General features: G+C 40.6%; 47 protein-coding genes, 1 tRNA gene and 3 pseudogenes. 29 read left to right on the top strand and 22 right to left on the bottom strand.

What is annotated here, in order from left to right:
* Nucleotides 1-162: 162 nt before the first annotated feature.
* Nucleotides 163-339: a hypothetical protein gene (locus LC608_RS24385; RefSeq protein WP_229556029.1), complete on the bottom strand. Its 177-nt coding sequence runs from the start codon at nucleotides 337-339 to the stop codon at nucleotides 163-165.
* 770 nt (nucleotides 340-1,109) lie between these two features.
* Here LC608_RS24385 and LC608_RS24380 point away from each other — a divergent pair.
* Nucleotides 1,110-2,318, top strand: a pseudogene (locus LC608_RS24380) (RNA-guided endonuclease InsQ/TnpB family protein).
* A 52-nt stretch (nucleotides 2,319-2,370) separates the two neighbouring features.
* On the opposite strand, the gene LC608_RS24375 reads toward LC608_RS24380, so the two are convergent.
* The 3 genes from LC608_RS24375 to LC608_RS24365 form a co-directional block, all read right to left on the bottom strand.
* Nucleotides 2,371-5,067, bottom strand: a complete 2,697-nt coding sequence (locus LC608_RS24375; RefSeq protein WP_267871185.1) for a family 10 glycosylhydrolase — start codon at nucleotides 5,065-5,067, stop codon at nucleotides 2,371-2,373.
* Nucleotides 5,068-5,278: 211 nt separating this feature from the next.
* Nucleotides 5,279-6,619, bottom strand: coding sequence for a TIGR03279 family radical SAM protein (locus LC608_RS24370; protein WP_229556074.1), 1,341 nt, complete (start codon nucleotides 6,617-6,619; stop codon nucleotides 5,279-5,281).
* A 97-nt stretch (nucleotides 6,620-6,716) separates the two neighbouring features.
* Nucleotides 6,717-7,541: an undecaprenyl-diphosphate phosphatase gene (locus tag LC608_RS24365; protein WP_229556027.1), complete on the bottom strand. Its 825-nt coding sequence runs from the start codon at nucleotides 7,539-7,541 to the stop codon at nucleotides 6,717-6,719.
* A gap of 457 nt (nucleotides 7,542-7,998) precedes the next feature.
* Between LC608_RS24365 and LC608_RS24360 the strand changes: the two genes are divergently transcribed.
* From LC608_RS24360 to nadB, 3 genes are all read left to right on the top strand, one after another.
* Nucleotides 7,999-8,778 carry a DUF3120 domain-containing protein gene (locus tag LC608_RS24360; RefSeq protein WP_229556026.1) on the top strand — a complete coding sequence of 260 codons (780 nt, stop codon included), beginning with the start codon at nucleotides 7,999-8,001 and terminating at the stop codon, nucleotides 8,776-8,778.
* A 512-nt stretch (nucleotides 8,779-9,290) separates the two neighbouring features.
* A complete protein-coding gene (psbU, locus tag LC608_RS24355) occupies nucleotides 9,291-9,719 on the top strand; it encodes a photosystem II complex extrinsic protein PsbU (RefSeq protein WP_100901144.1) in 429 nt (142 codons plus the stop codon).
* Nucleotides 9,720-9,927: 208 nt separating this feature from the next.
* Complete coding sequence (gene nadB / locus LC608_RS24350) at nucleotides 9,928-11,604, top strand: L-aspartate oxidase (protein ID WP_229556025.1); 1,677 nt, start codon at nucleotides 9,928-9,930, stop codon at nucleotides 11,602-11,604.
* 196 nt (nucleotides 11,605-11,800) lie between these two features.
* On the opposite strand, the gene LC608_RS24345 is transcribed toward nadB, so the two are convergent.
* From LC608_RS24345 to btpA, 4 genes are all read right to left on the bottom strand, one after another.
* On the bottom strand, nucleotides 11,801-12,007 hold the full coding sequence (locus LC608_RS24345; RefSeq protein WP_229556024.1) for a hypothetical protein: 207 nt from the start codon (nucleotides 12,005-12,007) through the stop codon (nucleotides 11,801-11,803).
* A 782-nt stretch (nucleotides 12,008-12,789) separates the two neighbouring features.
* Entirely contained in the window at nucleotides 12,790-14,988 is a 2,199-nt protein-coding gene (locus tag LC608_RS24340) for a CHASE2 domain-containing protein (RefSeq protein ID WP_229556073.1), read from the bottom strand.
* Between the two features lie 647 nt (nucleotides 14,989-15,635).
* Nucleotides 15,636-16,619, bottom strand: coding sequence for a vitamin K epoxide reductase family protein (locus tag LC608_RS24335; RefSeq protein ID WP_229556023.1), 984 nt, complete (start codon nucleotides 16,617-16,619; stop codon nucleotides 15,636-15,638).
* Nucleotides 16,620-16,763: 144 nt separating this feature from the next.
* Entirely contained in the window at nucleotides 16,764-17,612 is an 849-nt protein-coding gene (btpA, locus tag LC608_RS24330; RefSeq protein ID WP_229556022.1) for a photosystem I biogenesis protein BtpA, read from the bottom strand.
* A 671-nt stretch (nucleotides 17,613-18,283) separates the two neighbouring features.
* On the opposite strand from btpA, the gene rimO reads away from it, so the two are divergent.
* From rimO to LC608_RS24315, 3 genes are all read left to right on the top strand, one after another.
* A complete protein-coding gene (rimO, locus tag LC608_RS24325; protein WP_229556021.1) occupies nucleotides 18,284-19,603 on the top strand; it encodes a 30S ribosomal protein S12 methylthiotransferase RimO in 1,320 nt (439 codons plus the stop codon).
* Nucleotides 19,604-19,803: 200 nt separating this feature from the next.
* A complete protein-coding gene (locus LC608_RS24320) occupies nucleotides 19,804-21,333 on the top strand; it encodes a DEAD/DEAH box helicase (RefSeq protein ID WP_229556020.1) in 1,530 nt (509 codons plus the stop codon).
* 225 nt (nucleotides 21,334-21,558) lie between these two features.
* Complete coding sequence (locus LC608_RS24315; RefSeq protein ID WP_229556019.1) at nucleotides 21,559-22,137, top strand: Uma2 family endonuclease; 579 nt, start codon at nucleotides 21,559-21,561, stop codon at nucleotides 22,135-22,137.
* Nucleotides 22,138-22,147: 10 nt separating this feature from the next.
* Here the strand turns inward: LC608_RS24315 and LC608_RS24310 are convergent, their stop codons facing one another.
* Complete coding sequence (locus tag LC608_RS24310; RefSeq protein WP_229556018.1) at nucleotides 22,148-23,095, bottom strand: aldo/keto reductase; 948 nt, start codon at nucleotides 23,093-23,095, stop codon at nucleotides 22,148-22,150.
* 266 nt (nucleotides 23,096-23,361) lie between these two features.
* Nucleotides 23,362-23,586, bottom strand: coding sequence for a hypothetical protein (locus LC608_RS24305; RefSeq protein WP_229556017.1), 225 nt, complete (start codon nucleotides 23,584-23,586; stop codon nucleotides 23,362-23,364).
* A 242-nt stretch (nucleotides 23,587-23,828) separates the two neighbouring features.
* Here LC608_RS24305 and LC608_RS24300 point away from each other — a divergent pair, with 242 nt between their 5' ends.
* The 3 genes from LC608_RS24300 (at nucleotide 23,829) to LC608_RS24290 (ending at nucleotide 26,891) form a co-directional block, all read left to right on the top strand.
* Nucleotides 23,829-25,262, top strand: coding sequence for a BCD family MFS transporter (locus LC608_RS24300; protein ID WP_229556016.1), 1,434 nt, complete (start codon nucleotides 23,829-23,831; stop codon nucleotides 25,260-25,262).
* 70 nt (nucleotides 25,263-25,332) lie between these two features.
* Nucleotides 25,333-26,139, top strand: coding sequence for an inositol monophosphatase family protein (locus tag LC608_RS24295; RefSeq protein ID WP_229556015.1), 807 nt, complete (start codon nucleotides 25,333-25,335; stop codon nucleotides 26,137-26,139).
* A 212-nt stretch (nucleotides 26,140-26,351) separates the two neighbouring features.
* Nucleotides 26,352-26,891, top strand: coding sequence for a hypothetical protein (locus tag LC608_RS24290; RefSeq protein ID WP_229556014.1), 540 nt, complete (start codon nucleotides 26,352-26,354; stop codon nucleotides 26,889-26,891).
* A 67-nt stretch (nucleotides 26,892-26,958) separates the two neighbouring features.
* Here LC608_RS24290 and LC608_RS24285 read toward each other — a convergent pair whose 3' ends face one another.
* The 5 genes from LC608_RS24285 to LC608_RS24265 form a co-directional block, all read right to left on the bottom strand.
* The gene (locus LC608_RS24285) at nucleotides 26,959-27,318 is read right to left on the bottom strand and encodes a cupin domain-containing protein (protein ID WP_229556013.1); all 360 of its coding nucleotides are present in this window, start codon (nucleotides 27,316-27,318) and stop codon (nucleotides 26,959-26,961) included.
* A gap of 93 nt (nucleotides 27,319-27,411) precedes the next feature.
* Nucleotides 27,412-27,699 carry a hypothetical protein gene (locus LC608_RS24280; RefSeq protein ID WP_229556012.1) on the bottom strand — a complete coding sequence of 96 codons (288 nt, stop codon included), beginning with the start codon at nucleotides 27,697-27,699 and terminating at the stop codon, nucleotides 27,412-27,414.
* Nucleotides 27,700-27,782: 83 nt separating this feature from the next.
* A complete protein-coding gene (gene chlG, locus LC608_RS24275) occupies nucleotides 27,783-28,829 on the bottom strand; it encodes a chlorophyll synthase ChlG (RefSeq protein WP_229556011.1) in 1,047 nt (348 codons plus the stop codon).
* A gap of 91 nt (nucleotides 28,830-28,920) precedes the next feature.
* Complete coding sequence (locus LC608_RS24270; protein ID WP_229556010.1) at nucleotides 28,921-30,021, bottom strand: ArsA family ATPase; 1,101 nt, start codon at nucleotides 30,019-30,021, stop codon at nucleotides 28,921-28,923.
* A gap of 120 nt (nucleotides 30,022-30,141) precedes the next feature.
* Nucleotides 30,142-30,333, bottom strand: a complete 192-nt coding sequence (locus LC608_RS24265; RefSeq protein ID WP_229556009.1) for a DUF2862 domain-containing protein — start codon at nucleotides 30,331-30,333, stop codon at nucleotides 30,142-30,144.
* 301 nt (nucleotides 30,334-30,634) lie between these two features.
* Between LC608_RS24265 and LC608_RS24260 the strand changes: the two genes are divergently transcribed.
* From LC608_RS24260 to rfbD, 16 genes are all read left to right on the top strand, one after another.
* A complete protein-coding gene (locus LC608_RS24260) occupies nucleotides 30,635-31,453 on the top strand; it encodes a Uma2 family endonuclease (RefSeq protein WP_229556008.1) in 819 nt (272 codons plus the stop codon).
* Nucleotides 31,454-31,688: 235 nt separating this feature from the next.
* A complete protein-coding gene (locus tag LC608_RS24255; RefSeq protein ID WP_229556072.1) occupies nucleotides 31,689-32,534 on the top strand; it encodes an ABC transporter permease in 846 nt (281 codons plus the stop codon).
* Between the two features lie 248 nt (nucleotides 32,535-32,782).
* Nucleotides 32,783-34,237, top strand: coding sequence for a pre-peptidase C-terminal domain-containing protein (locus LC608_RS24250; RefSeq protein WP_229556007.1), 1,455 nt, complete (start codon nucleotides 32,783-32,785; stop codon nucleotides 34,235-34,237).
* Between the two features lie 372 nt (nucleotides 34,238-34,609).
* The gene (locus LC608_RS24245) at nucleotides 34,610-35,920 is read left to right on the top strand and encodes an ABC transporter ATP-binding protein (RefSeq protein ID WP_229556006.1); all 1,311 of its coding nucleotides are present in this window, start codon (nucleotides 34,610-34,612) and stop codon (nucleotides 35,918-35,920) included.
* Between the two features lie 344 nt (nucleotides 35,921-36,264).
* A complete protein-coding gene (locus tag LC608_RS24240) occupies nucleotides 36,265-37,020 on the top strand; it encodes a dTDP-4-amino-4,6-dideoxyglucose formyltransferase (protein WP_229556005.1) in 756 nt (251 codons plus the stop codon).
* Nucleotides 37,017-38,147 (top strand): DegT/DnrJ/EryC1/StrS aminotransferase family protein, encoded by a 1,131-nt coding sequence (locus tag LC608_RS24235; RefSeq protein WP_229556004.1) that lies wholly within the window; start codon nucleotides 37,017-37,019, stop codon nucleotides 38,145-38,147. Before LC608_RS24240 ends, LC608_RS24235 begins: the two co-directional genes overlap by 4 nt.
* A 3-nt stretch (nucleotides 38,148-38,150) precedes the next feature.
* Nucleotides 38,151-39,656 carry a glycosyltransferase gene (locus tag LC608_RS24230; protein ID WP_229556003.1) on the top strand — a complete coding sequence of 502 codons (1,506 nt, stop codon included), beginning with the start codon at nucleotides 38,151-38,153 and terminating at the stop codon, nucleotides 39,654-39,656.
* Nucleotides 39,657-40,120: 464 nt separating this feature from the next.
* Nucleotides 40,121-42,115 carry a glycosyltransferase gene (locus tag LC608_RS24225; RefSeq protein ID WP_229556002.1) on the top strand — a complete coding sequence of 665 codons (1,995 nt, stop codon included), beginning with the start codon at nucleotides 40,121-40,123 and terminating at the stop codon, nucleotides 42,113-42,115.
* Between the two features lie 8 nt (nucleotides 42,116-42,123).
* Nucleotides 42,124-43,041, top strand: coding sequence for a glycosyltransferase (locus tag LC608_RS24220; RefSeq protein ID WP_229556001.1), 918 nt, complete (start codon nucleotides 42,124-42,126; stop codon nucleotides 43,039-43,041).
* Nucleotides 43,042-43,251: 210 nt separating this feature from the next.
* Nucleotides 43,252-44,223: a GDP-mannose 4,6-dehydratase gene (locus LC608_RS24215; RefSeq protein WP_229556000.1), complete on the top strand. Its 972-nt coding sequence runs from the start codon at nucleotides 43,252-43,254 to the stop codon at nucleotides 44,221-44,223.
* An 86-nt stretch (nucleotides 44,224-44,309) separates the two neighbouring features.
* The gene (locus LC608_RS24210) at nucleotides 44,310-45,302 is read left to right on the top strand and encodes a glycosyltransferase (RefSeq protein ID WP_229555999.1); all 993 of its coding nucleotides are present in this window, start codon (nucleotides 44,310-44,312) and stop codon (nucleotides 45,300-45,302) included.
* A complete protein-coding gene (locus LC608_RS24205; protein WP_229555998.1) occupies nucleotides 45,280-46,134 on the top strand; it encodes a glycosyltransferase in 855 nt (284 codons plus the stop codon). Before LC608_RS24210 ends, LC608_RS24205 begins: the two co-directional genes overlap by 23 nt.
* Nucleotides 46,135-46,154: 20 nt before the next feature.
* Nucleotides 46,155-47,225 (top strand): glycosyltransferase family 1 protein, encoded by a 1,071-nt coding sequence (locus LC608_RS24200; protein WP_229555997.1) that lies wholly within the window; start codon nucleotides 46,155-46,157, stop codon nucleotides 47,223-47,225.
* Nucleotides 47,226-47,322: 97 nt separating this feature from the next.
* A complete protein-coding gene (locus LC608_RS24195; RefSeq protein WP_229555996.1) occupies nucleotides 47,323-48,399 on the top strand; it encodes a glucose-1-phosphate thymidylyltransferase in 1,077 nt (358 codons plus the stop codon).
* 116 nt (nucleotides 48,400-48,515) lie between these two features.
* Nucleotides 48,516-49,061, top strand: coding sequence for a dTDP-4-dehydrorhamnose 3,5-epimerase (gene rfbC, locus LC608_RS24190; RefSeq protein WP_229555995.1), 546 nt, complete (start codon nucleotides 48,516-48,518; stop codon nucleotides 49,059-49,061).
* Nucleotides 49,062-49,097: 36 nt separating this feature from the next.
* Nucleotides 49,098-49,988 carry a dTDP-4-dehydrorhamnose reductase gene (rfbD, locus tag LC608_RS24185; protein WP_229555994.1) on the top strand — a complete coding sequence of 297 codons (891 nt, stop codon included), beginning with the start codon at nucleotides 49,098-49,100 and terminating at the stop codon, nucleotides 49,986-49,988.
* A 45-nt stretch (nucleotides 49,989-50,033) separates the two neighbouring features.
* On the opposite strand, the gene LC608_RS24180 is transcribed toward rfbD, so the two are convergent.
* Nucleotides 50,034-50,774, bottom strand: coding sequence for a 2-phosphosulfolactate phosphatase family protein (locus LC608_RS24180; RefSeq protein WP_229555993.1), 741 nt, complete (start codon nucleotides 50,772-50,774; stop codon nucleotides 50,034-50,036).
* A 367-nt stretch (nucleotides 50,775-51,141) separates the two neighbouring features.
* On the opposite strand from LC608_RS24180, the gene LC608_RS24175 reads away from it, so the two are divergent.
* Nucleotides 51,142-51,561, top strand: a complete 420-nt coding sequence (locus LC608_RS24175) for a BlaI/MecI/CopY family transcriptional regulator (RefSeq protein WP_229555992.1) — start codon at nucleotides 51,142-51,144, stop codon at nucleotides 51,559-51,561.
* A complete protein-coding gene (locus tag LC608_RS24170; protein ID WP_229556071.1) occupies nucleotides 51,561-52,400 on the top strand; it encodes a M56 family metallopeptidase in 840 nt (279 codons plus the stop codon). Before LC608_RS24175 ends, LC608_RS24170 begins: the two co-directional genes overlap by 1 nt.
* Before the next feature lie 310 nt (nucleotides 52,401-52,710).
* Here LC608_RS24170 and LC608_RS24165 read toward each other — a convergent pair whose 3' ends face one another.
* From LC608_RS24165 to LC608_RS24145, 6 genes and pseudogenes are all read right to left on the bottom strand, one after another.
* A complete protein-coding gene (locus LC608_RS24165) occupies nucleotides 52,711-53,946 on the bottom strand; it encodes a hypothetical protein (RefSeq protein WP_229555991.1) in 1,236 nt (411 codons plus the stop codon).
* A gap of 761 nt (nucleotides 53,947-54,707) precedes the next feature.
* A pseudogene (locus tag LC608_RS37645) lies at nucleotides 54,708-54,836 on the bottom strand (aminotransferase); the annotation flags it as partial.
* Nucleotides 54,837-54,860: 24 nt separating this feature from the next.
* A tRNA-Asn gene (locus tag LC608_RS24160) sits at nucleotides 54,861-54,932 on the bottom strand.
* 144 nt (nucleotides 54,933-55,076) lie between these two features.
* On the bottom strand, nucleotides 55,077-55,628 hold the full coding sequence (locus LC608_RS24155; protein WP_190731514.1) for an NYN domain-containing protein: 552 nt from the start codon (nucleotides 55,626-55,628) through the stop codon (nucleotides 55,077-55,079).
* A gap of 326 nt (nucleotides 55,629-55,954) precedes the next feature.
* Nucleotides 55,955-56,632: an energy-coupling factor ABC transporter ATP-binding protein gene (locus LC608_RS24150; protein WP_229555990.1), complete on the bottom strand. Its 678-nt coding sequence runs from the start codon at nucleotides 56,630-56,632 to the stop codon at nucleotides 55,955-55,957.
* A 13-nt stretch (nucleotides 56,633-56,645) separates the two neighbouring features.
* The gene (locus tag LC608_RS24145; RefSeq protein ID WP_012410874.1) at nucleotides 56,646-56,918 is read right to left on the bottom strand and encodes a hypothetical protein; all 273 of its coding nucleotides are present in this window, start codon (nucleotides 56,916-56,918) and stop codon (nucleotides 56,646-56,648) included.
* 626 nt (nucleotides 56,919-57,544) lie between these two features.
* On the opposite strand from LC608_RS24145, the pseudogene LC608_RS24140 reads away from it, so the two are divergent.
* A pseudogene (locus LC608_RS24140) lies at nucleotides 57,545-57,671 on the top strand (photosystem II D2 protein (photosystem q(a) protein)); the annotation flags it as partial.

The following is a 57,671-nucleotide window of genomic DNA, read 5'->3' as shown; positions in this document are numbered from 1 at the left end:
CCCAATAAATTGGAAGGAACTGTTGAAGATGGGGCGAAATTGTCTTTCGCTCTCACGAAATAATACTTCTGCCTGTACACAGGAGGTAATATCCACAGAAACTCCAATGAGGCCAGCAGGTTCGCCTGTCGTATGTTTAGGTACTATAACGCTTACTAGTAACTATTTGTACTTGAGTAGTTGGCTCTCAACTAGAATTTGATTTTCTACCTCAAAGGAACCAATACTACTATTAACTCTAGTTTTCTCTATTTTTTCTGCTAGTTCTTGGCAGAGACTTTTAGCCATGATGAAAATGACAAAATGACCTTGGTTATCTACAACTGGCAGTAGATCCAACTGCTAAAGTAACAGTAATGCCACTTAGAGTGTATTTAAAATATATAACACATCTCATGTTATGGTTAAGGTATGCGTAACTTCAAAAATATTGGCTGTTTTCAAGCTAGTTTCTGAAGCTACAATCATTACCATATCATCGTTGGTACAGCGCTCTGCTATCTGTGAAGCTGAATAAGCTAAGATATTCTTGCCCCGTGTTTCCATCAGTGCAATCGCATCTAATCCTGCTATTTAAGGCACAAGTATCCACAGCGAAGGGTCAATTATTGACTCTAAGCTTTCTAGCCTTAGAAGCTGAGATAACGCTTGCCTATATTTGTACGATAGCTATTATAAAAAAATAGTTATTTAAAGCTTCTTAATTAAGTATTTTCCAATATTTTGGCACCAAACAAGTAATAATATTTAGGTTATAAATACTACAAAAAGTGTGTTAAAAATTACAAGTTAGCTAATATCTAGCTAGTTGGAGATTGAGTATTGGTATTGGGCATGGGGCAGAGGGGAAAACTCTTCTCCCCTGCTCCCTGCTCCTCTTACCTCTTTACCTTATTCGGAGAGATGGCTCCCGCCATAATCTCTGATTTGGCAGCGAGACGGCAGTCGCTTCAAGTCGGCGGAGCCGCCCAACGCGCTGCCTCATGAATCGAGGGCGAAAAACGGGACGTTCCCCGACCATGACTGGCTGCAAGTCAGCAAGGGAGAGGGGACAGTTGAGTTTTTCGCAAGTCCATGTTATGATTTACGTTAGTTTTTATGACGTAAATATGCTGGTATTCGAGGCAAAACTTGATGGACTTGACGGGCAGTATCAAGCGCTTGATGAAGCGATTAGAACTGCGCGTTTTGTTCGAAATGCTTGCCTTCGGTACTGGATGGATAACAAGGGAATTGGGCGATATGACCTGAGTAAATTCTGCGCTGTACTTGCTGCTAACATCGAGTTCCCTTGGGTATCCAAGCTTAATTCGATGGCAAGACAAGCTAGTGCTGAAAGAGCGTGGTCTGCAATTGCTCGATTCTTTGATAATTGCAAGAAAAATAAACCAGGGAAAAGGGATTCCCAAGGTTTAAGAAAGAGCAAACACATGGTTCTGTAGAATACAAAACCTGTGGATGGCGACTTTCTGATGACCGCAGGTATATCACTTTCTCTGATGGATTTAAAGCAGGAACCTTCAAACTCTGGGGAACTCGTGACCTGCATTTCTATCAACTTAAACAGTTCAAAAGAGTGCGGGTTGTGCGTCGTGCGGATGGCTATTATTGCCAGTTTTGCATTGACCAAGAGCGAGTAGAAAGGCGAGAACCAACGGGTAAAACTATTGGTATTGATGTAGGCTTGAACCATTTCTACACCGATAGTAATGGGGAAACAGTTGCAAATCCTAGACATCTTCGTAAAAGTGAGAAGTCTTTGAGACGATTGCAACGCCGGATGTCTAAGACTAAAAAGGGTTCTCAAAACAGAATCAAGTTTAGAAATAAACTTGCGCGTAAGCATCTCAAAGTAAGTCGCCAGCGTAAAGACTTTGCCGTGAAGACAGCAAGGTGCGTGGTGAGGTCTAACGACCTTGTGGCGTATGAAGATTTGCTCCTTGCGAATATGGTCAAAAATCATTGCTTGGCTAAATCTATCAGTGATGCGTCGTGGTGGCTGTTCCGTGAATGGGTTGAGTATTTTGGTAAAGTTTTTGGTGTAGTAACTGTTGCGGTTGCACCCCACTACACTTCGCAAAATTGCTCTAATTGTGGCGAGGTTGTCAAAAAGACTCTTAGCACTAGAACCCATATTTGTCCTCATTGTGGGCATACTCAAGACAGAGATTGGAACGCAGCGCGGAACATACTTGAACTTGCATTGAGTACGACAGGTCATGTCGGAATTAACGCCTCTGGAGAGACTGATCAATACAAGAGGTGAGGAAACTCCTTCAAGCAAATCAACTCGTAGAAAGAGGAAAACCGAAGAGTAATCTTTGGAATCCCCCGCTATATCAGGTACTCTTGATTAGCGGTGGGAGGATGTCAATAAAGACGCAACCGCCGTTCGCCGTAACGTAATAGCCTTTCTATAGTTACAAGCCGATTTTCCCAAACTTTGACTTGATAGGAATTTGACTTAAGCTCTTGGCTCATCAATACCCGAAATTGAGACTGGAACCGAGTAAGAGAGGCTCTCGCCACTAGTAACTTGCTAGGATTCGGGGAAGCAGCAAGCTGATTTAAAGCACTGCGTAAAACTTCTGCCTGGTTGTTAAAATCTGATATTGTCTGAGTCGGTCTTTGTAGTTGGTCATTTTGGAAAACAAATTTCCATTCCCGTTGTAGCGCGGTGTAACGGATGGCGGCAGTTTGAAAAGGCTGACGGTAAGGAACGGGTTCACTTGTTGTAGATTGAATTCTACCTTGGGTGCTACTAAAGAGTTTTTGTAGATCGTTGTTAAAATTCTCTGCGGCAAAGAGGGCATAACCACTAACTGGCAAGTCCCTTACCAACTGGAGTTGATCGAATGTTCCGATTGTTGGCAAAGAAAGTAAGCGAATTCCCGGTACTAACAAGGTAGATCCCAACTGTTTAGAGGCAATCCAGGGTTGAGCCAGTCGTTGGAAGCGAGAAGTATCCAGAGCATAAGTCATGGGAACAATTAAGTCTACATCCCCCTGCCTTGCCCAAGTTTCCCAGTTTTGTTGAATTTTCTGAATCCGCTCTAGTTCTGGCAAAGGAAATACTGCAACTGATAAAATCAAATTCGGTCGCTTTTGTCTCAACTGCTGTGATAATTGGGCAACAAAGCTATCAACTTGCTGAGTGCGAAATGTCGTCCACTTTTGCCATAAGTCTGGTTGACTAGGGGAAATATTTACTGGATCTACACCAGTAAGTTGCTGAAATTGCGCTCTTGCAGCTTTGCCATAGCCGTAGGTTCGGCCTGCTGATGGGTCTTGGAAAGGATAGCGAATGTAGTCTAGCTGTAAACCATCTACGTTATAGCGAGTGGCAATTTCCTCATAGAGCTTTAGTAAATACTTACGCACTTCAGGGTTAGCTGGATCGAAGAATGGCTTAGTTTGACCAACGGGAATCATGTTGCCAAGATTATCGTAGTTCGCCCAATCGGGATGAGCCGCCAGCACTGGCCCTGGATAATCAGGATTAAGGTCGAGAATTTGATTGTGACGTTGGTTACCAGCAGCAAAAGTCCAAACCCAAGCGTGTAATTCCATGTCTCGCTCATGGGCTAATTTCACTGCATCTGCCAGTGGGTCCCACCCACGAATTAGTGGGTTTTGCTCTTTTGCAACTTGGCTTGGATAAATGGTGTAGCCAGCATTAACAGTTTCAAAAAAGACGGTATTAATTCCAGCTTGAGCTAGGCGATCAAAAATCTGGGCTAGTCCTGCCTTGCTACCAGCACGAACAATTGTCCCCCGATCTAACCAAACTGCCCGAATTTCTGGTTGAGCTAGTCTTTGATCAACAGGAAACTGCTGCCACAAAGTCGTTTTAGCTTTCAGCCACTGCTGACGAGCTAGAGCATAGTTTTTTTGGGCAATCAATAGGGGGAAGTTTTTGGCAATTACCTTTACCTGTGCCAAGGCTTGCTCTTTACTCATGCCTAGCGCCCCCAGTTTAGTTGAGGCTAATTGCGTAGGTTGCTCCTTGAGAGATTGGGATCTGTAGGTGTCCAAATGCCTAGAGGACTGTTTAGCTTCAGATGTAGCTTCACCAACATTAGCCGCATCGGCTGAGACTGCTAAATTAGCGCTTTCCACCCGACCTATCAGATTTTCTAGCTCTTGCTGGAGAGCGATCGCTTGGTTGTTGTCAATCGGCTCATTAGAGTTGGGTGCAACATCCAGACGCACCGCTTGTTCTAATTGGTCAATAGCCTCTTGAGAACTTGGGGGTTTGACTGTAGGAAGCGGTTTAGGTATGGGAGCAGTGGCAGTTTTAGAAGGAGGGAATGAGAGGGATGAACTACTCCTCTGCTCCCCTGCTCCCTGCCCCCTGCCCCCTGCCTCCTGCCCCCCCTGTCCCCTCGGCGCAGCCGCCACCGTTGTCGAGCAGTTTGGGGAACCTCCTGCTACTTTTTTCATGCGATTTGATGGCGGTGGCGCTGTCAAATAGTGATTGAGAGCAGCTTTTAACCAGGCATTATCTAACGCGGCGGCTGTTGCTGTGTCTGTTCCCCAGCGCCAGCCCATAAAGGTGGAACGCTCAGTGGTCACTACTGCGGCTGGATTATCTTTGGAATTCCAAACAGCACGAGATTCACTGCCCATATCATTAGGAATCACAACGCCGCCGCGCACTTTGCCAAACAGTTCAGTTTGATTTGCCCATTCTGGGATCTTGGTTTTTGTGGGTTTGATCTGTTCTGTCTCACTGAGGCTGAATCCCCAATAACCTCCCAAAAGCGATCGCAATAATTGGCGCACTCCCGGCGCTGACAAACTACCTACAGGTCCACTGGCAATCAAACGCCCTCCCTTACTCATCCATTCTTCGAGAGCGATCGCTTGGGTTGGCGTTAATGTCTCAACATTTGGCAAAAATAATATCCGGCGATCGCCCCAATCTGCTCCACTCCTTACATCAGCTAGGGGAATTACACAATATTTCACCCCTATTGTCTGTAAGCGGTCAGTTATGCCTCTCCATTGATTTGCATTTTCTTGGCTATGCACTACGCTCAATACAGGTTCTTCAGTCGCCGCCATTACTGGCAAAGTACTAAAACTATTTAAAATTAAAAAATTAAAACTTAAAATGAAGAATCCGGTTTTTTGTATTTGTGAGTTTGCCTTTTTATGATATTTTTCCTGATTCTTCACTACTGACTCCTAAGCGAATTAGTTATAAGGCATTACTTCTTATTTATCATCTAGGATAACCATAAATTACCTCCGAAAAACAACTGATCTTTGACAACTAAACTTGAGCCACATTGAAAATGCATGTTTTAATTAAATCTTCAACTCCCCCTACAGGAAGAATTTTTGTATTTAGTTTGTCAGCTAATTCCTCAATACTCATATCATCTAAAAACACTAGTTCCCCATTTTTTAACATGACATTGGGTAACAAAATACCATCACCTAAATCTTGCCCTTTTAGATTTAAAAGCAAGTCATGACCAGTTAGTAATCCGGTTACACTGATAGTTTGTCCCCAATAATCACTACATAAAGCACGCATATTGACTTCTAAACCCTCAACAGAATTTAAGCGTTCCAAAAGGGGTTGAAATGTTTTTTCTACGGCGTTGCCTACTATCCAAGTTAATTTTCTTTGAGGATAAACTTTTGGCGGTAGTAATTCTGCTGCAACGGTGGCAAATTGCTTGATAAATAATTGAATCGAACCAACTCCGTTATCAATTTGGGGATATTCTTCATATTCAGATTCGCTGGGTAATTCCTCGCCTGCAATCAAAAACCACTCATCGGCTAACCAAACAACGCTAGAACCGAGTTTTTGGCGAAATTGCCGCGAGAGCATTTGCACTTGGGAAATTACTTCTTTTGCTTTTTCCCTAGTTACAGGTATGAGTTCGTCTTCTGGAGGCCGAAACCGTGTCAACCCAACTGGCACAACTGCCACCGATGCCACCGCAGGCACTTCACCAGTATGAAATGACGCTAAATCTTTGAGAGTTTGTTCCAGATGTTTGCCATCATTTATACCAGGACAAACAACTACTTGAGCATGAATTTGTAGCCGCCTTTCTTGAAACCAATTGAGTTGTTGTAAGATTTGTCCTGCACGCGGATTTTTCAGCAGTCTAATTCTAACTTCCGGCTCGGTAGCATGAACAGAAACATACAACGGAGACAAGCGCATTTGCTCAATCCGTTGCCATTCTCTTTGTGGCAAATTAGTTAGGGTAAGATAAGAACCGTACAAGAAGCTCAGACGGTAATCGTCATCTTTTAAATACAAGCTGGTGCGCTTACCTGGTGGCTGTTGGTCGATAAAGCAAAACGGACAGCGATTGTTGCATTGAATTAAGCCATCAAATAGGGCAGTTTCAAATTCTAGCCCTAAGTCTTGATCGTAATCTTTTTCTATTTCCAGGCTATGAGTTTTACCAGCAGCGTCTAAAACTTCTAGTTCCAAAACTTCATCAGCACACAAAAACTGATAGTCAATTAAATCGCGGGGACGTGTACCATTGATAGCAACGATCGCATCCCCGGACTCAAAGCCAATCTCTGCGGCTATTGAGTCTGGAAGAACCTTGGTAATTCGGGCAGGATTAATGGTACTCATTGGGGAGAGGGCATTGAGCATTGGGTATTGGACATGGGACATTAGTCATTTGCTTTGAACTAATGACTAATGACCAGTGACTAACGACTATTATGAATTATCCTTTCCAACCTGCTGCGATCGCGGCTAAAATAGCGCTGCCGAATGCTAATCTATACCAAACGAAAACTAAAGTGTTTTTGGTTGCTAAATACTTGATTAAGAATGCAATTGATAGGTAGGAAAAAATCAAGGTTGAAATAATCCCTACAATTAATAGTCCAACAATGTTATCTGGCAACTGTTGGGCTTCAAATAACTTGAAGATTTTCAGACTTTTATACAGCGTTGCAATGGTAAGAGTTGGAAACCCTAACAAAAAGGAGAACTTCGCTGCTGTATCACGTTCTAATCCTAAAAATAAGGCAGTTGTCAACGTTGAGCCAGAACGAGAAACACCCGGAATTAAAGCAAGTGTTTGTCCTAATCCAACTAAAATACCATCTCGAATCTGCAATGAATTAAAATCTCGCTTGCGAGTGCCAATTTTTTCTGCCAAAGCTAATAAAAGTGCCATAATGATTGACATGATGGCAATAATTAATGCGCTCTCCGGTAGAACGTCTTTCAAAAGAAAGCCGAAAATTAAGGCAGGCATTGTTCCTACTACAATACCGACAAGAATTTTCCACTCTTCACGTTGCCAGTCTTTGTCTTTTACTGCTTCAATTCCACCTTTGACAATATTAGAAATCAGCGACCAAAAATAGCCCACAATTGCTATAACGCTGCCAAATTGAATTGCATCGACAAAATCTTTAGAACCTAGTTCTTTCCAACCAAATACTTTGGTAACAATCAGAAGATGTGCAGTGCTGCTGATTGGTAAAAACTCTGTAATACCTTGAACAATACCCAAAATAAAAGCTTGAATAAACTCCATCAATTAATACCTTTTTCCTATTGTAAACAATTATTACTTAGCTGATGATGTTAATTTATATACTTTTCGCTGCACCCAATATTATAGAAAATTCCGCTTTACCAAATCAATAACACCATCCAAGACGCTGGCCATGTTCTTACACCCACTTCAATAAGTCAACGAAATTTTGGCAATTCATCAAACTTTAATATTTAGCGGACTGATGTCATTGACTTTTTACCCGTTACATTTACCTTCCATCTCTCTGTAGTTCTTTGTAAATGCGAACTACAGAGGAGTTCTGTAAATAAGGCAACTTGAGTGAATTAGTCTGGTACAGAATGTTTTGTCTGGTTTGCGGCTGCGCTCCCCGGAATTTCAGTATAATTACAATGCCACAGGCAATCCCCCAGGGGGGGATTTAAAAATGTGATATCTTAAATAAAATAAAGTTTAGTAACAAATATTAAAAACGTTGATTAATAATACACTGTCCTCCTACACTGCTTCTACCCCTTCTATTGATACAGAGTTAGATCTAACTGTTACTGGGCACAAGGGTATCAGGGAATTGGAATCTACACTCTCCCTTTCTCCCTCTCTTCCTTTATCTATTTCTGGTCGACAAACTTGGTTAGTGTTTGCGGCGGCGGTGTTTTTGGTAACAGTACCAGTATTTGTAGAAGCGCCAATAGTGCGATCGCTACCAAGTCTAAGTTTAGCGCTGACAGCATTTTGGGTGTGGCTAAGTTTTACTTTAATGTCACGTCCTGCAACTTATGTATGGGGAGATTTACTCTTAGGGTTTAGCTGGAGTTGGTTAGCAGGAGCGATTTACTGGGGCTGGTTACGTTGGGAACCTGCATGGCATCTGCCAATAGAGTTTATAGGATTACCCTTTGCTTGCTGGTGTTTGGCGAAGAATTGGGGCAAGGTGGGTAACTGGTTTTATTTAGGTTCTTTACTAGGTACAGTCTTAACCGACGTATATTTCTATATAGCAGACTTGATGCCCTATTGGCGGCAAATTATGAGAGTAGATGCAGATTTAGCACCGCAAATATTACAAAATGCCCTGATGCAAGTACAAGCGCCTTGGGGACAAAATTGGGCCATATTTCTCGCCTTAGTCCTGTTGACAGTCGGAATTTTACCTTTAGGTCTAAAGCAAAGACACTGGTATGCCTTTAGTGGTGCAGTTTTAAGCACGATTTTGGTAGACAGCCTATTTTTGTTAGCTGCGATCGCAGCCTAAAAAATATTAAAAAATTGTGTAATATCAAAACCGAAACTTTTTCCAGCCCAGTCTACAGCACATCAAAAATGATGCTGTAGATGATTAATAGGTTAAGAAATATTACATAACAGTTCATCACTATCAACTCATCCTGCTAGGGCTTTCGGTATGAGGTATCGAACTATTTCATCTATGGTTGGGAGCTAGAATCAGCCACCCTGAAAAGATTTCGTCTAGTTGGGAATGCTCAGGATCATGGATGGAACCGTATTGCAGCTATGCAGGTAGTGTTACCACGGTAAAATTTTTTTGCAAAAGTACAGTCAAACCCAGTAACGGCAAATATTGTGGATATTAATACGCTGTATATTAGTTTCTGATGGCTGCTGTGTTGATTAAGCTATCAGGTTTTGTCCTTTGTCCTTTGTCCTTTGTCCTTGGCGCTATGACTGATGACTCATGACTAATGACTCATGACTTCTGTTAGCTTAAAACTTTTATTTCTGTTTGATGGAAAGAGGTAGAAAATCGTGAAAGGATTGGCGCGTTTATTAACAGTGTTTAGCTTGTTACTTAGTTGTTGGGGATGGCTGGGAACAACTCAGATAGCCCAAGCTGCTAGTTTCAACAGTTTTGCATTTCCTCAAGTCCCAATTCTGGCAATTGAGCGGCAGAATCGGGCAGATGCGAAGCTAGGAACGGAATTTGGTAAAAAAATTGATTTGAATAATACCAACGTCCGAGCTTTTCAACAGTATCCAGGGCTTTATCCCACCTTGGCTAAGAAAATCATCACAAATGCTCCCTACAAAAATGTAGAGGATGTATTGGATCTTCCAGGATTGAGCGATCGCCAGAAACAAACCCTGCAAGCCAACTTGGATAAGTTCACCGTGACAGAACTAGAACCTGCCTTTAACGAGGGAGACGATCGCTTTAACAACGGCATCTACAGATAACTGCACGTTGCAGCTAATGTAGCAAATAGCAGCCCACTCCTAATTCTAGAGAGTGGGACATGATATGAGTTAAGAGTTAGGAGTTAAGAGTTAGGAGTTAGGAGTTAAGAGTTATGAGTTATGACTTCTAACTCCTCACTTCTCACTTCTAACTTCTCATTTCTAACTCCTCACTTCTAACTCCTCACTTCTAACTCCCCCCATTACCTTGTCTCAGATAGATATTCCTAGCCAATTTGATGTCTTAGTAGTGGGCGCTGGTGCTGCTGGACTATACACAGCGCTGTGTCTACCAAATTCCTTGCGAGTCGGCTTGATTACCAAAGAAACTGTTGCTTTATCCGCCAGTGATTGGGCGCAAGGCGGTATTGCCGCAGCAGTTGCCCCGGAAGATTCTCCCACGCTACACATTGAAGATACGATCCGGGCTGGTGCAGGTTTATGCGATCGCACTGCTGTAGAATTTCTCGCCCAACTTGCGCCTAACTGCATTCAATCTCTAGTTAACTTGGGAGTTGCTTTTGACCGTCATGGTCAAGCCTTAGCTTTAACTTTAGAAGCTGCCCATTCTCGCAACCGCGTTCTTCATGCCGCAGACACCACAGGGAGGGAAGTTACCACCACCCTCGCGGCGCAAGTATTACGTCGCCAAAATATTCAAGTCATTCAGCAAGCTTTAGCTTTGAGTTTGTGGATTGAACCCGAAACTGGTCGCTGTCAAGGAATCAGCCTGTTTTATCAAGGAAAAATCACATGGGTAAAAGCTGGTGCTGTAGTATTGGCAACAGGTGGTGGCGGTCAGGTATTTGCCCAAACTACTAACCCGGCTGTAAGTACGGGTGATGGAGTAGCGATCGCATATCGGGCTGGGGCTATCCTCCGAGATTTGGAATTTGTACAATTTCATCCCACGGCTCTAACTAAACCTGGTGCCGATCACTTTCTCATTAGCGAAGCTGTACGCGGCGAGGGCGCACACCTTGTCGATAACGAAGGGCGGCGTTTTGCCTTTGACTACCACCCTGAGGGTGAACTCGCACCCAGAGATGTAGTCAGTAGAGCAATTTTCAGCCATTTACAACGTACTGCCGTTGATTTAGCTACTGCCCATGTGTGGTTAGATATGCGCCCCATCCCTGCCGACAAGATTCGTCACCGCTTTCCCAACATCATCAAAGTTTGTCAGCATTGGGGAGTTGATGTCTTCCATGAGCCAATTCCTGTGGCCCCTGCTGCCCATTACTGGATGGGTGGCATTGTCGCGGATTTGATGAATCGTACAAATATTCCCGGTTTGTACGCGGTGGGTGAAACCGCTAGTACCGGTGTGCATGGGGCAAACCGCCTTGCCAGTAATTCCCTGCTGGAATGTATTGTGTTTGGGGCGCAGATGGGCAAAATTGAGTTAGAAAATATTGGGCTGCCGTCAGAAATACCAGTACTACCATTACAGAAATTTAGTGCTGATGCTAGTGAGTGGCACATGCAGCAAGCACAGCTAGAAGCACTCAGGGAGAAGTTACCACGTTTAGTGTGGGAAAGTGCTGGTATTTGTCGGGAGCAATCAAAGTTAGAAATTGCGATCGCTACAATTGAATCTTGGCAGCAAGATTTCGCTATCCTGCCTTTAAGTCAATTCTTGCTTGCTTTACGTCCCGCAGAACCAGCTAGTTTTGACATCCCAGATGTTGAACGGCAATTGAGACTTTGGGCAGAAACCCGCAATTTATTAGATGTAGCTGATTTAATTCTTAAAAGTGCTGCTTTTAGAACCGAAAGCCGAGGTGGACACTACCGTTTAGATTATCCTCGACCAGACCCGAATTGGCAAGTTCACGCACTTGTACAAACAGATCATTGGTGGAAATCTCCACTATTATCTTAATTAAAGTTTCCCGAACAAGCTTCTAGTAAAGCCTTCTAATCCCTTTTCCTGTAGTCGTAGCGCTTGGACAGGTGAGGCTCTTAGGTAGCTGGTGAAAGAATAAATTGCAGTCCACTTGAGTGGACAGTAGCTCTTAGCCTATAACTTAATGACAATGCCTTCACGCATGGGGTCAATCTAAAATCCAAAATTCCTATTAGCGGGTGCCGCTACCATGCTGACTGTCGGGACCACCATAATTCGGTGGGATATATGTGTCTTTTAAATTTTCAGAATTGACTTTGCGGGCAATTAAGGTGTTACTGCTACTAGCGCCAAAAGCATTAGCGCTTGCAGTACTGAACATACCTGTAAAGGCTGCAATTTTCGGTATTAGGATGTAAGCACCTATACACAATATCATAAACTTTTTGATTCGGGAGTTAGTCTTCATAGCTGTCAGTAAATTTACTATTTTTTACTTGAAAAGTGTTTTTTATTTTCTACCGTATATCTACTGGTTTTTGTGAAAAAATAACTTTATTAAATTAATTCAATTATTCTTAGCGGTATACAAGTAATTATGAGCAACGCTTGTAAATTAAGCTTTATCTGCTGTTATAAAATAGTTTATCTACTTAAGTAATATTCTTAATGTGTCATTTTCACATCAGTCAAAAGTTAGATATGTCGATAATATGGTGTAAGCTTTTTGTCTAAAACAGGATATATTGATAATATTTTAATATTTACACGTATAAACACTGTGTTTATTAGCTGAAACTTCCAAAATATCTTCAGTATTACTTAGTAAAGTGTATATTTAAAACTTAATCATAGTAAAGATATATAAAGCTAGTGTAACGCAATTACTGTAATATAAGGATTTTCAAAACTATGAACTATAAAATATCGTAATAAACCGAGTAAGTACAGTATATTTTATATCAGTAGAAATATTTACGAAATTAATTAATTGGCTAATTACCTATGATAATTAATCCCTTTCTCACCTATATTCTTAGGTTGAGTCTTCAGGTAAAAAACCTTACCGAGCCTTTATCTTGCCGAAAAAACCACTTCGCAGAATGTACACCATACTTTTTCAAGATAGTCCTTTAGACGTATCTCCACTTGCCATTCCTAATTTCAAGGTAAAAATTGTGACTAAAAGGAAAAAAAGCTGGAGACTTGACTATTGACTAATTAAGCAAATTCGTAGCGATTTTTACCTTGGTGCTTGGCACGATACATTGCTGCATCTGCTTGTTTCATTAAAGTTTCACTATCTTGACTGTTGTATGGATAAACACTAATACCAATACTGGCAGAGACTCGGATTGCATAGCCGTCTAAGACAACTGGCTTGCTAATACTAGTTAAAATTTTTGCGGCGATTTTAGCAGCTATTTGAACATTAGGAATTGCGCGTAAAATCACAGTAAATTCATCGCCACCCAAACGAGAAACTGTATCAGTAGCACGTAAAGAGTTGCTGAGTCGGCCCGCGATAGTCATTAGCAAGCGATCGCCCGCCTCGTGCCCCAGAGTATCATTGATTTGCTTAAAGCCATCTAAATCAATAAACAGCAGCCCTAACACCAAATTGTTGTGTTGCGCCCAATATAACGATTCGCAAAGTTGTTCGGCAAAAAATTTGCGATTAGATAGACCTGTGAGCGGGTCGTGATAAGCTAGCTGACGCAAGTGGTCTGCTTTGAGTTTTAGTTCCTTGTTAGAGCGAGATAGTTCAGCAGCAGTAAGTTTTAGCTGTTCTTCCATGAGCTTGCGCTGAGTAATATCTCGGATGACCCCAACTAAAAAGAAATTGCCAGCTGAGTCTTTATGGAGCGATCGCTTAGTGGCAATTTGATGAGTCTGACCATCTGCATTGGTAAATTGTTCTTCATGTTCCTGGGGTTTTTGAGTCCTGAACACAAGATCATCCTGTTGTCGAAACACATCGGCTTCATGTTTAGGGAAAAAGTCATAGTCTGACTTTTCGATTAAGAACTTATTCGGATAACCGATAAATCGACAATACGCTTCATTTAAAACAATCCACTGATGTTGTTCATTTTTCACAAAAATTGGATCGGGAATCGTGTTGATTACGTGATGCAAAAATTCTTTAGAACGTTTCCCCTCTTCCTGGATATGAGCAATATGACTAGTCATCCAAATAGCTGAACTGCCAAAGCTTAACAGTGAGGGAATTAGCGGTATCCACCAACCGTACAAGAAAGCAAGGTACGCACTCAGGGTCAATACCAAGCAAGAAACTAGGATGCTAAAAAAGCTCTTAGTTGCGTGTCGTATGCGCCATGTCGTCACAGTTCCCAGATAAGACCAAATAAAAATCCACAAGTCTTCCAATAAGTCAGGCCAGACCTTGAGTAAGGGTCGTCCTTGCAGAGCAGCTGAGATTAACTCACTAATAAAATAAGCTTGCAGTTGAATACCAGGTACAGGCTTTGCCGTACCCATTAGACTGCTCGAGTAGGGAATAAATACAAAATCCTGGAGGCTGGGTGCAGTGGAGCCAATAAGTATAATCCGATCTTTGATGAAGTTTTCTTGGACTTTATCTGCCAGTACATCTCTTATCGATACCTGGCGAAAATTACAAAATTCTCCAGATGAACTTTGACATTTAGGTTTGGGAAAATTAGTCAAAATTTGGTAGCCTCTAGCATCAGATCCCACATAGGCACCATCATTACCCTGAAAACGAGTAAATACTGCCTTACCCAATTGCAAATACTCAGGGTTGTTTTTTGCTTTAGTAGGAGTAATATTTTCTGACTTTAAATACAATAAAGCCAACTTCAGAGCAAAACTTTCGTGTACCTGATTATTAACGTGCCAATACAACAAACTGCGACGGACTTTACCATCGACATCATATAGCACATTGTTAAAGCCCACTTGATCCTTATTTAGCCCCAGTGGAGGTGAAACATTAACGTTTTTGTCATTTGCCAGTAACTGAATACCAATCAAGTTCGGTATTAACTTATAAGCATTACGAAGTTCTTGATTACCAGGTCTTACTGGCAAATCTCGGTAGATATCTAAGCCAATAGCACGGGGCTTGTAGACGTTCAATTTTTCTAACAACTGGGCAATATTCGCATCTGGAATCGGCCACGAACCTACTTCCTTTAAATAGGTTTCATCAATCGCTACGATGGTAATACGCTGTTCTGGCGGTTCATTTGGACGTAAGCGAAAAAATTGATCCAAACCTGCCAGCTCCAAAGATTGTAATAATCCGATGGAGTGCAAAAGCAGGACGCAGGCTGCAACGCTGGCGGCAGTAATCAATTCTCTGTGTCCCCGACCAAGCGATTGTTTAAGTTTAAAGATTAACTTCACAAAATGCTTGCCTAGCTGCTGATTGATTCCCATTACACTACTGGGGAGAAATATTCTCTATTTGCTATAGCTATTAACTATTGGATTAACATAGTTCAAAGAGGAGCTAAGGGACTTCCAACTAAAAAAATATCCCATCGCTTTGGCGAGCAGGGGAAGCAGGGGGCGCAGGGGAAGCAGGGGAGGAAGAATGTAATGATCATCTTCGCTCCAAAATTGAATAATTTAATTTCTGGAAGTCCCTAAATAGAGTTTCTAAGAGTTTTTCAATTTAGTAAGATTGTTCAAGATATCGTGGCACTTATGATGTATTAACATATATTAAGACCAATTATTTGGCCAAACAGCAACTGGGACTTATGTAGGTACCAGCACAAATTAACTATAAATATTGTTGAAAGTGAGTTCAGTTGTGCGGTGGGCAGCGTTTGACTGAGCGCTCACACCGAAGTCTTGCCCGCCTTTGGTTACTGGGCGGGCAAGACGCCCACTCCACAATAAATAATTGGATATTTTTTTATTGTCCCTAAGCTGTTTCTAGGCTTTTGTTGACAACAATAGATATTGGACAACACCTATTATCTATTACCAAAAAGAAAAAAGCCAACTGGAAACAGACTTTGCTGTATTCATCCAGTTGACTGGGTGTGAACTACACACTAGCACTAGGTCAATTACTTGAAATACTTAAAGTTACGAGGGCCGGTGTAACCAGAAACTTTCGCTAGTTCCTCTAAGTTTTGGACTCCACTATAGCTTTTGCCATTGATGATCCAAGTGGGAAAGCCTTCAATTTTTGCGGCTTTACACAATTCTGGTTGAGCCTTAAGTCCATCAGGGGCGCATTCTACCTTAACATCCTTGTTGATTACTTCCTCGGCTTCTTTACCAAAAAGCAGCTTTTGTTCATGGCAGTGAGGACACCAGTAAGCACTGTATTCCTTCGCGCCTACCTTTGCCAAATGGCGTGATAAAGCTATTTCTGCCTCACCAGAAGTAGTGGTAACTTCCCAACCGAATGCTGCGTTAGCGTTTGTCTTGGGAGTAAAGGTAATTTTTGCGGGTTGTCCTGGAGTTACAGGTGTAACATCTGATTGATTCACGCCAGCATAAATGCCTAAAGTGGCAATTAGCGTTACCATCCCTACAATCAGGGCGGTAAAGAAGATTTGTCCAATATCCTCCCAAGTCCGACCGATAATCGTCAGCACCAAAAGACTCACAGAGAACAAAGCTGAACCGATACAGTAAAGACAAATAGCTTTGATTTGAGATGCTAGCACGTACATTAAATAGCCGCTAAAAACAGACATTGCGATCGCACCCGCTAGCAGCAGCAACCACGTCCAATTTTCCAATTGTTTGCGGCTATTCTTTTCCCCTGAATTAAATACCAAGGGAGCCAAAGCAAATATCGCCATACTGATGTATGCCAAAAACCCGAACAAAGCTAATGGCTGGCCAAAAACCGTTGCCCAAGGGCTGGAAAGTACATCATTACAGCCCTTGACACCAGCCTGTGCCACACAAGCTGCACTGCCTCCTGTTAACTTTTCGATGGTCAGATAACCAGTTATCAGGGCACCACATCCAGCGATCGCGGCAATCAATGGACGTGACCATTTATGAATCCAAGGAGTAGAACGACGGCGAATCATAAATATTGGGGAATGGGGAATGTTAAAAGTTAGGAGTTAAGAGTGAGCAGTGAGGAGTTAAGAATCAGGAATTAGGAACAATTAATTTAAAACTCATAACTCCTAACTCCTAACTCCTAACTCTCTTTCCCCACTCCCTACTTTCTAAGAATGTAACTTCACTTGTTCTGCTGATTTCTTTTCACTTTTGGAGTTCCAATTGCGACGCGCAGCTTCGACAAATTGACTGACGCGAATTGGGTCAATTGGTTGCTCTATACGTCCGTGGCGTTTTAGGGAACTGGAAACTATGACACCATCTGCTGCCTGCATCAAGGTATCAATATTTTCCCAATTCGCTCCACTACCGATGAAAACTGGCGTGCCAGCTGCTGCACCACAAGCTAGTTCCAAATCTTCTAAGTTAGGTGGGCTACCAGTAGCCCAACCAGATAAAATTACTCCGTCAGCTAAACCCCTTTCAATGGTGTCTTTCACGGCGACTGTGAGATTTGGAGAACTCAAAGGACGGGCGTGTTTCACCAAGACATCGGCCAGGATTTTAACATCACAGCCTAACTCCCGTCGATAGCGGAGTAGTTGATGGGCTTCTCCCTCAATTAATCCTTGATCGGTTGCCATCACTCCTGTGAGAACGTTGACGCGGATGAATTGCGCCTGTACACAGCTCGCGATCGCCATTGCACTTTTAGCGTCGTTTCGCAGAACATTTAAGCCTACAGGCAAAGTCACCAAATTTTGTATCCGTTGCACCACAATGGTCATGGCACTCACAACCACCGGATCAACCTGGTTTTTGGTAAACGGGGCGTCGAAAAAATTCTCCACAATCAGCCCGTTAACCCCTCCACTTGCCAGGGCAGCAGCTTCTTGTTCGGCACGGTCAATCACCGCTTTTAGGCTACCTCCCCAACGAGGTGAGGTTGGCAGTGGTAGCAGGTGTACCACGCCAATAATCGGTGAGCGAGTTTTAAATAATTGATATAAGTCCACGTCTTTAATCCGCCTCGCGGAGTCCAGAGTCTAGAATTTTTTGACTATTGACTGTATGACCCTTGACTCTTGAGTTTTCATTAACTAGTCAAATGTGTTTTATGATAGTCGGTTTATTGCCTCCTTCCTAAGATGGAAATTGGCCTCCAACCTCCCATAAGATATGTTAAGATAAAACTTGGCTACAAGAGGAGTTTGCCACTCACTAGACGCAAGGCAGCTTTCCGTGGTTTAGGCGTCTTGTCCTCGCCCAGTCGTAGGACTTGCCAATCGCCAGGCTAGCATTACTGCTTTATAAGCGTAGTCGCTTTCGTCGATTTTCCGGAGGGTAGCGACTTCTCACAACAAGCCCTTTGGGCGGCTTCCCGATGGGTAGATTAACAACGCACACGCTATGGTAATGTAAAATACCAATAGGCGAATTGTTAAAAAAGATTACAAGTGTCAAATGTACCCAAAGACACTTCAATTTACCCTGGGGAACAGATTGATAGGAATATCATAACATGACCTCTATTTTTATTTATTAATAGGGTTATGACACGAACAGTTATTGACAGTGGATATTTGCCACTGCGCTGTTTTCACGAGGATGCTGATAGCAAAAAAGCTTAACTTTGCGCCAGAATGTTTGATTACAGGAAGAAAAAAAATGAAGATTTTTTCAAAATATGGGTGACAAGCCAACAATTGCTATTTCTCACCTGGGCTGCGAGAAAAACCGAATTGATACAGAACACATGCTGGGAATGCTCGTAGAAGCAGGCTACGGTGTAGATACAAATGAAGAGTTAGCCGATTACGTTATTGTTAATACTTGTAGTTTTATTGAAGCAGCCCGGCAAGAATCTGTCAGAACTTTGGTGGAACTGGCAGAGGCAAACAAAAAAATCGTAATCACTGGCTGTATGGCGCAACATTTCCAAGAACAACTTTTGGAAGAGTTGCCGGAAGCAGTAGCGGTGGTTGGTACAGGTGATTATCACAAAATTGTAAATGTAATTGAGCGTGTAGAACAAGGCGAACGGGTTAAACAGGTTAGTATCGAACCGACCTACATCGCCGACGAAACTACACCGCGCTATCGCACTACAACCGAGGGCGTAGCTTATCTACGGATTGCGGAAGGATGTGATTATCGTTGTGCATTTTGTATCATTCCTCATCTTCGAGGGAACCAGCGATCGCGTACTATTGAATCTATAGTCGCCGAAGCCGAGCAGTTAGTTAGTCAAGGGGTAAAGGAAATTATTTTAATTTCCCAAATCACCACTAATTACGGTCTAGATATTTACGGTAAGCCAAAATTAGCCGAATTACTTCGCGCTTTGGGGAAAGTAGATATACCGTGGATTAGAATGCACTACGCTTATCCCACGGGACTGACCCCAGATGTGATAGCGGCGATCCAAGAAACACCCAACGTCTTGCCTTATCTGGATTTGCCCTTGCAACATTCTCATCCAGATATTCTCCGCGCCATGAACCGTCCTTGGCAAGGACAGGTAAATGATGGGATTATAGATCGCATCAAAACGGCGCTACCAACAGCCGTACTGCGGACAACATTTATTGTTGGTTTCCCAGGAGAAACAGGCGAGCATTTTGAGCATCTACTAGAGTTCGTTGAGCGGCATGAATTCGATCATGTTGGTGTCTTCACCTTTTCCTCTGAGGAAGGAACCCCCGCTTACAAGTTGCCAAATCAGTTGGCTCAAGAAGTGATGGATGATCGCCGATACCAACTGATGGAACTCCAGCAACCGATTTCTCAAAAGAAAAATCAACAGGAAGTAGGCAAAATCGTCGATGTCCTGATTGAGCAAGAAAATCCTGAAAGTGGTGAATTAATCGGTCGTTCAGGTAGATTTTCCCCAGAGGTTGATGGTCTGGTGTATGTCAAAGGCCAGGCAAAGTTAGGAACCATCGTGCCAATAGCGATTCACCACGCTGATACATACGACCTCTATGGTCAAGTAGTCAATAACTAAATTGTCGTTTGTCGTTTGTTAAATAACCCTTACGGGTTCGCCCTTCTCCTGAGATCGATGCTGCACTAACGGCAGTTGCTCATAGGGGTTGCCCCTAAGACTTTGCTGGCTCACCAGTAGCCAATTAATAATGACTAATGACTAATAACTAATGACTAATGACTAATCCAAAATCCTTACATAAAATTTAGGACGAATTAATGACTCTTTCATTTCAAGAATTAGGCATTTCCCAAGAACGTGTCGAACAACTAGAAAAAATCGGTTTTACCGAACCAACTAACATTCAAGTGCAAGCAATTCCCCAATTGCTGGACGGTCGTGATGTGGTAGGTCAATCTCAAACTGGAACAGGCAAAACGGCAGCATTTTCACTGCCAATTTTAGAACGGCTGGATATTAATCAAAGAGCCGTGCAAGCCATAGTTTTAACACCAACTCGTGAATTAGCAATGCAAGTTCACGATGCGATCGCGCAATTCATCGGTGATGAAGGATTGCGGGTGTTAGCAATCTATGGTGGTCAATCAATTGACCGCCAAATGTTACAACTAAGACGTGGTGTTCACATGGTTGTGGGCACTCCAGGACGGGTAATAGATTTGCTCGATCGCGGCTGTTTAAAGCTTGATCAAGTGAAGTGGTTTGTGTTGGATGAAGCCGATGAAATGTTGAGCATGGGCTTTATCGACGATGTGATCAAAATCCTCTCGCAAGCGCCCGTAGATCGCCAAACAGCTTTATTCTCGGCAACAATGCCACCATCGATTCGGATGTTGGTGAACAAGTTCTTGCGATCGCCTGCAACTGTCACCGTTGAGCAACCAAAAGCTGCTCCCAACAAAATCAATCAAGTAGCTTACTTGATCCCCCGTCACTGGACAAAAGCTAAAGCTTTACAGCCAATTCTGGAAATGGAAGATCCAGAAACAGCCTTAATCTTTGTCCGCACCAGACGCACAGCCGCAGAACTCACCAGTCAGTTACAAGGGGCTGGTCACAGTGTTGATGAATACCACGGTGACTTGTCTCAACAAGCGCGGGAACGGCTATTAGTCAGATTCCGTAACCGTCAAGTCCGTTGGGTGGTAGCAACTGATATTGCAGCACGAGGCTTAGATGTCGATCAACTCTCCCACGTAATCAACTTCGACTTACCCGATAGCGTAGAAACTTACGTCCACCGCATTGGCCGTACTGGTCGTGCTGGTAAAGAAGGAACAGCAATTTCTTTAGTACAACCATTTGAGCGTCGCAAACAGCAAACATTTGAACGTCATAATCGCCAAAGTTGGCAATTGCTGACCATTCCTACACGCGCCCAGATTGAAGCGCGGCACATCCTGAAACTGCAAGAACAGGTGCGGGAAGCTTTGACAGGTGAGCGTTTAGCTTCATTCTTGCCAATTGTTAGCGAACTAATTGAAGAATACGATGCTCAAGCGATCGCCGCAGCTGCACTGCAAATCGCTTACGATCAAACTCGTCCCGCTTGGTTAAGTTCAGATGTGGAAATTCCCCAAGAGGAATCCTCTGCTCCCAAACCCAGACTCGGTAAGCGTCGTGAATCTTCCAGCGATCGCCCCCGTGCTGCGTGGAAATCAGATAGCAGCAATGGTGAAGAAAGACATTCTTCTCCCAAGCCCAAACTACGGACAAGTGGACAGGATTCTTCTGCATCTCCTAGTAAAAAAATAGGTTCACCTACAGCTAGAGAATCAGCTTCTTAGTCAACAGTTAGAAGTTAATCGATTTTGGATTTTAGATTTTTTCTGGAATCCAAAATCCAAGTTGTGCTTCCAGCGCACCAAAGGTGCGACCCAAATCTAAAATTGGCAGAGTTGAGAGTTAGGAGTCAAAATTTTGACTTTGGCTCTTGACTTTTTGGCTTTTTGGGTAAATTTTTCTACCCGTTTGTAGGAAGATAAATTAAAGATGCATTCTTAAGTGGTCTTATGTTCACTATTCCAGATTTAGAGCAACTACAAGCAGAGCATCCAGAATGGCAGATGGAGCTAGTAGACGGAAATATACTTCTTATGGGGCCATCAGATTATGAATCAGAGGAAATAGGTATAGAGTTTGCGCGACAATTAGCTAATTGGGTACGTCCACAGAGGCTAGGACGGGTAACTGGTTCTAGCGCGGGTTTTATTTTGCCTACATTAAACACTGAAAATGGGAAAGAAGCTGATAACGAAAAACGAAATCTCCGCGCTCCAGATGTATCTTTCGTTCGTGCTGATAGACTGAAAACAAGCAAGCGCGACTTTGTGGAACTGGTTCCTGACTTGATGGTAGAGATAAAATCTAAGTCAGATCGCATCAAACCACTGCTAGAAAAAATTCAGTTATTCCTACAACTCGGATGTACAGTTGGTATCCTGATTGATCCTGACAAATTGACGCTCACAGTTTATCGGCTCAACCAAGAACCAATAGTTTTGCAGGATAACAAGAAACTGACACTACCAGACTTATTACCAGGTTGGGAGCTAGTAGTGTCAGAAATTTGGCCTCCTGTGTTTGAGTAGTTCAGAAATACTACAGCCAAGGACGACTAACTAGTTCTAACTCTCCAATTTCATCGTCGCTCAATTTCCAGCCCAAAGCACCAGCATTCTGCCGTACCTGTTCGGCTGTCTTCACCCCAGCAATGGGAATAACATTACCCTGAGCAATTAACCAGTTGAGAGCAACTTGGGCAGGAGTGCGATCGTATTTTTCACCGAACTTGCGTAGCAAAGATATAACTGGGGCAATTTTTTGCAAACCTTCTTTGTTAAATCGCGGATCTACTTTCCTGGCACCAGTGGGGGTTTCAGTACTATCAATACTGTACTTGCCTGTAAGTAATCCCTGTGCTAGAGGACTATAAGCTAAAATAGTCACACCCAAGTCACGGGCAGTTGCGATAATACCTTTGCTTTCAACTTGACGAGTCAGCAAAGAATAGCGGACTTGGTTCACAGCCAAAGGCACTCCCCGGGCCGCTAATATTTGATGGGCGTCCCGCATTTGCTCTGCTGAGTAATTACTCACACCGACTGTAGCAATTCTGCCCCGCTTCACTTCATCTGCTAGGGCATTCATCAAAGTTTCTTGACTTAACAAGAAGGCAAAAGGCCAATGCACTTGGTAAAGGGCGATTCGGTCAAGTTGTAGGCGTTTGAGACTTTCTGTTAAAGCATCAGAGATGGATTGGGCTGTAAATCGCCACGGTACAGGGCCAAATTTTGTGGCTATTTGCACAGGTTGTTGTGTTTGTTGGAGAAACTGCCCCAAAAATTTCTCGCTTTTTCCCATTCCATAGATTTCGGCAGTATCAAAGAAGGTAACACCAGCCTCTAAGGCTGCTGTAAAGGCTTCTTGTAACTGTTCTGGGCCGTAGGCACTACCATAATTCCAAAATAGTTTATCACCCCAAGCCCAAGTGCCTATGCACAAGGGTGTAACAGATGGGCCATTTTGCCCCAATGTGATAGTTTCCACGGTTGCAAAATTTAATTTATTTACATTTCTTTACCTTTATAGTGTATCGTTACAGCTAAGGTTGGGTGTGGGGAAGTTGATATAGTATTCTCAGAGTGCGATCGCCACCATTTAGCCGCAATTCTTGTTGTGCGTAGGCGTAGCCCGTCGTAGACATCGCAGCTTGCATAAAGATTTACAAATTACACCTGACAATATATCTATTTTCAGAATTAAGGGAGGCTAATAACCTCCCTTTTATAATGGTTGAGTGTATTTACTTATATTTAAGAATTAGATGATTTATCTTGCTTGGCTTTTTTGATTAATTCCATGTAGACATTAATCTCACTAATTTCTACATCATGCTCAACTCTGGTTACTTTCCATTTCTCCTTTTTTAGGTAAACTTCTTCTCCTACTCTGGGAATAAATTGGAGATCGTAGAACTTCTTTAGAAAATCTTTTTGATTTTCTTCCCATAATATTACTTTGGCTGGTTCTTTACTCATTGCTTATACCTTTTTGATTACTAGATGAAGCTAAGTAGTCTGATGACATACATACGGCAAGTTTATCTTACTAATTCAATGGAATAGCGTAGTTAAAACCACATTTTCATATTAAGTGCGATGCCTGTGGCCGGCAAAGCCATCGCAACTTCCACTTTTCCTTCAGTGATTTTGAGCGGGTAGGGTTTATCTTTATTTAAAGAGAGAGAGATTAAATCCTGTAAACTATACGAAAAGTAGCTATGGCAAGCGGTGAAGTATTTGATACCAACAAAAAATCCCTATCTGTGTCAAGGGTAAACCTGCTAACCATGTTCCGCCTGGGTTTATTTCAGATGGGGTTGAGCATGATGTCCATTTTGACTCTGGGCGTACTCAACAGAGTCATGATTCAAGAAATAGCAATTCCGGCGACGCTGGTTTCAGTAGTTCTAGCACTGCCTTTATTTGTTGCTCCTTCCCGTGTCTGGTTCGGACAGATTTCCGATGCCAAACCGTTATGGGGATACCACCGCACAGCTTATGTTTGGGTGGGCGCGGCAATATTTGCGATCGCAGCATTTTTAGCTGTACAAGTAATGTGGCAGATGAATGTTGCTGGAAATAGTACGGGTACTTGGGTATGGACAACTCAAACAATTGGCTGGACAGCACTTCTGTCTATTGTTTTCGCTGTATATGGTCTAGGAATTTGCGCTAGCGGTACTGCTTTTGCTGCTTTGTTGGTGGATATATCTGAAGAAGATAACCGTTCTAAAGTAGTCGGTGTGGTTTGGTCGATGCTGATGGTGGGGATTATTGTTGGGGCGATTATTAGTAGCATATTACTACAGCCATTAACACTAGGCGTTTCCATAGAAAGCTTGCAGCCAGCAATCAATAGGTTGTTTACTATTGTCCCAGCAATTGTATTTGGTTTAGCGATCGCAGCCACATTCGGCGTAGAAAAAAAGTACTCTCAATACTTAACCCGTTCCACACTGGTGAACCGGGAAGACAGTATTACTCTAGGCAATGCTTGGAAAATATTGACAGCTAGCCCACAAACAGGTATATTTTTCACCTTTTTACTTGTGATGACTATCAGTTTGTTTATGCAAGACCCAATTTTGGAACCTTATGCGGGTCAAGTGTTTAAAATGCCCCTAGCGGAAAGTACCAAATTAAATATTTTTTATGGAACGGGTTTACTGATTGCCTACGGGGTTACGGGCTTTTATATTGTCCCGCGTTTGGGTAAGCGCAGAACCGCACGTCTAGGCTGTATGTTGGTAGCATTCTGTGCAATATTGCTGGGTATATCAGGATTCACAGCTAATGCCGCAGTTCTCAAACTAGGTTTGTTCTTTTTCGGTTTAGCCGCAGGTTTCTTAACTACAGCAGCAATTAGCTTAATGTTGGATCTCACCGCAGCAGAAGCCGCAGGTACGTTTATTGGGGCATGGGGATTAGCACAGTCCCTTTCTAGAGGTGTGGCAGTAGTCATCGGAGGTACAGTTTTAGATGTTGGGCGCAAGTTTTTACCAAGCCTAGAGTTAGCTTATGGACTGGTATTCGTTCTAGAAGCCGTAGGAATGGTGCTATCAATTTGGTTTCTGAATCGGGTAAACATCGCAGAATTTCAAACAAGTACCAAGCAAGCGATCGCTTCGGTTTTGGAAAGCGATTTAGACTAAACTGTATAGGGCATGGGGCATGGGACAAACGACAAATGACCAATGACCAATGACAAATGACTAATAACTAATGAATGATTTTTGGACAACAATTCTAGATTTTGCCCAAACTACCACTACCAGGGTGGGAAAACAGCTAATGCAAGATTTTGGGAAAGTACAGGCTTCTCAAAAAGCTGATGGAAGTTTGGTGACGCAAGCAGATAAATGGGCAGATCAGGAAATTCGGGATGCGATCGTTTCTAATTTCTCTGGTTACGGCATTTTGACCGAAGAGAGCGATCAGTCATTTCCTGGTACTGAATGGTGCTGGGTAATTGATCCTCTGGACGGCACAACCAACTTCACACGCGGTATTCCTCTCTGGACAATATCTCTGGGTTTACTGTATCGAGGCACACCAATCTTTGGGTATATTTACGCCCCAACTTTGAATCAAGCTTTTCATGGTTTCTGGGCAGGTTCATCTGGTTTAGCAACACCAACAGGAGCATTTCTCAACAACCACCCCATCCACACTAGTATAGATAGTCCCAGCAACAATCACTTTTTTAACCTCTGTTCTCGCAGCACCGCAGCTATCAAAAACGGCTTTCCCTGCAAAATTCGCATGTTGGGTGTGGCTAGCTATAATTTTTTGACGGTTGCCACTGGGGCTACTCTCGGTGGTATTGAGGCGACACCAAAAGTCTGGGACTTAGCGGGGGCTTGGGTAATTGTCCAAGCTGCTGGTGGGGTCTGGTCATCGCTTAGATCAGAACCGTTTCCTTTGTCACCGGGGGAAGATTATAGCGATCGCTCTTTTCCCACCCTTGTAGTTAGTCGCCCCGAATTAATTCCGGTATTTCAACCTTTTATCGAAAGCGTAAAAATTTAATATAATAATTTCTTGTGTATCTAAACACACTAATTTTCTTAACCAGCCTAGTGAGCGGCGACATAGGTGAAATTAAAGTAAACAAAGTCTTTAGTCAGAAAGAAAAATAAAGCTGGTAATAATCCTGGTTTTAGTGAAATAAGAGTATAGCAACTAATTTAAGTACAGTCGTGGTTTCCATCACGCTACTTAATTTTAGTATGAATAATTTTATGTTATCTAATCTAGATTTAATTCGAGAGTTTGTGCAAAACTCTATTCATAAAAAAGAAGTTTTGTTGTCAAATCCTGCTTTAACAGCGCAAACAGTTTATAACACAAACCAACTGATAGCAAAAGCTGAAGGTGTAATTGCCACCGTCCAGCTATCTAAGACACTATCTGAATTCTCGATTTCTCCAAAATCATCCCAGTGGGAATTGATAAATCAGGCATTAGCAGAATCTAGTTATCTCCTCAAAGGAGAAGTGGATAGTCGAGGTTTCTATCAGTATCAATACTGCGAACTTCCCAAAGGATATGAGATGCACTGTACTAAATCTGTGCTTCTATGGCGAGCTTGGTGGAAATATCGCAAGTATACTTCAACACTAGGGATTCCGTTGGAACTTCTGGTTAGAAAACGAGATTCATGGTATCCAATTAGAGATTTAATTATTAGCGACGGACTTCTTTATATCAAAACTTTAGGAAGTGAGATAGCACTTGACTCAGAGGATCTGGTTACTTGGTTAAGCAAAGTTGACGGCTGAAAGTGAGTAATGGTTCAAAAATGCTGAGATTTTTTCTAGACTTTGAGACTATCGCTGTAACTGGGTTTTAATAAACTGTTTCATCTTCGATACGCCATGCTGGATCAACAATACAAATAAATACCAGAGGTTCCATGCCAGAGTTAGAAATAAATTGCCGCGCATTAGGGGGAATATACACAGCATCTCCCGGTTGAACTATCTGGGTTTCATTATAAATGTGCATTTCTCCCGTGCCACTGAGAATATAATAGACTTCTGAGGTAGAGAGCGAGTGCGGTTGAGAGGTTTTTCCTACTGGTAGTGTTGCATGAGCCAAACTATAGCGCAATGCTAGAGATTGCTTATCTGGATGTAGCAGTTCTCGCAGAATGGTGTTATCTCCTGCGATAAATTCTCCACAGTCTTGAAGTTTTTGAACTAGCATCAATCAATTTTTGATTTGAGGGTTTGAATTAGTAAAGGGTCAAGGGTTAAGGGTGATTAATTATTCTCCCCCTGCTCCCTCATCTTCCTTTGCTTAGTAGAAATAAGGATTTGTCTTCGGTTGATAGTCCAAACAATGGATTGCTTCTTCTGTATTGGCAATAGATGGGCGTACAGTACATTTAAGACGGTAATTGTCGGTAAAAAATTGGCAACCACTACAAGGAATTTGATGCATTTGCTTGGCTGTAGTTAGACTATCTCGCACCGCCGTCCAGAGACTCAAAACAGCCAGAATAGTTACAGTCCAAGCAACGACAAAGCAAATGGGGGCTAAAAAAGGTTGAATCCCATGAATGAGGAAAGATATCAGTTCCAACACAGCATTTCTTGATAAAAATTAGGAGCTAGAAGTATATTAACTCCTAACTCCTACTTCCTAACTTCCTACTATGGAAGTATCATTTAAATGCCAGCATGACCCAGCGCTAAACCAGTGACGAGCATTCCTAGAACAAGGAATGGTTGGGCGCTGGCTTGGTATTTAACATCATTCTTCACGGGGTCACGCAGGAAATACATATCCTGTAATGTGATTTGCGGAATGATTAAGAGTATTAGTATTGTTGCATACAAATTCTCATGGATGCTGACGAGATAAGCTGCGATCAATCCTTGAAATACATCAATAGTTACTACACAAATCCATGCCGCAGTAGTGATGCCAAACATTACGGGTAGTGACTGTAATCCTAGCTGGCGATCGCCTTCTACACTCTTAAAATCATTGACAATGGCAATACCCAATCCAGCCAAGCTGTAGAACATTGTCAAAATTACGATTGTGGAATTGAGATCGCCAAACAAAGCGTGTCCTGTAGACCAAGGTAGGGTGATATAGCTTGCACCCAAGGCGTAGCTACCTAGCCAACCGTTTTGCTTGAGTTTCAGAGGAGGTGCAGAATAAATGTAGGCAATGAAAGAACCGATGATCGCGATCGCTGTAATTGTCGGGAATTCATGACCAGACCACACATCCAGCGCAAATGCCAAAGCAATACCAGCAATTAGTAATACCCAAATTTGAATAATTACCTGGGGTAGGGGAATTGCCCCAGAGGGAATTGGGCGATAGGGTTCATTGATGGCATCGATTTCGCGATCGTAGTAATCATTGAGGATTTGAGTGTAACCTGTCATCAATGGCCCAGCCAGTAACATACAGGTTGCTACCTTCAACACATTTTCCAGTGTCCAAGTATAGTTACCAGAAGAAGCCGCACCACAGACTACGCCCCAAATTAGGGGAATCCAGGTAATCGGCTTCATTAGCTGTAAACGAATTTTCCAAATTGAAGTTTCCCCGGAGGCAGCACCTTTCATCCCTAGCAGTTGCCTAGTTTTCGCACTGCGCTCGGCAGATGCAATCGCTTTTTCGCTGGGATTATTTGCCACTGAGTCTAGTGCCTCAGCTGGGTTAGGGTCTGGGGTAATGGGAGTTGATTCTGACATAAAGCGTATTTTTTTAGAGTGAGGAGTTAGGAGTTAAAAGTTATGAATTATTGTTTTATTCCTAACTCTTCACTCCTAACTCCTAACTAAATTAAAACGAAATTATCAAATAATTATTCTGAAACTTTGCTCCAGCAACGGGTCTGCCACTGAGAGCCGGAGGTAAGGGAATATTTCGTCGCTGATCTCCTGCTTCTACCGTGACTTCTGGGCCATATTGGGTGAGTTTGACTTGCTTTTTGTCAAAACTTGGCAAAAATAAGCGTACTTGACGATTGTGGATATCTATTTCAATTGGTTTGGGAGCCTGTAGAGCTTGTGCTTCAAAGTTGGGTAATGCGTCTATTAGTGGTTGCCAGTCACCTGTTGACGAGTCGGGAACAACGCTCACAGGTAGGGGGATAAATTCCTGCGACAGGTTGGCATTTGCCTCAGTAGACACAAGTAGAACACCGCCTACAGTTAAACCGATTTGTTGAGCACTACCCCACAAATAACGAGCATTTGCTACCTCAATGGGATCTCCTGTGGTAACTAAGAAAGCAGCAAGACGCTTGGGATCAGCAAGAGCGGCTCTCCCCTTTTCTAAGAAATTATTGACTTGGTTAGTCGGACCTGCAAAGTTATCTGCTGTCCAGTTGACATTGAAAAAGCTGCTAATCAACGGTTGAATCAAGGGCGATTCAGTAATCGTCTTCCCCAAATCGGAGTTGACAAATAATTGCCGAAATCGCCGGATATACCAACTGATAGATTCTGGCAAACCCAACATCCGCAACGTTAAAGAGTCACCCGTGCCATCGTAAACGATCGCATCATATTTGCCACTAGCATCATATTCGCGGATAGCATTCAGGGCGAGGGCGTTGTCCATCCCCGGCAATACTACCAGTTCTTGACCAAAAACGTCTTTGAATATGGGCGTGCGGAGATATTGCGCCTCAAGTTTCTTCACTTCGTCCCAGTTGCGTTCTAGTAGTACAGATGCTTGAAACTGGACTACTTGCAAATTGGGAGCGATTTCCTGGGGATCGGCAGCAATGGGAGTACCCAGCAAAATTGATAATGTTGGTTCTGCTTGTCCTGCTAGAAGTACGCGCTTGCCTTGACTTGCCAATAATTTGGCGGCGGCGATCGCAATTTTGGTACGAGCGGTGCCGCCTTTGCCCAAAAATGTCAATATTAGAGCCATTACTTGATTCCTATTTTCACCGCCGGTCTTTTCAACTCCAACTTAGCACTCAACAAAGAATCTCAGCCTGTGCTTTAAACTTCACATGCCAAGAAAAACCCGCTTCTGAGTTCTTTACAACTACACAGGTTTAATTTCATCTTCAAAAAACCAAGTAGAAGAATTGTCGTCAAACAGCACCACTACACCAATTCCAGCACCATCGGTCACTTTGTAGCCTTGGATGATACCCACTTGCCCTAGTTTTTTGACAACAGGGGCAGAAACGCGATCGCGCAAGCGAAAGACTTTAACCTTTTGTCCGATTTCCATGCCTGATTACAATTCAAATAAACCAAGTCTCAGTGTAGCGGAATCCGTGACTCAGCTCTCACAAATTCAGCAAAGAAGGGGAGATAAGGGAGAATAACGACTTAACAGCTTAAAATTAAATCAACAACCAAACAGGCTATTGCGGCGTAACGGGTAGCTGTTGAGGCACAGCAACAGGCATCAGAAGCGCAATTGCTGTTGGAACAATAATAGCTGCTTTTGCAAGCAACGGTTGGCGGAACATTTGCCATTGTTAGGAGTTAACCCAGATAGCTTTAGTTAAGCAACAAAGGTAGTAGTCATGTATCAAACAGATCCACCCCGTCCGCCACAAGAAACCATGCCTACGATGTATGATTTACCCAGTGAATTAGTAGGGGAATCAGGTTTGCCAGATGAATTTCACCGTATTCAAGCGGATTTGCTCAGTGAGACTTGTCAGCCTCTAACTTATCCATCTGAGGAAATTTTACTTGCTAGCGATTTGAATCTTTACTACGACCCCCGCCATACTCTGTGGTACAAGCGTCCTGATTGGTACATGGTTTTAGGACTACCTAGTGCTAGCCAACAGCAAGACCTACGCTTAAGTTACGTCATTTGGCAAGAGGGAGTTGTTCCATTTTTAATAGTTGAATTACTTTCACCAGGTACAGAACAAGAAGACTTAGGAAAAACACTGCGAGAGGTCAACCGACCCCCAACAAAATGGGAAGTATATGAACGCATTTTGCGGGTTCCCTACTATGTTGCCTACGATCGCTATGAAAATCGTTTGCGTGCCTTTCAACTCATAGGCACTCGTTACGAGGCAATATCTTTACCAGAGAACCGCTTATGGCTAGAAGAGTTAGAACTAGGATTGGGTCTTTGGCAAGGTTCTTATCAGGAGACAGCAGGTTTGTGGTTGCGTTGGTATAATGCAGCAGGTTGGGTACCAACGCGAGGAGAAAAAGCTGAACAAGAACGTCAACGGGCTGAACAAGAGCGCCAACGGGCTGAACAAGAACGTCAACGGGCTGAACAAGAATATCAACGGGCTGAACAAGAATATCAACGAGCAGAGCGATTGGCAGAGTATTTGCGATCACAAGGAATTGACCCAGATAGTTTAAGTTAAGCCAAAACTCGCATCTTTAACAAAGAAAGCAGCGTTGCGACAGAATTTAGATTTGTAGTAAAAATATACTTAGTAATAGCAGATTCATTGTATAATCGCCAAGACAATTTAGGTACTATTTTCTGGTAATGATTATTCTTCAAAGAACACAAAAGTACTTTCATAGCTACAAAGCTTTATAGAGAAAAATTTGGTGTTTAAGTATTGAGCGAGGAAGCAGTAATTGTTACAAACAATGCGAGTATTTGCACGTAAAGCAGGGAGTCTAAGGCGCAGACTGCCGATAAATGAACGGTTTTGGGCAAAGTTTGACTTGCTGAGAACTTTGGTACGTCGGGATTTAGAGGCGCGCTATAAAGGTTCTGTTTTAGGCAATTTGTGGCCTTTGCTAAATCAGCTATCACAATTACTGATTTACACTTATGTGTTTTCGGTTGTGTTGAAGGTGAAGTTGAGCATCAAAACCTTACCAGAAAATAACTTCACCTTTGGTTTGTGGCTATTTGCGGGATTATTACCTTGGATTGCTTTTAGTGGTGGTTTGAGTCAGGCTGCTAGTTCTGTAATTGGACAGCCAAATTTAGTCAAAAAAGTGGTGTTTCCTTTAGGATTGTTACCACTAGTGCCAATTTTATCAACTTTTATCGAGAGTTCCTTTGGTTTAATAGTATTGATTTTTTTTGTGGCGATCAGTTCTCATACTCTACACACTACCTTGGCATTATTGCCGTTGGTGTGGATACCGCAATTATTGATGACAGCCGGATTAGGTTATTTAACGGCTGGTGTGACAGTATTTTTGCGAGATATACCTCAGACATTGACAGTAATTTTGAATATTTGGATGTATTTGACACCAATTATTTATCCAGCCTCAGCTATTCCAGAGGAATGGCGGGGATGGGTATTTTGGTTAAATCCGATGACAGCGATCGCAGAAGTCTATCGTGACATAGTTTTAGTGGGAGAGGTAAAGCATTGGGGTGAGTTGGGAGTTGCTTCACTAATTGCGCTGGCAATGTTTTGCGGTGGATTATGGTGTTATCGACGCTTACGTCCGGCATTTGCAGATGTATTGTAACTTAATAGGAAAAGTTAAGCACGCGGCAAGTTGCAAGTTACTTTATTGGTTGTCAGGATTATCCTTGAATAACAAGAAAAATTTCCTACGTAAAATTATGTATTTTTTTAGTATAACTTGCTTGCTAGTTTTAATTAGTTGAGATTATACTGAGTAGCACGCAATGCCTGCTCCTGCTTTTGTCTTTGTAAATTTAAACCAACAGGAATGGGTGTAGTGCCAATTCATCTCTAACCCCCAAGAAATTTATGGCTGTTAACTTATTTGATGCCAGTTTCTACCGTATTGCTAACGCTGACTTAGCTAGAGCAGGTTTAACAGATGCACAGTTGGTTTCACACTTTCAAAACTTTGGTATAGATGAAGGACGGGCTTTTAGTGCTTTTGCCGATCTTAACTTCTATCGCTCCAGTAACAGCGATTTGGCTTCTTTTAACAACCGTCAAGCCTACGAGCATTTAGGAAAATTTGGTGTAGCAGAAGGACGCCAATTTTCTCAGTTTTTCGATGTCAATTTTTATTTAGATGTTAACCCCGATGTGAAGCAAGCCTTTGGCGGTAATCGGGAACGAGCTTATGAACATGCGCGAGGCTTAGGTGTCAATGAGGGACGTGAATTTTCACCATTTATTTATGACTTAAACGATTATTATTTACAGGTGAATCCCGATTTGAAACAAGCCTTTGGGGATAATCGCGCTAAAGCACTGGAGCATCTGGTAATTTCTGGTGTCAGAGAAGGACGCAGTTTTTCACCCTTTGTTGATATCAACTACTATTTGTCTAACAATAGCGATGTAAATCAAGCCTTTGGAGGCGATGGCTATCGTGCTTTTGGGCATTTACAAACCTTCGGACTGAATGAAGGACGTAGATTTACTCCGGCTTTTGATGTCAATTATTACCGCAATACTTATTCAGATTTAAGAAACGCAGGCTTGACAACTAATCGTCAATTGTTCCAGCACTGGGTGAATTATGGGGCGTTCAGTGATGAACGGTCTGGTACACCAGATCCGGGTAACTCATTAAATACTGCTCTTAACTTGGGGAATCAGGATGATAACGGTACTATTTTTAATGGATTTATAGGTGGTAGTGACACTATTGATTATTATTGTTTTACCCTAACTGATGTTCGCAGTATCAGTGCAGGAGTTGGTTTTTTAGATGCAGACTTAGACCTGTCGCTGCTTGATGCTAATGGTAATCCGCTCCTGACTTCTTCAAGTTTTAATAATACTGGTGATGGAGTTACTTACTATGCCTTAAATCCTGGTACATACTACATCCAAGTCTATCCAGGCGTGAATGACGCATCTTCTGATTACAATTTAGTAGTAGCTAGTAGTTCCATTCTAGACGCTAGTAATACCCTCAGTAGTGCTCTTCCTCTGGAGGGATTGAATGTACCCCAGTCATCCGGTGTTTTTCGAGATACTGTAGGCGGTAGTGATACAAATGACTACTATAAGTTTATTGTGGATGAGAATCTTTCGTTAAGTGCATCACTATCTCCATCGACGGCAGATGCAGATTTGTTTCTACTTAATTCCAATGGCAGTATTATCAGATCATCAATGCAAAGTGGCACTAACACAGATTCAATATCAAACCTTAGCTTAAATCCTGGTACTTACTATATCCGCATTCAGGGTTTTAGTAGTAACACTGTTTACACACTGAACGCAACTACTGCTTAACTACTTTCACCAAGGCTACTCTGGGTTGTGATGTATATAGTCAAAAGTAATTGCTGATTAAGGCGATCGCTTTTGACTTTTTAGCATTAATGCGATATTCAAGTAGCTAGCTTAGTAGCAAAAATTTCGGCAACTGACTGAATGTACTAAAAAAACAGACAACAGCCAACAGCATAGTTAGAGAAAACAATAGAGGTGTTCATATTTTAGTACCATACTGCTTGATACTTTAAGCTGGAAGTGGTACTTTTTGCTATGTCAATGTGATGCCATTGACTTTTGTCTAGTCAAAAATTCTGGCACAATGGCAGCTATCACTAGGACAAGTTTCCCTAAAGTAGTTTGGGTGTATTGAGGAGAAAGCGCAAAGACATGGGTGAAGAACTTGCAATTTCGTTGAAAAATGTTTCAAAGTGCTTTAAACGTTATGCTCGTCCTGTAGACAGACTAAAAGAAATTTTACTGCCGGGAAAAAGTTACGCTCAAGAGTTTTGGGCGCTGCGGGATGTCTCTTTCGATGTGAGTAAAGCCCAGACTATGGGCATTATCGGGCGCAACGGTGCGGGTAAGTCTACGCTTCTACAGATGATTTGTAGTACTTTAACGCCGACAAGTGGAGAAATACAAGTTAATGGAAGAGTTGCAGCACTGCTAGAGTTGGGTGCTGGCTTTAATCCAGAATTCACTGGGCGAGAAAATGTGTATATGAATGGTGCAATCATGGGCCTTTCTCGCCAGGATGTAGATGAGCGCTTTGAGAAGGTTGCAGCTTTTGCTGATATTGGAGACTTTATCGAACAGCCGGTTAAAAGCTATTCTAGTGGTATGTATGTACGACTGGCTTTTGCTTCAGCAATTCATGTCGATCCAGATATTCTAATTGTGGATGAGGCATTGTCTGTAGGAGATATGTTCTTTCAGGCAAAGTGCATGACGCGCATGAAGCAGATGATGGATACTGGCGTAACAGTGCTGTTTGTAAGCCATGATGTTGGCGCTGTTAAAAGTCTTTGTCGTCAAGCAATTTTATTGAGTCATGGAGAGCTAATAACTTATGGTTCAGCTAACCAAGTAGTAGAAAAGTATTTTTCTATGAAGGTTGAAAGTGAGCAAGTTATTCTTAAGCAAGATAAACTCAAGAATGATTTAATTGATTCAGAATTATTAGTTGAAAGTGATAAACATTCTTTTATTAATAACTTAGATTTTTTAAAAAGAGCAGCTTTTCAAAGAATACAAAATGGTAAAGCAAGTTTTATCAACGTGCAAATCATCAATGATGAAGGTGAAAAAATATCTAACCTTGATTATGGACAAAATTTAATTTTAAGAATGCATATTGAAATTTATGAAGATATTGAAGAGCTAGTATTTGGTTATCACATTAGAGATAAGAATGGTGCTGATATAGTGTATTCTGATAGTGAAATTGAAGATAAAACACTCAAGTCTGTTAAGCAAGGAGAAAGATATATTATTGATTGGAAGTTTAAAGCTACCTTGATACAAGGTATTTATAACGTTTCCTGTGTATTGTCAATTCCTATTCAATTTGAAATTGCTGTAGTAGATTTTTGCGATTTTGTGCCATTAGCTGTTCAGTTTAGTGTGGCACCAAGAAAAGACGCACGTCTATATGGAAGCGTTCATTTGGATAACTGCCTAGAAATATTGAAGTACTAAAACATGAGATAATATCAAATGCTGAAGTTATATATAATAGACAAAAAATTATATATTAAATTTATCTAAATCTGACTTATGTAATTCAATTAAGTCATATTAACAACTTTCTTATGAAGAGAACACCCTAAATTGTTTTTTCATGATGGACGGATATATAAAAATAAAATTAATAACCTATCAAAAGACAGTTGTCCAACTAATAAAAAATATTTTTAGCAGTTGTAAAAAATTAAAGTAAAAATATTATTTTGAGAGTTTTTTAGATTTAGAAATAAAAAGTAAGTCACATTTTCAAAAAAAATAGAGATGGAAAACTTAAATTATTGAGGCTATGAGGTGAAATGAACCTATTTTATAAAAATAATTTAATTATTGGAGATAATAGTAATTTACTAAAAAGAATCTTTGAGATTTTAGAGGAAAAACACTTAAATCAATATGCTGAATTTAGCTATGTCTGCTCTCCACAAACAGATATTGAACTACCTTTCATCTCGGATTTTAAATGTAATCAGATAGATGTCAACAAAGATATAAAAACTTTAGTTGATAAATTTGATTTAATTATATCTGCACACTGCAAGCAGATTTTTCCAGCAGAGCTAGTTACTAAAGTCAAATGTATAAACATACATCCAGGCTTTAATCCATATAATAGAGGTTGGTATCCTCATGTATTTAGTATTATTAATAAATTCCCAACTGGTGCGACTATCCATGAAATGGATCAAAAAATAGACCACGGCTCAATAATTATTCAGCGCCAGGTAGAAATATTTTCTTATGATACTTCAGATACTGTTTATAAGCGGATATTAGATACTGAGCTAGATATCTTCTCTGAAACAATAGAGAAAATACTTTACAATGATTATCACACTTACACTCTTCAAGAAGAAGGAAATATAAATAAAAAAAAAGATTTTCAAAAAATTAGACAAATAAAACTAGAAAAAGTATATTCTGGCAGAGAAATTATCGATTTACTGCGTGCTTTGACACATGGTGATTATCAAAATGCTTATTTTATAGATGACGAAAATAATAAAATTTTTATCCGGCTAACACTAGAACCAGAAGAAGTTGTAAAAGAATGATATCTCCTTTTCAAGAGCCTATATATGTTACTCGTCCCCTACTACCAGATTTAAATAAGTTTAATCAAAAGCTTCAAGAAATTTGGCAAAGTCAATGGCTGACAAATAATGGAAAACAACATTTAGAGCTTGAGGAAAAACTAGAACAAGTTCTAAAAATTCCTCATTTATCATTATTTAATAATGGCACAATTGCACTTGTAGTTGGGTGTCGAAGCCTACGTCTTTCTGGAGAAGTCATCACTACTCCTTTTACTTTCCCTGCGACTCCCCACGTTTTGACTTGGAACAATATTAGGCCGATATTCTGTGATATTGATCCAGAAACGATGAATATTGATGCCAATAAGATTGAGTCAATGATTACCCCCCAAACAACAGCAATTCTAGGAGTTCATGTCTATGGTACTCCCTGTGATGTGGTCAAAATCCAGGAAATAGCTGATAAATATGGCTTAAAAGTCGTATACGATGCTGCACACGCGTTTGGAGTAGAAATTGACGGTGTAGGTATAGGTAATTTTGGCGACTTGTCGATGATGAGCTTTCATGCTACAAAGCTATTTCATACAGCTGAAGGAGGCGCTCTATTATTTAAAGATAATAACTTGAAAGCAAGAGTAGAATTGTTAAAAAACTTTGGCATCAAAAATGCTGAAGAAGTAGTCATGCCGGGTATTAACGGTAAAATGAACGAAATTCAGGCTGCTCTAGGTTTAATTGTATTGGAATATATAGAAGAGGAGAGACAGCAGCGCAAGCTACTAGTCGAGACATATCGCAAATGTCTGCAAAACGTACCGGGTATTACTGTTTTGACAGAAATTCCGGGTGTTACCAGCAGCTACCAGTATTTTGTAATTAGGATTGACCAGGAACTTTTTGGGTGCGATAGAGACCATTTACATAATCAATTAAAGCAATATAATGTCTTTACTCGCAAATACTTTTATCCACTTTGTAGCGAATACCCATGCTACAAGTACCTGCCATCGTCGAGTAGCGTTAACCTGCCAGTTGCCAATCAAGTAGCTAAACAGGTTTTATCATTACCTTTATATGGTAGCTTAAGCGATGATGATGTTGAAAAAATTTGTAAAATAATGATTGAAATTAGAGGCTATTAATCTGTGCCAAAAGTGTCAGTAATTATTCCATCTTACAACCATGAAAAATACATATCAGAAACCATACAAAGTGTATTAAATCAAAGCTATCAAGACTTTGAAATAGTAATTACAGATGATTATTCTTCTGATAATACTATAAAAATTATTAAAGGATTTAATGATCCTAGAATTAGAGTTTTTTGCTTTCCTAAAAATCGGGGCGCTGCTATTGCTGCTAACAATTGCATCAAAGAAGCAAAAGGCGAATTAATTGCAATGTTAAGCTCTGATGATATTTTTGCTCCCGACAAATTGGCAAAGCAAGTTACTTATTTGGAAGAAAATCATGATGTGGGTGCTGTTTTTAGTTATGCTCATATTATTGATGATGATGGAAATGATTTTAATCAAGAAAATCACTTTTATAAGCAAATTTTTATCCAGCCAAACCGCAATCGTTTTGAATGGTTAAATCATTTTTTCTTTAAAGGTAATTGCTTATGTCATCCTAGCGCATTGATTCGTAAAAAATGTTACAATGATTTAGGACAGTATGATGAGAGATTTGCTCAGTTACCTGATTTTGACTTCTGGATCAGGCTTTGCATGAAGTATGAGATTCATATAATTCCAGAGGAATTAATTAAATTTCGTATTCGTAAAAATGAGGCTAATGCTAGTGGTAATAGACCAGAAACCAGAATTCGTCATCAGATAGAGTGTAAGCAAATTTTAAAGAATTATTGCTTGCCAGAAGTACGGAATAACTTTTATAAAATATTTCCTGAAGCGGGATTTGATGTAAATCACAATCAGGATGGTGAAGAATCAATTTACCTGCAACTTGCTCTGCTAGCAGTTCAAGTTAGTCTACCTGCATACCAGAGTTTTGGAATAGATAAGCTTTATGAGTTACTTGATAGTAAAAATAACATATTGGAAAAAATTCTCAAAAAATATGCTTTTGACTTTGGTAATTTAATAGCAATTACAGGTCAATATGATGTATATGGTATTATTAGTAAAGAAAATTTGTATTTTGAGCTTGAACAAGCTAAAGCAGAATTAGAGCGTTCGCAATTGCAGTTCCAACGCACTGAGATAGAACTAGAGCGTTCGCAATCGCAATTCCAACAAACTCAAACAGAGTTAGAGCGCTCATATTCTCAATTCCAACGCACTGAGATAGAACTAGAGCGTTCGCAATCGCAATTCCAACAAACTCAAACAGAGTTAAAGTGCTCATATTCTCAATTCCAACGCACTGAGATAGAACTAGAGCGTTCGCAATCGCAATTCCAACAAACTCAAATGAAATTAGAACAGTTACAATCTCAGTTGCAACAGACGGAAATAGAACTAAAATCTTGCCAGTCAGAGCTGCATTATAATCAACTTGAATTGGAACAGCTTAAAACTAGGATTACAGCAATGGAGAGTAGTAAGTTTTGGCAATTACGGAAAGTATGGTTTCAAATAAAATCAGCCTTTGGTTTAGAAGTGGAAGAGCAAAAAAAGCTGTTGTAGTTTGATGACAAAAATACGTGCATAAATGTTGCGAGCGCATATTCAGGTAAAATATACTCTATTCTTACAATGAAGATTAATAAATTTTGCTAGCGAAATACAGGGTGTTTGCAATTTTAAATCCTTATAGACTTATTGACTGGTGTATAAAACTGTGATAAACCAATACAATAGATGAAAAATAAAGAATTTTATCGTACATTCTGCGCCCTTAACTGGTAAATTTATATAAAATGCGATTTCTATATAGTATACACGTGCTATATAAATAAAATAAGCGAATTAATAGCGCAATCGCAATATATAAAATATACTGTTTTGCATTCCTTATAATGATTAGTTGGGATATTTAATTTAAGTCTCAATATTATTTAAAGCAATCTTTTTTGTTATCTCAAACTTAAAATAAGCACAGATACGGTGAAGAATATCGGTTATGTGCATCTATCAAATTGAGGATCGATATGATTTTTAATCATGAAAAATTTTTGAGATTAAGGTCTATAGTTTCATCTCAAAACTCTCTAAATGTAGCTTTTTTCTGTGCAAGGCTCAAGAAAGGATACGGTGTAGATTTAGTAGTAGCTACACAAGCTAAGTATTTGGCAGCTTGGGGACACAAGGTTAAGATTTACACTTTAGTTAATGATGGATTTTTCACCTCTTCATTTTCTCAGGTAGGAAACATAGAGGTAATAACCTTATCTACTTTTAGATTGAATTCTACTGTTTCTGAAATAGTCTGTGATGTAGCTATTGCTCATACCGATCCTTTTTTTGAATTAGTATTCAAGATGAACTCTTACGTTACTAAAATTGCTTGGGACTATGGTGAACCTCCTCCAGAATTGTTTCCCGAACAAATAGAACAGAGAAAAACCCAAAAGGAATTTAGAAGGTTACATCATCATCTCTATCACAAGGCTATAGCTATCAGCAATTTTGTTAAAGAAGATATGGGATTAACAAAAGCTGATGTAGTTTATTGTGGTTCAGATCATTTAATTATTGAACATCCTCAATATGAAAAGCTAAAAGGTAAGCTGGCAAACTTGGCATCTTCACGAGGTTACTCACCAAATTGCTTAGACAAACCTTTTTTACTTTGCGTATCTCGCTTAGGAGAAATTTATAGCAGATATAAGGGAACTAATGATTTACAAGAACTTTCGCGTTTGACAAATATGCCAATTGTTCTTATTGGTAAATCAGATACTTACAAAGATGTAAAACACTTTAAAGATCAAGGTCTTATTTGCATTGAAAACCCATCTAATGAACAATTAATTTCTGCTTACTTAGATTCTAGTGCTTGTGTATCTTTGTCTAGATGGGAAGGGTATAATTTACCGCTTGTTGAAGCTATAGCTGTCGGCCGTATGTCATTTGCATTAGACTTGGGGGCACACAAAGAAACTGGTGCAAAAGTAGCGTCAAATATTATTGAATTATCACAAGTAATAATAGATGAACTACAGCGAGCAGACCAATATAAACCTCCTAAAACTTTGTATTCATGGAAAGAAAATGCCCAAAAACTTAACTCTATTCTTTATGAAACTCGTCTTAAACATTTAAGCACAATTCTCGGTGATAACTCTAAAAGCTTTGTTTTGCCTCTCATTAATAAAACGACATTACCTCGAATCAAAAAACTACAATTAAAAGCCAGTAACTACAGCTTATATTTTAGTAATTTAGAAAAAATAGACTTGTCTATATTAATCCTTTCTAAGGACAAAGTTAATTTGCTAAAACCATGCTTAGAATCTATTAAGCAAACTATACAACATATCAATTATGAAATTATTATAGGTGATACTGGCTCAGAATTATCAGACACAGAAGTTTATTATAAATCAATAGAAGACCCAGTATTTTATTTAGGGAAATATAATTTTAGCGAAGGCAATAACTACTTAGCATCTCAGGCTAGTGGTCGCTATATTTTATTGTTAAATAATGATACAGAAGCGATATTGCCATCTATTCAAGAAATAATTAGGATTTTCGAGACTAATCAAAATCAAATAGGTGCTATTGGTTGTAAGTTACTATATCCTAATTTCCGTATACAGCACGCAGGGGTATTTATATGTAAACATGAACCTTATAAATATATTCCTGAACATATTAATAAAAACTGCAAAAGCGCCGATAAAAAAGTTGTTCATTCACAAATTGTGCCAGCAGTTACAGGAGCTTGTTTATTTACAAATAGACAATTATTTTTAGATTTGGGCGGCTTAGATTCAGTTTACCAAGAAGAATGTCAGGACATCGACTATTGTTTTAAACTTCGAGATAAATATGGTTTATATTCCTACTATTATGCAGATAGTACTTGGATTCATAAAGAAGGACGTACAAGATCTGCAAAGGAGAATCTTCAGGATAGAAATATTTTTATAACAAGATGGCAAAATTTGATAGACAGTAATTCTTTGTATTCTTCATGAGGCTTAATATGAGTACCTTACCTCTTGTGAGTATTTGTATACCAGTATACAACGGAGAGATATTTTTAGAAGAGGCATTAGTTAGTGCCTTTAACCAAAGCTATTCTTCTATTGAAATAATTATTTCTGATGATAAATCTGATGACGATTCTCTTTTATTAGTTGATAAATTAAAAATTTATAATCAGAAAGACTTTGAGGTTAAAATCTATAGCCATCAAAGACTTGGATTGGTTCCAAATTGGAATTTTTGTTTGTCTAAAGCAAGCGGTAAATATATCAAATTTTTATTTCAAGATGATGTATTAGATAGTAACTGTGTAGACAAAATGGTGGCTCTAGCAGAAAGCAAACCAGAAATAGGAATGGTATTTACGCCCAGAGAATTGATAGTAAATGATGGAATGCAAGTACCTTTCGGTGTAGATATATTACATGAATTTTGGGGAAACTTACAACCTATCCAAAAAGGAAGTTCATTGCTCAAAAGAACAGTTCTTGTTCAAGACCCAGTAAATAAAATAGGAGAACCAACAAATGTTCTTATTAGAAAAGAAATATTAGATAAAATAGGTGATTTTGATGCTAATTTAGCACAGATTGTAGATTGGGAAATGTGGTTAAGGATTATTTCCAATTCTGATATAGGTTTTATTGACGAAAAACTTGCAAAATTTCGCATTCATGGCAAGCAAGCAACCAATCAAAACTTTATTGTTGGACGTGGCTGGGATGATATATATAAAATTTGGCTCAAGGTTCTCAATGACCCCGTATATCACAAAGTTCCTTTATGTAGCCGTTTGTTGATAAAAAGTAACCTGCTGTATCGACTAATAGATACTTTCATAAAGGCTTTACCAGCTAGGAAACCTGATGATTTAAGATTGCTATCAAGATACATAAAAATGGCAATAATGTCTTGAAGGTTTAGATTACCAAGTTTAGTATTTACAAACTTAACAAAATGATAAATTTGGTTAATCTAAATTATTGTTGTTAATAAATGTAATTTTTTTAGTAGCAAAAGGCTAAATTTTTATTCTTAAATCTAAAATTTAAAATTTATATATCCCAAAATTTATATATTCCATAGCTGCCTACTTGGCATTAAAGACAGAGCAAGGTCAAAATCAGTGGTAAAACGAGCATTAATTACAGGCTTAACTGGGCAAGACGGTTCTTATTTAGCGGAACTTCTCCTTGCCCAAGACTATCAAGTTTTTGGCTTAGTTCGGCGCTCCAGCTCGAGTAATTTGGAGCGCATTAGCCATCTTGGTGGCAACGTTGAGATACTATCAGGCGACTTGTTAGATCAATCATCTTTAATGGATGTAATCACACAAGCGCAACCAGACGAAATTTATAACCTTGCATCCCAAAGCTACGTTCCTTTATCTTGGACACAACCAGCTCTGACTGCTGAATACACTGCACTAGGAGTTTCCCGCTTGTTGGAATCGGTTCGGCGATGTAAGCCTGATGCAAAATTTTACCAAGCCTCTAGTAGCGAAGTGTTCGGTCAACCTGACGAATCACCCCAAAACGAAAACACCGCTTTTCGTCCCCGCAATCCCTATGGTGTTGCAAAAGCTTATGCTCACTGGATGACTATTAATTATCGCCAACAATATAAGCTTTTCGCTTGCTGCGGACTAACTTACACCCATGAATCTCCTAGACGCGGGACAGAATTTGTATTTAGAAAAATTACACACACCGTTGCTGCAATCAAACTTGGCTTAAGCAATGAATTGAAACTAGGTAACTTGGATGCTCGTCGTGACTGGTGTTATGCCAAAGATGCTGTACACGCTATGTGGTTGATGTTGCAGCAAGAGCAGCCTGATGACTATATCATTGCTAGCGGTCAAACTTATTCTGTGCAAGAGTTAGTCGAGTGTGCTTTCAATTTAGTAGGATTAAATTGGCAAGATTATGTTATAGTCGATCCTGCCTTTTATCGACCAAATGAACCTATGCAGTTAGTTGGCAGTATTGAGAAAATTAAAAAAAATATAGGTTGGTGTCCACAGTACTCCTTTGAGCAATTGGTTGAATTAATGCTCGATCGTGATTTAAAGGAACTAAGTTCAAAGGCTGTCTGACAATGTTTTTATATAAAAAATTTTCCTAATTACAGTTTTGAAAAAGTTGCATATTTCATGATGTTAAACCTAGAAATTCAACTCAAATGCAGAGTAAAGAAAAAATTGGCATTGTTTTAGCAACCTATAATCCTCAAGTTGAATATTTCCAAAAACAGATCCAGTCAATTCAAAACCAAACTTGGGACAACTGGGTTTGTCATATTGTTGATGACTGTTCCAAACTTGAATATCAAGCTGAAATTCAAAAAATTGTTGAAAATGATTCACGATTTATCTGTCATTCTCATAACGATAACCTGAAGTCTTATCACAATTTTGAGCGTGGTTTGCAATACTGTGTTGAAGATTCTACAATTACAGCGATCGCCTTTTCAGATCAAGATGATATTTGGCAACCAGAAAAGCTAAAAATATTAATTACAAAACTACGTTCAGAACAATTACTTTTAGTCCATTCAGATCTGGAACTTATCAACAGTCACGACCATACTATCAATCCTTCTACCTGGAATTTTGAAGGGCGTAATCCAGAAAAAGCTACCGCAGAATTATTATTACTTCGCAATGTATTCACAGGATGCTCTTTATTATTTTGTACTTCTCTGATTACCTATATTCTTCCCTTTCCCCAACAAAATGAAATTGTTTGGCATCACGACTTGTGGGTAGCGCTGGTTGCTATTCAAAAAGGGAAGATTGGACATATTCGGCAATCTTTAGTTCGCTATAGAATTCATAGTTCTAATACAGTAGGAGTCAGACAAGATGTTGGGAAGTTTTACGTTGAACTCATGGCATGGCTCAGTCAAAAATGCCGGATTACTGGTAAAAGCTATTTAATTCATCGTAACTTGAGTAAAGCATTTTATACCCGGTTTCAGCATGAATTAGGTTTAAGTTGGTCTGATCCCTTTGACGATCAACGATTAGATTTTGGTTTAGGTATTCTCAAGCTTTGTTACCAAAGCTGGCTAAACAAGTACGGTTCTGAAGGAATAGCCCTACGAATTTTGATTCTTAAATTTTTGTTTGACATAAGAAAAATTAAACCCAGTGATTTATTTTTTAACCGTTAATTATTATTCTACAAATTTAATTTTTAAATTAATCAATTCCATACATAAAGCAAGTTATATTAACTACAAATTAATTATCATCAATAACTCACCTGATGATAATTCTATTGATAATCTAAAAACTGATTCTGTCTTGATTTTTAATGCTAGGACTAATTTAGGTTTTGGTTGTGCTTGTAATTTAGGCTTGAAATGGATCTACAATCAAGATCCGCAAGCGTATGTTTGGATAATCAATCCAGATGCCTATTTAATAGAAAATACTTTAGATAAAGTTAAACTCTTTTTAGATTCTTATCCAGAAGTATCAATTATAGGTACTATTATTTATACTCCTACAGGTGAAGTCTGGTTTGCTGGTGGTGAATTTATTTCTACAACTGGTGAGATTCTGAATAAAGATTTATTAACACAAACAGATAAAGCTTATGTTGCTTGCGAATGGGTTTCAGGATGTAGTTTAATAATTAATTGCCAGATATTCTCTGATTATCCTTTATTTGACCCTGCTTATTTTCTTTACTATGAGGATTTTGATTTTTGTAAACGCTATGCCAAGCAAGGGCATTTAATTGTTGTTACTAAACAGTTCGGTGTAGTACATCAAGCATCGTCAATTACTGATAGAAATATTTTTCTAAAAACTAAACATAGTACTTACAGTTATTTATTAACATTAGAAAGATATACTAATTTACTAGTACAAACAATCAGATTAACTAGGCTAATTTCATACGCATTTGTTTTAATATTTATTAAACCTCAAGTGGCATTGGGTAAACTTTATGGAGTGTTAATCTATTGGAAGCGATGTCTAACAGCAATTCGCTAGAGGTCTACAGTAAAATTTTTATGAATAAAATTATAATAAACTTGTCTGTTATCAACACCAAACCAACAGGTATAACAACCTACGCCAATAATATATTTCCTTACTTTAAATTCCTGAACGCGATATTATTAACTTCAAGAATAATTCCTGATTACACTTGCTACCTAGTTCCTGCAAACTTAACACCCAACCAAGGCAGAAAAGGGCATTTTAATCGTCTAATATGGACGCAATTTCAACTACCAAAAATTTATAAAGACCTCGAATCTAGCCTTTTATTTTCCCCCCTCCCAGAAGCACCCCTCTATACTAACTGTCGCTTTGTCGTGATGTCTCACGATCTCATACCCCTAAGGTTTCCCAAATCTTTTTCTCCCCTGACACCATACCATCGCTACTACGTTCCCCAAGTCCTTAAGCAAGCCCAACATATCATCTGCAACTCCGACGCTACAGCTAAAGACATCACCGATTTTTACCAAATTCCAATTAACAAAATTACCTCTATCCCCCTCGCTTACGATAGCACTCACTTTCGTTTTCTCAATCTACCCAAAAGTAACTACTTTCTCTACATTGGTCGCCAAGACCTATACAAAAACATCCAGCGACTCATCAGTGCTTTTGCTGCGTTACCTAACTGCAAAGACTATGAACTGTGGTTAGCAGGGCCAAGCGATCGCCGTTATACCCCAATTTTAAAAACGCAAGTTGAGCAACTAGGCATAACTAATCAAGTAAAGTTTCTAAACTATATTCCTTACAGCGAGTTGCCAAAAATCATCAATCAAGCGATCGCTCTGGTTTTCCCTAGTCTATGGGAGGGTTTTGGTTTACCAGTCCTCGAAGCTATGGCTTGTGGTACTCCCGTCATTACCTCCAATCTCTCCTCCTTACCAGAAGTGGCCGGCGACGCGGCGATTCTGATCAATCCCTACAACACCGGAGAAATTACAGAGGCGATGCAAGCAATCGCAACTGATTCGGAGTTGCGATCGCGCCTTTCTAACCAAGGTATTACTCACTCCCAACAATTCAGTTGGGAAAAAACAGGAAAAGCAACCGTCGAAGTCTTATCCCGTTACTTATGAAAGATAAACTAATGCCAGAATTAGATGCCAGGATTTGAGATTTTGTCGAGGTTTCAGATTATCTTGACTAATGACTTGTAATTAATCCTCGATCCTTATGAAAGCACTAATTCTCTCTGGCGGTAAAGGTACACGCCTACGTCCTCTCACTTATAGCGGAGCAAAACAACTCGTACCAGTTGCTAATAAACCTGTTCTATGGTATGGCATTGAAGAAATGGTCGCTACTGGTATTACTGATATTGGCATCATCATCAGCCCGGAAACTGGGGCAGAAGTCCAAGCGAAAACCGGAAATGGAGAATACTTTGGAGCGAACATCACCTACATCGTACAAAAACAGCCAGCCGGACTTGCTCACGCCGTCCAAATCGCCCGTCCGTTTTTAGGAGATTCTCCCTTTGTCATGTACTTGGGTGATAACCTCATTCAATTAGGTGAGTTACGTTATTTTCTGCAACAATTTAGCCAACAACAGCCAGATGCTTTGATTCTCTTACGTTCAGTTTCTAACCCTAGCGCCTTTGGTGTAGCTGAGGTCGATGAAACAGGAAGAGTATTACAGTTAATTGAAAAACCCAAAGTTCCTCCTTCAAATCTGGCATTGGTAGGAGTTTATTTCTTTTCTCATCTCATCTTTGATGCGATCGCAAATATTCAACCTTCCGCCAGAGGTGAACTGGAAATTACTGATGCTATTCAATACCTAATTAATCAGAAAAAACAAGTTTTAGCCTATAATCTCCAAGGTTGGTGGTTAGATACTGGTAAAAAAGATGACTTATTAGAAGCTAACCGATTGATTCTCGACACCTATTTGACAGCATCAGTTCTTGGCGAAATCGATGCCCAAAGTCAGATTATTGGGCGAGTCCAAATCGGTGCAAAATCTAAAGTAATTAACTGTACAATTCGGGGGCCAGTAGTGATCGGTAGCAATTGTCATTTAGAAAACTGCTTTATTGGCCCTTATAGTAGTATTGCCAACAATGCCACACTCATTGATACCGATTTAGAACACAGCGTGATTTTAGAAGGTGCTAAAATTGCTGGAATTCATCAGCGTATTATTGATAGTGTGATTGGGCAACGGGCACAATTGACTCTTGCACCTCGTCGCCCCAAAGCCTTGCGATTTCTAATTGGCGATGACTGTCAAATTGAACTAACGTGATTTACTTGTTAAAAACAGGACAAGCTACGGTCGAAGTGTTACCTGTTAGCTGTAAAATACAAGCATTAAATTACTCTCACAGTTAACACTGTGGCGGGTTACTCGAAATAATATTGATGAGCATTGTACATACCAAAATACCTGAAGTTATACAACTCGAACCCCAAGTATTTACAGACGATCGCGGGTTCTTTTTTGAAGCCTACAACGACCGAAAATTTGCCCAAGAGACTGGTATTGTTGCCAACTTTGTCCAAGATAACCACTCTTGCTCAAAACAAAACGTCTTGCGGGGATTACACTACCAAATTAAACAACCTCAAGGTAAACTTGTCCGGGCTATTGTTGGCACTATCTTTGACGTAGCCGTAGATATTAGAAAAAGTTCGACTACCTTCGGTAAGTGGGTAGGTTATGAACTCAGTGCTGAGAACAAACGCCTACTGTGGATACCACCAGGCTTTGCTCATGGCTTTCTCGTGCTTTCAGAAATAGCTGAAGTTCTCTACAAAACTACAGATTATTACGCACCCCAAGGCGATCGCACAATTCTATGGAACGATCCAGATTTAGCTATAGATTGGCCTTTGAGTACGACACCGATTTTATCAACTAAAGACGAAGCCGGGAAATCTTTGAGAACTGCTGAAGTATTTGATTAAGCTTGATGATTGCGTTAGGCTCAAAAACTAATTAGGATGAGTAAATCAATTTTGCTGATTGGTAGCAACGGTCAAGTGGGTAAGGAACTGCAACAAATACTCCCATACTACGGCGATATTATCTCAGTAGAACGCCCAACAATAGACCTTGCCCAACCCGATACCCTCCGCAACGTCATCATATCAAAACAGCCGCAAATCATCATTAACGCTGCTGCTTACACTGCTGTGGACAAAGCAGAAAGCGAACCCGAACTTGCTAGCGCTATTAATGCGATCACACCCCTAATTATTGCTCAAGAAAGCCAAAAATTAGGAGCTTTTCTAATTCATATTTCCACCGATTATGTTTTTGATGGTAATCGGTATCGCCCCTACCAAGAAACCGATGCGACTAATCCCTTGAGTGTTTATGGTAAAACCAAACTTGCTGGAGAAGAAGCAATTCGGGAAACTTGCGCCCATCACCTCATCCTCCGCACTGCTTGGGTTTATGGAACCTTTGGCAAAAGTAATTTTGTCAAAACCATGCTGCGACTAGGTGCAGAACGCCAAGAAATCCGTGTCGTCGCCGATCAAATTGGTAGCCCGACTTGGGCGCAAGATATAGCCACGGTTATAGCCCAGACAATTCCCCAGTTAACCCCAGAAATTAGCGGTAGTTATCACTACACTAATAGCGGCGTTGCTAGCTGGTATGATTTTGCCGTTGCAATTTTTGAAGAAGCACAACAGCTCGGCTTCCCTTTGAAAGTTGAACGTATTGTCCCCATTACTACCGCCGAATATCCTACACCAGCCCGTCGCCCTGCCTATTCTGTGCTTGCTTGTGAAAAAGTTTCAGCAATTTTAGAGACACATCCGCCCCATTGGCGACAAAGACTCCGGCAAATGCTTAAAGATTTGAAAATTGGGCATGGGGCATAGGATATTGTTCATTAAAATTTCTTCCTATTCCCCACTCCCTATTCCCTACTCCCTTTTACTTTTCAAAACTCCCGTTTCATGTTGTATTGGCAAAACATCTAAAATATCAGTTTGGGAACAATATTTTAAATCTTCGTGACAGTCCAGACGCACTAATCGTTGGCCGTGACTAGCTTGGTGAAGTAATCCCAATAAGTTATCTTGCCACTGAGAGTAAAGAGCGATCGCACTTATTACTTCATCATTACCAGCTAATTCTTCTGGTGAGAGCTGTGTTTGCTGTAAAAGACTATGAGCGATCGCACCTGCACAAACTGTATCTTCTAAAGAAAAACTGCCTTCCCAACCAGAACCGACAATCCACACTGTCTCTGGTTGCTTATCTAAAAGAAATTGCACCACCGCCGCCCGGTTAATCAAGGCTGCTGCTAATAGATTTGGGGAATCTTGTACCCGTTGTAAGGCACGAGTGCCATTGGTGGTACTGATAAACAAGCGACGCCCTTGGACTAATTCTGGTGTGCAGTCGAGGGGAGAGTTACCCAACTCAAAGCCAGCTACTTTCGCGCCACCGCGTTCTCCAGCTCGCAGACGTTTTTCAGAAGGCCATTTTTGGCTAACTTCAATTAATTTATCTAAATCGCTGAATACTTGTACAGCTTCGCCTCCAGCTGCCAAAACTGTCGCAATTGTGCTAGTGGCTCGCAAGACATCGACTGCGATCGCACATTCTGGCGCTTTACCCGTTGGAGTCAATTCAGGAGTGTGGTATACGAATAGCTTCACGCGCTGGATACACCTAGTTTAATACTACTGTCGCAAATAACATTTTACCTAGTTGGTGCCACTAACTATAATCTCAATTTTTCCCAGAGGACTTTTTACCATCAAAAAGCACAATGTATGTCATCTAATACATAAATGGGGCTGGGGAATAAATCTGTTAGGGGTTTTAACTAAATTTTAAGAGTCTCTAATAAATACTCAAAAAGCCCATTTTTATCTGAATAGACTTTCAGACTGCTGCACTATCTTGTAATCTAAAACAAGAACAGACTTATCTTTATGGGGAAAAAGTTACAGCTTCAAGTTTACAGCACGAAGAGACGGATATTCACTTATTCCCCACTCCCCACTCCCCATTGAAATTGCTATGGCACCTTTACCCGATTACCGCCCTAAACAACTATCTTTAGGCCCGTTGGAAGCAGAAATTCTAAATATCATCTGGGAACTTGGTTCAGCCACAGTAAAGGATGTACACGATCGCATTCTGGCTGACCCTAACCGCGAATTAGCGTATACTTCTGTCACTACTGTCTTACGTCGCCTCACAGATAAAGGTTGGCTGGCTTGCGATAAGAAAGAGCGGGCATTTTACTGGCGGCCAATGTTGAGTAAGCAGCAATCAGAAGTCATCAAAGCTCATGAGCAATTACAGCGATTTTTGGCAGTGGGGAACCCCGATGTTATTGCTGCCTTTGCCGATAGCCTAGATGAAGCAGCCAGTGAGCAAATAGCAGCGATCGCCAAACGGATTCAATCTGCACGCCAAGCCAGGGAGGAAAAATGATGCATCTAATAATGATTTTGAATGCTTTGGCAGTTGCCTGGTGGTTAAGATCCGCTTGGAATCAACGCCAAGGCAGTTGGAGTCGGCGGTGGCAGCGATCGCTATTTTTGTTCCTCTTTCCGCCCTTGCTAATTTTCATGACTGCGATCGCTGTCCTCTTCATGGGGCCTCAAGGACAAATGGGCGGGATGTATACAGGCTCAATTAGCTATTTACTAGCATTAATTTATTTGGCATTCTTTGCCATTTCATGCATTAAACTTGCCTTCCAGGGTTGGCAGTCTGTAGAATCTGCCCGTAACTGCCCTTTAGTGAATGTTGGCGATAGACGAGCCAGACTGCTGCAAACGGGGGCGCTGTTTGCCGGTCAAATCGGTTTTTGGCAACCAGAACTAGTGGTTAGCCAAGGCTTAGTGCAAACTCTCTCACCGGCTCATTTAGAAAGCGTCTTAGCCCATGAGCAAGGGCATCACTATTACAGGGATACGTTCTGGTTTTTCTGGCTGGGTTGGGTGCGTTCCTGCACCGCTTGGTTGCCGAATACAGAGCCTTTGTGGGAAGAATTGTTAGCTTTGCGCGAACTTCGTGCTGACGGTTATGCAGCATTACAGGTAGATCCTCTGGTGTTAGCAGAATCACTTTTATTAGTAGTTAGTACCAGCCCAGTACTACCGGAAATATGCTGTGCTGCGTTAGGTTCCTCTGGTGCAGATCGGTTAGAACAGAGAATAGAAGCCCTATTAGCACCTCCAGAAGCAACCCAAGTCTCTCAATTCCAATCTTGGCATGGTTTTCTTCTAGCGTTATTACCTTTAGTAGCTGTAGTATTTCATAGTTAAGTTGAATTTATAAAGCTATAGCAATGCTATTTTATTTGTGAGAATTTAAAGCTAAAAATCCCCAACTTCCTTGGGAAATCGGGGATTTATGCTAACCAAAGTCGCGCTAAGTATCCCAATTAATTAGCCTGAAATTATTCGAGTTTTAAGCAAAAGCGATCGCTTGAAAACTTCTTCTAAATGCGGATAACGGTAACATTAGTGGAGTATCTTAACACAATCTCATTTCCTGAGCCGCTTGCCTAAACTGGTTTAAACCTCATTATTTATTCTCCCACCAATGTTGTCTGTTTATTTCCGCCCTACTGTACTAGACCATCAATTTACTATTCTCACCCAATTGTGCTACTATATTCCCTTGCATCACCCTATTCAATGCTAATATCTCCGCTAGCTCCAGATCCGTACCACCTGTTATATCGGGAAATGTTAGCCCAAGCGGGTTGTCAGGTTGTGTTTGATTCTGTTCTGCCGTAGTAAGGTAGAATGCGTAATTAGTATTCTCTCCTTGACCTTGAATCTGTATATAATAAGTTCCTGGATTCAATGAAATGCTTTGAGTTGCTTCAGATATACTACTATTTTGATCGTTACCAGTATTAGAACCAATAGTAGAAGCTAAAATCTGACCGCTTGCATTAAACAGTTGTTCACTGATGCTCCCAGAAAAGCTAAATTTATCTATCGTAACAGTACTAGGTTGATTTAAAGTGAACTGATAGTAGTCATTAGGATCAGATGAACTTACATATTCTGATACTAGAGTATAATTTGAACCTATCGTCAGTTGGCGAGCAGTGTCTAATGTCTTTCCAGCGTATTCACTGGCAGCCTGACGTCCTTCAAACCTACCATATAAACTAAAGTGTTCGACTAAATTGATGCCTTTCAAAGAAGTCAAATCGGGATTATTTGCTTTATAGAAACCAGCATCAAAATAGGGTGAAGATTTACGCCCTTCATTTATCCCATTGATTTCAAAGTGTTGCAACAACTCGCTATTGTTCAAATTAGCTAAATCTTGGTTGTTAGTGCGATAGTAGTTAAAGTCAAAATAGCGTGAAAAGTTACGCCCTTCGTTTATCCCATTGATTTCAAAGTGGTTCAAAAGTTGAGAATTGTTTAGATTTGCGAGATCAGAGTTAAGCAACTGATATTGTGCAAAATTGAAAAGTGGATCAAAGCTACGACCTTCAGTAATACCATTGTTTTCTAAATGATTAAATAATTGCTCGTTGTTAAAGCTTGCAAGGTCACTGTTCTTAGCACGGTAGTAGTTCAGGTCAACCAATGGAGAGAAACTGCGTCCCTCAGCTACACCATAATTCTCCAGATGATTCAACAGTTGGCTGTTGTTGAAGTTTGCCAGGTCAGAATTGCTAGACCGATAAAAACTTAAATTAATCAGTGGTGAGAAGGAACGTCCTTCATTTAAACCATAAGCTTCAAAGTGTGATAAAGCTTGAGCATCATTTAAACCAGCTAAGTCAGCATTAGCATCACGATAGAAATTGGCATCAAATACACTTGATCTACTTAGGGGCATACCGCTAAACTTCCTAATATAAAGTATTTGTGCTGTTAATTTTACATCAGTTCGACAAGGCTAAAAAGACATTGATACTTAGTTTAATAATTAAGATAAACGCCATCGCTTACGTTTTTTCTAACAACTGTCCGCGAATTTTTTGGACTCAGGGCACTGGGAATGCATTATCTTCGTTAAATAGAATATTATAATGTATGATGTAATAATTTTTACATACCTTTTGGACTATAATACCGTTTTTGTACGTATATACTGAATCTACAAAATGAAACTGCTGCTTTTCGGATTTTTACTCAGATATTTTTGCAAAACACCACTACTTACTATAAGAATGAACAGTGCTTAATCCAAAGCCCGCACTCACTTATTGCGGTAATCATCATATTCGTGGTTGGTTGTAAGTATTTCGTCCTTTGGTGAAAACGTTAGCTACCTTAACGCTCTTCCATCACTCTAGACACAGGAAGATAAGACATCTTGGGATTATTTGGTATCTACCATAGCATCTCGCATTCGATTCCTCGACGCCATTAGTGGTAAAAAGGCCAATTGATAAATGAGAAATTAGAAAAACCCTAAGCCAAGGTTTAAGCAAATTGAAAAATTGATCGGGTTGAATAACTAGGCGTAAATTGTTGAGCAGATTCTTCCAGCCTTGACCAAAGTCGCACCAATCGTGCTCTTTGAATTTGCTAACAACTGATCTGTTAGTTCGTTAATGCCTTTTCCCTGAGTATTATTCAAAACTTGAGAGAGAATAACTGCGATCGCAGTCTTTGTTGAAACTCCAGGACTTGTTTAGGACAAGCACCAAAAGACCCATGATTCATAAACGTCACAGTCGAGTCAAGCGACCATAAATCTCTGACGGATAATCTAGAATCCAAAACTTAAAATCCAAAATTGATAAACTCCCCAGGCTGGATTCGAACCAGCGACCAATCGATTAACAGTCGATCGCTCTACCACTGAGCTACTGAGGACCACTCACGATTTATAATCTTAGGGCTAAAAATAGTATTTGGCAAGTACTTTCGCCAATATTTTTTTTAGATGCTTAATTTATGGAATTTTTGCAGTCAAAACCGATTCAGGAACTTAAGCAGAGACTAGTTAAATACTAATATCTACTGTAATCCCATTCGTAATTCAGCCAGACGCTGCCGCGCCTTAGCATCAATGGCATTAGCTAAAAACCTACTCTTAGATTGTTTGCGCGTATGATACTTCTGTCGCATCCGACAAACAGTAGCTTCTACTTCCCCACAAAGTTGTTGTGCCGACAACCATTCAGCCCCATAGCCTTGTATCATCAACTGCTGTGCCCGATCTGATGTAGCAACAATTACACGAGAAATCAAAGATTGGGCTATTTGCTGGCGCATAGACGCACAGGATTTTTCAATATAAGTATCTGCTGTCTGCCCAAAATCAGTGTAATAAACTGATAAAAGCTCAGTAATTATTTCTTTATTGCTAGAAGAGTTCTGATATTGGGCATCAAAAACTATTTGAGTTGCATAACCTTGGAACGCACTATAACCAGTCATCGCTTCCACAAGTTCACCCCGTGCTGCCTCTAGTCCAACACTATCACGCGTTTTTTTAAGGCAAGGCCAAGCGCCAATTATATTGTAGCCGTCTACTAACAAAACGGCTTGCAGTAAGGAACGGGGCATGGTTTTTAATCACAATTTTCTAGAGTTAACAAAATTCATTCATAAGTTTTATAATAATTGATGCATAGTCTGTAACACTATGCTACACAGAATAAAAAATACGGCAGCCTCATAAACCTAAAACCTAAGACAGACGTACCTACTTAAAACGCGCCTTTGTTTTAAAAGGCGCGTTGCAGTTCATTTTCAGTAGTAATGAGAACGAAGAGTACTGAGTCAAAAGACTACATATAAAGTAGTGGAGCATGTACGGCTATGAAAGCCTGAATACTTTTTACTCTTACTCAGCACTGGCTCAACCATAGCTATGCGCTAACAGTACTCAATTAAGAGGCTTCACTGTGTACCTCCATTAGACGTTGTTTGAGGCGTTGAGGTTCACCCCTATCTACGAGAGAGCCTTTTTCTAGCAAGAAAGCGCCATCACAATAATTTAACTCGTCTAATCGATGTGTCACCCAAAGCGCTGTAATACCTCGACTTTTGACAAGGCGGCGCACACCAGCCACTAAATCCAACTGGCTATCTGGATCTAGTAAGGCAGTGGGTTCATCTAATAATAAGACTTCACAGCGACGGGCGATCGCACCGGCGATCGCGACTCGCTGTTTCTGTCCCCCAGAGAGTGCATAGATAGGGCGTCGTAGGAGGGCAAGCAAATTCACCGCTCCTAGTGCCTCCTCAACCCTTGCTCTAGTAGCAGCAGGCGGTAACTTTTCTTCCACCAATCCAAAAGCCACATCAGCACCAACCGTTGGCATCACCAGTTGATGATCTGGATTTTGGAAGACAAAGCCAACGGGGTGCAAAACCCGAATTTCCCCAGACTCAGGAGCTAGTAGGCCTGCCAGCAGTCTAAGTAACGTTGATTTACCACTGCCATTTGTACCCAAGAGCATCCAAAATTCGCCCTTTGGTACTTCTAAAGAGCAAGATTTGATAACTTTCTCTCCATTAGGCCAATTGAAATTTAAATCCTTGACCTCAATGCCCACTTGAGCCATTTGTCAACCTTGGTTACTCAGCAGCTACAGCGAAAAATCCAGGTGGCCTACCACCACCAGGGGTTGTACCATCTTTCTGAACAATCTGCACCCCAGAAATTTCACTAGCGCGGACAGCAATTTTTTTCTCTGTCTTGCCCTCGCACTTGAGTTCCACAATGTCAGGGTTACCAGAGCGTATTGCTGCCAAAATCAGCTGATAGACAGCCTCAGCATCCTCTGCTGACTTACGTTGTACAGAGATAGGGAAAGCAGTGTTTCTGATGCTTAAATCGATGGTAAACATTTAGCAATAATCAAATTTAACTGTGGACTCATTTTAGCGTCAGCTGACTGATTCTAGGGAAATGGGAAAGAGGCAGAGAGGCGGGGGGCAGGGGGAAATGACCGAAGAGGCGGAGGGGCAGGGAGCAGGGAGCAAGGGGGAGGGACTGAGACGGAGCTTGTACTCCGCACAAGTCTTGCGCCCTGGAAGGGCGGGCCTTGTACCCATGTTCCGCTCCGCTTCACGGCTTCTGGGCAGGGATTGCTCCCCCTGCTCCCTGCCCCCCTGCTTCTTTTGACCCCATCAAGAACTGTCGTGGAATGAGCGGGGAAACATGGGTCTGAATGCCCCACTTTAACAAGCGTGGTTATCGTAAAGAGCGGGAACTAACGCAACAGGTGGGAGCGAATCTCAATTCTTGTCTATCTCCCTTGCTCCCCACTCCCACCTCATCTGAATCAAAAATAAATTTTTATTACAAAACCCCTAGAAAAATTAACGATTTACACCTAATATTATTAAAGGTGTGTAAAAAATTGTAAACTTGGTTAACAAGCCGGTTAACTTTCTGCTTATGGAAGGCTTTTATTTAGCCATCTATAATACAGATACAACCTGTACTTATAAATATTTGGAGATTTCCTCTAATGACCATCGCAGTTGGACGCGCCCCTAGTAGAGGGTGGTTTGACGTTTTAGACGACTGGCTCAAGCGCGATCGCTTCGTATTCGTAGGTTGGTCAGGGATACTATTGTTTCCTTGCGCCTTCCTAG

Source organism: Nostoc sp. XA010 (assembly GCF_020829625.1).
GTDB lineage: Bacteria > Cyanobacteriota > Cyanobacteriia > Cyanobacteriales > Nostocaceae > Nostoc.
This window is presented reverse-complemented; position numbering and strand designations above follow the sequence as displayed.

Bases quoted from the DNA above. Each gene is read 5' to 3' on its own strand.
- LC608_RS24240 (WP_229556005.1), top strand. From the start codon at position 36,265: ATGAACCTATTTTATAAAAATAATTTAATTATTGGAGATAATAGTAAT.
- LC608_RS24155 (WP_190731514.1), bottom strand. From the start codon at position 55,628: ATGCCCCGTTCCTTACTGCAAGCCGTTTTGTTAGTAGACGGCTACAAT.
- LC608_RS24225 (WP_229556002.1), top strand. From the start codon at position 40,121: ATGATTTTTAATCATGAAAAATTTTTGAGATTAAGGTCTATAGTTTCA.
- LC608_RS24345 (WP_229556024.1), bottom strand. From the start codon at position 12,007: ATGATATTGTGTATAGGTGCTTACATCCTAATACCGAAAATTGCAGCC.
- LC608_RS24175 (WP_229555992.1), top strand. From the start codon at position 51,142: ATGGCACCTTTACCCGATTACCGCCCTAAACAACTATCTTTAGGCCCG.
- LC608_RS24250 (WP_229556007.1), top strand. From the start codon at position 32,783: ATGGCTGTTAACTTATTTGATGCCAGTTTCTACCGTATTGCTAACGCT.
- LC608_RS24365 (WP_229556027.1), bottom strand. From the start codon at position 7,541: ATGGAGTTTATTCAAGCTTTTATTTTGGGTATTGTTCAAGGTATTACA.
- LC608_RS24200 (WP_229555997.1), top strand. From the start codon at position 46,155: ATGAATAAAATTATAATAAACTTGTCTGTTATCAACACCAAACCAACA.
- chlG (WP_229556011.1), bottom strand. From the start codon at position 28,829: ATGTCAGAATCAACTCCCATTACCCCAGACCCTAACCCAGCTGAGGCA.
- LC608_RS24260 (WP_229556008.1), top strand. From the start codon at position 30,635: ATGTATCAAACAGATCCACCCCGTCCGCCACAAGAAACCATGCCTACG.
- LC608_RS24195 (WP_229555996.1), top strand. From the start codon at position 47,323: ATGAAAGCACTAATTCTCTCTGGCGGTAAAGGTACACGCCTACGTCCT.
- LC608_RS24150 (WP_229555990.1), bottom strand. From the start codon at position 56,632: ATGGCTCAAGTGGGCATTGAGGTCAAGGATTTAAATTTCAATTGGCCT.
- LC608_RS24290 (WP_229556014.1), top strand. From the start codon at position 26,352: ATGTTATCTAATCTAGATTTAATTCGAGAGTTTGTGCAAAACTCTATT.
- LC608_RS24320 (WP_229556020.1), top strand. From the start codon at position 19,804: ATGACTCTTTCATTTCAAGAATTAGGCATTTCCCAAGAACGTGTCGAA.
- LC608_RS24265 (WP_229556009.1), bottom strand. From the start codon at position 30,333: ATGGAAATCGGACAAAAGGTTAAAGTCTTTCGCTTGCGCGATCGCGTT.
- rimO (WP_229556021.1), top strand. From the start codon at position 18,284: ATGGGTGACAAGCCAACAATTGCTATTTCTCACCTGGGCTGCGAGAAA.
- LC608_RS24220 (WP_229556001.1), top strand. From the start codon at position 42,124: ATGAGTACCTTACCTCTTGTGAGTATTTGTATACCAGTATACAACGGA.
- LC608_RS24165 (WP_229555991.1), bottom strand. From the start codon at position 53,946: ATGCCCCTAAGTAGATCAAGTGTATTTGATGCCAATTTCTATCGTGAT.
- rfbC (WP_229555995.1), top strand. From the start codon at position 48,516: ATGAGCATTGTACATACCAAAATACCTGAAGTTATACAACTCGAACCC.
- LC608_RS24270 (WP_229556010.1), bottom strand. From the start codon at position 30,021: ATGGCTCTAATATTGACATTTTTGGGCAAAGGCGGCACCGCTCGTACC.
- LC608_RS24295 (WP_229556015.1), top strand. From the start codon at position 25,333: ATGAATGATTTTTGGACAACAATTCTAGATTTTGCCCAAACTACCACT.
- rfbD (WP_229555994.1), top strand. From the start codon at position 49,098: ATGAGTAAATCAATTTTGCTGATTGGTAGCAACGGTCAAGTGGGTAAG.
- LC608_RS24315 (WP_229556019.1), top strand. From the start codon at position 21,559: ATGTTCACTATTCCAGATTTAGAGCAACTACAAGCAGAGCATCCAGAA.
- LC608_RS24375 (WP_267871185.1), bottom strand. From the start codon at position 5,067: ATGGCGGCGACTGAAGAACCTGTATTGAGCGTAGTGCATAGCCAAGAA.
- LC608_RS24335 (WP_229556023.1), bottom strand. From the start codon at position 16,619: ATGATTCGCCGTCGTTCTACTCCTTGGATTCATAAATGGTCACGTCCA.
- LC608_RS24305 (WP_229556017.1), bottom strand. From the start codon at position 23,586: ATGAGTAAAGAACCAGCCAAAGTAATATTATGGGAAGAAAATCAAAAA.
- LC608_RS24210 (WP_229555999.1), top strand. From the start codon at position 44,310: ATGCAGAGTAAAGAAAAAATTGGCATTGTTTTAGCAACCTATAATCCT.
- LC608_RS24245 (WP_229556006.1), top strand. From the start codon at position 34,610: ATGGGTGAAGAACTTGCAATTTCGTTGAAAAATGTTTCAAAGTGCTTT.
- LC608_RS24235 (WP_229556004.1), top strand. From the start codon at position 37,017: ATGATATCTCCTTTTCAAGAGCCTATATATGTTACTCGTCCCCTACTA.
- LC608_RS24170 (WP_229556071.1), top strand. From the start codon at position 51,561: ATGCATCTAATAATGATTTTGAATGCTTTGGCAGTTGCCTGGTGGTTA.
- LC608_RS24370 (WP_229556074.1), bottom strand. From the start codon at position 6,619: ATGAGTACCATTAATCCTGCCCGAATTACCAAGGTTCTTCCAGACTCA.
- LC608_RS24145 (WP_012410874.1), bottom strand. From the start codon at position 56,918: ATGTTTACCATCGATTTAAGCATCAGAAACACTGCTTTCCCTATCTCT.
- LC608_RS24255 (WP_229556072.1), top strand. From the start codon at position 31,689: ATGCGAGTATTTGCACGTAAAGCAGGGAGTCTAAGGCGCAGACTGCCG.
- LC608_RS24300 (WP_229556016.1), top strand. From the start codon at position 23,829: ATGGCAAGCGGTGAAGTATTTGATACCAACAAAAAATCCCTATCTGTG.
- LC608_RS24285 (WP_229556013.1), bottom strand. From the start codon at position 27,318: ATGCTAGTTCAAAAACTTCAAGACTGTGGAGAATTTATCGCAGGAGAT.